The organism is Aeromonas veronii (assembly GCF_040215105.1).
In the GTDB taxonomy this organism is placed as follows: Bacteria; Pseudomonadota; Gammaproteobacteria; order Enterobacterales; family Aeromonadaceae; genus Aeromonas; species Aeromonas veronii_G.
This window is the reverse complement of sequence record NZ_CP157875.1, coordinates 4,110,013-4,165,685: the sequence shown is the minus strand read 5'-3', so window position 1 is coordinate 4,165,685 and position 55,673 is coordinate 4,110,013. Positions and strand designations below refer to the sequence as shown.

51 protein-coding genes and 1 pseudogene (2 of these 52 only partly in view) are annotated in these 55,673 nt (G+C 63.7%); 25 read left to right on the top strand and 27 right to left on the bottom strand.

The window, feature by feature from the left end:
* Together ABNP46_RS19260 and ABNP46_RS19255 are read left to right on the top strand one after the other, a co-directional pair.
* Positions 1-12, top strand: partial view of an ABC transporter permease gene (locus ABNP46_RS19260; RefSeq protein WP_349919959.1) — the 3' end only. Its footprint begins 1,083 nt before the window's first position; only the last 12 of its 1,095 coding nucleotides appear in the window; its start codon lies off the left edge, out of view; its stop codon occupies positions 10-12.
* Between the two features lie 235 nt (positions 13-247).
* Entirely contained in the window at positions 248-784 is a 537-nt protein-coding gene (locus ABNP46_RS19255) for a metal-dependent hydrolase (RefSeq protein ID WP_349919958.1), read from the top strand.
* A 14-nt stretch (positions 785-798) separates the two neighbouring features.
* Here ABNP46_RS19255 and ABNP46_RS19250 read toward each other — a convergent pair whose 3' ends face one another.
* Together ABNP46_RS19250 and ABNP46_RS19245 are read right to left on the bottom strand one after the other, a co-directional pair.
* The gene (locus ABNP46_RS19250; RefSeq protein WP_349919956.1) at positions 799-1,962 is read right to left on the bottom strand and encodes a CinA family nicotinamide mononucleotide deamidase-related protein; all 1,164 of its coding nucleotides are present in this window, start codon (positions 1,960-1,962) and stop codon (positions 799-801) included.
* A 34-nt stretch (positions 1,963-1,996) separates the two neighbouring features.
* Positions 1,997-3,235 carry an HD-GYP domain-containing protein gene (locus ABNP46_RS19245; RefSeq protein WP_349919955.1) on the bottom strand — a complete coding sequence of 413 codons (1,239 nt, stop codon included), beginning with the start codon at positions 3,233-3,235 and terminating at the stop codon, positions 1,997-1,999.
* A 143-nt stretch (positions 3,236-3,378) separates the two neighbouring features.
* Here ABNP46_RS19245 and metA point away from each other — a divergent pair, with 143 nt between their 5' ends.
* Positions 3,379-4,326 carry a homoserine O-acetyltransferase MetA gene (metA, locus tag ABNP46_RS19240; protein ID WP_349919953.1) on the top strand — a complete coding sequence of 316 codons (948 nt, stop codon included), beginning with the start codon at positions 3,379-3,381 and terminating at the stop codon, positions 4,324-4,326.
* Between the two features lie 73 nt (positions 4,327-4,399).
* Here metA and ABNP46_RS19235 read toward each other — a convergent pair whose 3' ends face one another.
* Entirely contained in the window at positions 4,400-4,912 is a 513-nt protein-coding gene (locus ABNP46_RS19235; RefSeq protein WP_349919951.1) for a phosphatase domain-containing putative toxin, read from the bottom strand.
* Positions 4,913-5,073: 161 nt separating this feature from the next.
* Here ABNP46_RS19235 and ABNP46_RS19230 point away from each other — a divergent pair, with 161 nt between their 5' ends.
* Positions 5,074-5,544, top strand: coding sequence for an Lrp/AsnC family transcriptional regulator (locus ABNP46_RS19230; RefSeq protein ID WP_349919950.1), 471 nt, complete (start codon positions 5,074-5,076; stop codon positions 5,542-5,544).
* Between the two features lie 57 nt (positions 5,545-5,601).
* Here the strand turns inward: ABNP46_RS19230 and ABNP46_RS19225 are convergent, their stop codons facing one another.
* Positions 5,602-7,566, bottom strand: coding sequence for an LTA synthase family protein (locus tag ABNP46_RS19225; RefSeq protein ID WP_349919948.1), 1,965 nt, complete (start codon positions 7,564-7,566; stop codon positions 5,602-5,604).
* Between the two features lie 260 nt (positions 7,567-7,826).
* Between ABNP46_RS19225 and ABNP46_RS19220 the strand changes: the two genes are divergently transcribed.
* Both ABNP46_RS19220 and ABNP46_RS19215 read left to right on the top strand, forming a co-directional pair.
* Positions 7,827-8,099: a DUF2442 domain-containing protein gene (locus tag ABNP46_RS19220; RefSeq protein ID WP_349919947.1), complete on the top strand. Its 273-nt coding sequence runs from the start codon at positions 7,827-7,829 to the stop codon at positions 8,097-8,099.
* Between the two features lie 124 nt (positions 8,100-8,223).
* Positions 8,224-9,843 (top strand): alpha-amylase family protein, encoded by a 1,620-nt coding sequence (locus ABNP46_RS19215; RefSeq protein WP_349919946.1) that lies wholly within the window; start codon positions 8,224-8,226, stop codon positions 9,841-9,843.
* 85 nt (positions 9,844-9,928) lie between these two features.
* On the opposite strand, the gene ABNP46_RS19210 is transcribed toward ABNP46_RS19215, so the two are convergent.
* Positions 9,929-10,462, bottom strand: coding sequence for an MgtC/SapB family protein (locus tag ABNP46_RS19210; RefSeq protein ID WP_349919945.1), 534 nt, complete (start codon positions 10,460-10,462; stop codon positions 9,929-9,931).
* Positions 10,463-10,486: 24 nt separating this feature from the next.
* Entirely contained in the window at positions 10,487-11,929 is a 1,443-nt protein-coding gene (locus ABNP46_RS19205) for a RimK family protein (protein WP_349919944.1), read from the bottom strand.
* A gap of 185 nt (positions 11,930-12,114) precedes the next feature.
* Here ABNP46_RS19205 and ABNP46_RS19200 point away from each other — a divergent pair, with 185 nt between their 5' ends.
* The 3 genes from ABNP46_RS19200 to ABNP46_RS19190 are packed head-to-tail and all read left to right on the top strand — an operon-like array spanning position 12,115 to position 13,652.
* Positions 12,115-12,588, top strand: a complete 474-nt coding sequence (locus ABNP46_RS19200; RefSeq protein WP_349919943.1) for a GNAT family N-acetyltransferase — start codon at positions 12,115-12,117, stop codon at positions 12,586-12,588.
* Between the two features lie 31 nt (positions 12,589-12,619).
* Positions 12,620-12,862 (top strand): DUF3624 domain-containing protein, encoded by a 243-nt coding sequence (locus tag ABNP46_RS19195; RefSeq protein ID WP_349919941.1) that lies wholly within the window; start codon positions 12,620-12,622, stop codon positions 12,860-12,862.
* Positions 12,863-12,905: 43 nt separating this feature from the next.
* Positions 12,906-13,652: an SDR family oxidoreductase gene (locus ABNP46_RS19190; protein ID WP_349919940.1), complete on the top strand. Its 747-nt coding sequence runs from the start codon at positions 12,906-12,908 to the stop codon at positions 13,650-13,652.
* A gap of 57 nt (positions 13,653-13,709) precedes the next feature.
* On the opposite strand, the gene ABNP46_RS19185 is transcribed toward ABNP46_RS19190, so the two are convergent.
* Positions 13,710-15,182: a C69 family dipeptidase gene (locus tag ABNP46_RS19185; protein WP_349919939.1), complete on the bottom strand. Its 1,473-nt coding sequence runs from the start codon at positions 15,180-15,182 to the stop codon at positions 13,710-13,712.
* Between the two features lie 408 nt (positions 15,183-15,590).
* Between ABNP46_RS19185 and ABNP46_RS19180 the strand changes: the two genes are divergently transcribed.
* Complete coding sequence (locus ABNP46_RS19180; protein ID WP_349919937.1) at positions 15,591-16,025, top strand: hypothetical protein; 435 nt, start codon at positions 15,591-15,593, stop codon at positions 16,023-16,025.
* Between the two features lie 150 nt (positions 16,026-16,175).
* On the opposite strand, the gene ABNP46_RS19175 is transcribed toward ABNP46_RS19180, so the two are convergent.
* Positions 16,176-16,760 (bottom strand): hypothetical protein, encoded by a 585-nt coding sequence (locus ABNP46_RS19175; protein ID WP_349919935.1) that lies wholly within the window; start codon positions 16,758-16,760, stop codon positions 16,176-16,178.
* Between the two features lie 210 nt (positions 16,761-16,970).
* Between ABNP46_RS19175 and ABNP46_RS19170 the strand changes: the two genes are divergently transcribed.
* Positions 16,971-18,146, top strand: coding sequence for an iron-containing alcohol dehydrogenase (locus ABNP46_RS19170; protein ID WP_349919934.1), 1,176 nt, complete (start codon positions 16,971-16,973; stop codon positions 18,144-18,146).
* An 84-nt stretch (positions 18,147-18,230) separates the two neighbouring features.
* Here the strand turns inward: ABNP46_RS19170 and ABNP46_RS19165 are convergent, their stop codons facing one another.
* Together ABNP46_RS19165 and ABNP46_RS19160 are read right to left on the bottom strand one after the other, a co-directional pair.
* The gene (locus tag ABNP46_RS19165; protein WP_349919933.1) at positions 18,231-19,499 is read right to left on the bottom strand and encodes an O-acetylhomoserine aminocarboxypropyltransferase/cysteine synthase family protein; all 1,269 of its coding nucleotides are present in this window, start codon (positions 19,497-19,499) and stop codon (positions 18,231-18,233) included.
* A 140-nt stretch (positions 19,500-19,639) separates the two neighbouring features.
* Positions 19,640-19,816, bottom strand: a complete 177-nt coding sequence (locus ABNP46_RS19160; RefSeq protein WP_349919932.1) for a hypothetical protein — start codon at positions 19,814-19,816, stop codon at positions 19,640-19,642.
* Between the two features lie 100 nt (positions 19,817-19,916).
* On the opposite strand from ABNP46_RS19160, the gene sgrR reads away from it, so the two are divergent.
* The 3 genes from sgrR (at position 19,917) to ABNP46_RS19145 (ending at position 22,835) form a co-directional block, all read left to right on the top strand.
* Positions 19,917-21,623, top strand: coding sequence for an HTH-type transcriptional regulator SgrR (gene sgrR, locus ABNP46_RS19155; protein ID WP_349919931.1), 1,707 nt, complete (start codon positions 19,917-19,919; stop codon positions 21,621-21,623).
* An 83-nt stretch (positions 21,624-21,706) separates the two neighbouring features.
* Positions 21,707-22,102, top strand: a complete 396-nt coding sequence (locus tag ABNP46_RS19150) for an acyl-CoA thioesterase (protein ID WP_349919930.1) — start codon at positions 21,707-21,709, stop codon at positions 22,100-22,102.
* 31 nt (positions 22,103-22,133) lie between these two features.
* Positions 22,134-22,835, top strand: a complete 702-nt coding sequence (locus ABNP46_RS19145) for a hypothetical protein (RefSeq protein ID WP_349919929.1) — start codon at positions 22,134-22,136, stop codon at positions 22,833-22,835.
* Between the two features lie 93 nt (positions 22,836-22,928).
* Here ABNP46_RS19145 and ABNP46_RS19140 read toward each other — a convergent pair whose 3' ends face one another.
* On the bottom strand, positions 22,929-23,681 hold the full coding sequence (locus ABNP46_RS19140; RefSeq protein WP_349919928.1) for a lipase secretion chaperone: 753 nt from the start codon (positions 23,679-23,681) through the stop codon (positions 22,929-22,931).
* A complete protein-coding gene (locus ABNP46_RS19135; RefSeq protein WP_349919927.1) occupies positions 23,678-24,589 on the bottom strand; it encodes a lipase family alpha/beta hydrolase in 912 nt (303 codons plus the stop codon). Before ABNP46_RS19135 ends, ABNP46_RS19140 begins: the two co-directional genes overlap by 4 nt.
* Positions 24,590-24,869: 280 nt before the next feature.
* Between ABNP46_RS19135 and ABNP46_RS19130 the strand changes: the two genes are divergently transcribed.
* Both ABNP46_RS19130 and ABNP46_RS19125 read left to right on the top strand, forming a co-directional pair.
* Positions 24,870-25,295 carry a hypothetical protein gene (locus tag ABNP46_RS19130; protein WP_349922582.1) on the top strand — a complete coding sequence of 142 codons (426 nt, stop codon included), beginning with the start codon at positions 24,870-24,872 and terminating at the stop codon, positions 25,293-25,295.
* 22 nt (positions 25,296-25,317) lie between these two features.
* A complete protein-coding gene (locus tag ABNP46_RS19125; RefSeq protein WP_349919925.1) occupies positions 25,318-25,932 on the top strand; it encodes a superoxide dismutase in 615 nt (204 codons plus the stop codon).
* 69 nt (positions 25,933-26,001) lie between these two features.
* Here the strand turns inward: ABNP46_RS19125 and ABNP46_RS19120 are convergent, their stop codons facing one another.
* The 8 genes from ABNP46_RS19120 to ABNP46_RS19085 all read right to left on the bottom strand — a co-directional run bounded on the left by ABNP46_RS19120 (position 26,002) and on the right by ABNP46_RS19085 (position 37,127).
* Positions 26,002-26,895, bottom strand: coding sequence for a SanA/YdcF family protein (locus ABNP46_RS19120; RefSeq protein ID WP_349919923.1), 894 nt, complete (start codon positions 26,893-26,895; stop codon positions 26,002-26,004).
* A 136-nt stretch (positions 26,896-27,031) separates the two neighbouring features.
* Entirely contained in the window at positions 27,032-29,776 is a 2,745-nt protein-coding gene (locus ABNP46_RS19115) for a collagenase (protein WP_349919921.1), read from the bottom strand.
* Between the two features lie 223 nt (positions 29,777-29,999).
* The gene (locus tag ABNP46_RS19110; protein ID WP_349919919.1) at positions 30,000-31,424 is read right to left on the bottom strand and encodes an AMP-binding protein; all 1,425 of its coding nucleotides are present in this window, start codon (positions 31,422-31,424) and stop codon (positions 30,000-30,002) included.
* A complete protein-coding gene (menC, locus tag ABNP46_RS19105) occupies positions 31,417-32,346 on the bottom strand; it encodes an o-succinylbenzoate synthase (protein ID WP_349919918.1) in 930 nt (309 codons plus the stop codon). The genes ABNP46_RS19110 and menC overlap by 8 nt, the downstream gene beginning before the upstream one ends.
* On the bottom strand, positions 32,346-33,206 hold the full coding sequence (gene menB / locus ABNP46_RS19100) for a 1,4-dihydroxy-2-naphthoyl-CoA synthase (protein ID WP_434476161.1): 861 nt from the start codon (positions 33,204-33,206) through the stop codon (positions 32,346-32,348). The genes menC and menB overlap by 1 nt, the downstream gene beginning before the upstream one ends.
* A gap of 71 nt (positions 33,207-33,277) precedes the next feature.
* Positions 33,278-34,033, bottom strand: coding sequence for a 2-succinyl-6-hydroxy-2,4-cyclohexadiene-1-carboxylate synthase (menH, locus tag ABNP46_RS19095; RefSeq protein ID WP_349919916.1), 756 nt, complete (start codon positions 34,031-34,033; stop codon positions 33,278-33,280).
* Positions 34,023-35,759: a 2-succinyl-5-enolpyruvyl-6-hydroxy-3-cyclohexene-1-carboxylic-acid synthase gene (gene menD / locus ABNP46_RS19090; protein WP_349919914.1), complete on the bottom strand. Its 1,737-nt coding sequence runs from the start codon at positions 35,757-35,759 to the stop codon at positions 34,023-34,025. Before menD ends, menH begins: the two co-directional genes overlap by 11 nt.
* Positions 35,760-35,792: 33 nt before the next feature.
* On the bottom strand, positions 35,793-37,127 hold the full coding sequence (locus ABNP46_RS19085; RefSeq protein WP_349919912.1) for an isochorismate synthase: 1,335 nt from the start codon (positions 37,125-37,127) through the stop codon (positions 35,793-35,795).
* Positions 37,128-37,341: 214 nt separating this feature from the next.
* Here ABNP46_RS19085 and ABNP46_RS19080 point away from each other — a divergent pair, with 214 nt between their 5' ends.
* From ABNP46_RS19080 to ABNP46_RS19060, 5 genes are all read left to right on the top strand, one after another.
* A complete protein-coding gene (locus ABNP46_RS19080; RefSeq protein WP_349919911.1) occupies positions 37,342-38,247 on the top strand; it encodes a 1,4-dihydroxy-2-naphthoate polyprenyltransferase in 906 nt (301 codons plus the stop codon).
* A 248-nt stretch (positions 38,248-38,495) separates the two neighbouring features.
* Positions 38,496-40,619, top strand: coding sequence for a pyruvate/proton symporter CstA (gene cstA, locus ABNP46_RS19075; protein ID WP_349919910.1), 2,124 nt, complete (start codon positions 38,496-38,498; stop codon positions 40,617-40,619).
* 60 nt (positions 40,620-40,679) lie between these two features.
* Positions 40,680-40,877, top strand: coding sequence for a YbdD/YjiX family protein (locus tag ABNP46_RS19070; protein ID WP_290019660.1), 198 nt, complete (start codon positions 40,680-40,682; stop codon positions 40,875-40,877).
* A 116-nt stretch (positions 40,878-40,993) separates the two neighbouring features.
* Positions 40,994-42,010 carry a CobW family GTP-binding protein gene (locus tag ABNP46_RS19065; protein WP_349919909.1) on the top strand — a complete coding sequence of 339 codons (1,017 nt, stop codon included), beginning with the start codon at positions 40,994-40,996 and terminating at the stop codon, positions 42,008-42,010.
* Positions 42,011-42,022: 12 nt separating this feature from the next.
* A complete protein-coding gene (locus ABNP46_RS19060) occupies positions 42,023-42,238 on the top strand; it encodes a DUF6500 family protein (protein ID WP_349919907.1) in 216 nt (71 codons plus the stop codon).
* A gap of 70 nt (positions 42,239-42,308) precedes the next feature.
* Here the strand turns inward: ABNP46_RS19060 and ABNP46_RS19055 are convergent, their stop codons facing one another.
* Positions 42,309-43,715, bottom strand: a complete 1,407-nt coding sequence (locus ABNP46_RS19055) for a PepSY-associated TM helix domain-containing protein (RefSeq protein WP_349919906.1) — start codon at positions 43,713-43,715, stop codon at positions 42,309-42,311.
* A gap of 274 nt (positions 43,716-43,989) precedes the next feature.
* Between ABNP46_RS19055 and ABNP46_RS19050 the strand changes: the two genes are divergently transcribed.
* Positions 43,990-44,415 carry a hypothetical protein gene (locus ABNP46_RS19050; protein WP_349919904.1) on the top strand — a complete coding sequence of 142 codons (426 nt, stop codon included), beginning with the start codon at positions 43,990-43,992 and terminating at the stop codon, positions 44,413-44,415.
* A gap of 16 nt (positions 44,416-44,431) precedes the next feature.
* Here the strand turns inward: ABNP46_RS19050 and ABNP46_RS19045 are convergent, their stop codons facing one another.
* Positions 44,432-44,722, bottom strand: a complete 291-nt coding sequence (locus tag ABNP46_RS19045) for a YkgJ family cysteine cluster protein (protein ID WP_349919903.1) — start codon at positions 44,720-44,722, stop codon at positions 44,432-44,434.
* 80 nt (positions 44,723-44,802) lie between these two features.
* The gene (dbpA, locus tag ABNP46_RS19040) at positions 44,803-46,182 is read right to left on the bottom strand and encodes an ATP-dependent RNA helicase DbpA (RefSeq protein ID WP_349919902.1); all 1,380 of its coding nucleotides are present in this window, start codon (positions 46,180-46,182) and stop codon (positions 44,803-44,805) included.
* Between the two features lie 541 nt (positions 46,183-46,723).
* Here dbpA and ABNP46_RS19035 point away from each other — a divergent pair.
* Complete coding sequence (locus ABNP46_RS19035; RefSeq protein ID WP_349919900.1) at positions 46,724-47,929, top strand: NupC/NupG family nucleoside CNT transporter; 1,206 nt, start codon at positions 46,724-46,726, stop codon at positions 47,927-47,929.
* 188 nt (positions 47,930-48,117) lie between these two features.
* Here the strand turns inward: ABNP46_RS19035 and ABNP46_RS19030 are convergent, their stop codons facing one another.
* Together ABNP46_RS19030 and ABNP46_RS19025 are read right to left on the bottom strand one after the other, a co-directional pair.
* Positions 48,118-50,913: a beta strand repeat-containing protein gene (locus ABNP46_RS19030; protein WP_349919898.1), complete on the bottom strand. Its 2,796-nt coding sequence runs from the start codon at positions 50,911-50,913 to the stop codon at positions 48,118-48,120.
* A gap of 735 nt (positions 50,914-51,648) precedes the next feature.
* Positions 51,649-52,101: a YaiI/YqxD family protein gene (locus ABNP46_RS19025; RefSeq protein ID WP_349919896.1), complete on the bottom strand. Its 453-nt coding sequence runs from the start codon at positions 52,099-52,101 to the stop codon at positions 51,649-51,651.
* A 104-nt stretch (positions 52,102-52,205) separates the two neighbouring features.
* On the opposite strand from ABNP46_RS19025, the gene zntB reads away from it, so the two are divergent.
* Positions 52,206-53,198, top strand: a complete 993-nt coding sequence (zntB, locus tag ABNP46_RS19020) for a zinc transporter ZntB (protein ID WP_349919895.1) — start codon at positions 52,206-52,208, stop codon at positions 53,196-53,198.
* Positions 53,199-53,207: 9 nt separating this feature from the next.
* On the top strand, positions 53,208-53,726 hold the full coding sequence (locus tag ABNP46_RS19015; protein ID WP_349919893.1) for a mechanosensitive ion channel domain-containing protein: 519 nt from the start codon (positions 53,208-53,210) through the stop codon (positions 53,724-53,726).
* Between the two features lie 40 nt (positions 53,727-53,766).
* Here ABNP46_RS19015 and ABNP46_RS19010 read toward each other — a convergent pair whose 3' ends face one another.
* Both ABNP46_RS19010 and ABNP46_RS19005 read right to left on the bottom strand, forming a co-directional pair.
* Positions 53,767-54,015, bottom strand: coding sequence for a hypothetical protein (locus tag ABNP46_RS19010; protein ID WP_349919891.1), 249 nt, complete (start codon positions 54,013-54,015; stop codon positions 53,767-53,769).
* Between the two features lie 98 nt (positions 54,016-54,113).
* A pseudogene (locus ABNP46_RS19005) lies at positions 54,114-55,673 on the bottom strand (cation:proton antiporter); it runs 353 nt beyond the window's last position.

The window sequence follows — 55,673 nt, the reverse complement described above, 5'->3', positions numbered from 1 at the left end:
AGCCTGGACTGATTGGAGCTCGGCCAGCGCCCTCGGGCTGGTCGACCCCCTTGTTTGGTGGTGAATTTGGCGCCGTATGAGTCAACATTGGCCTGTGGAACGGGTATTTTGTGGAATAAATGACTGCAAAAACTGGGAATGAGCAACATTCATCTTGCTCATGACCCGGGGAGGGGTGCTAATCTGCCGCCCGGTCTCATCGGGCCAGTATCCCCTCCGCCCATCTCTTGCTCCATCGACGCCCATCATGACCGCCCAAGGCCACCTGCTGTTTGCCGTAACCTGTACCCTGATTGCCCACAAGCTGGAGCTGACCCCGGCCCTGGCCGATGCCAGCCTCTGGCAGCTGGTGCCGCTCGCCCTGGCCAGTGCCCTGCTGCCGGATCTCGATCACCCCAAGTCCCTGCTGGGCCGCCAGTTGCCCTGGATCTCGGGGCCGCTGTCGCGCCTGTTCGGCCATCGCGGCTTTACCCACAGCCTGCTGGCGGTCGGGGTGGGGATCTGGGGGCTGGCCCAGTTTCAGGGGCCGGAGATTATCTCGGTGGCGATGAAGGATGCCCTTATCGTGGGCTACCTGAGCCATCTGCTGGGGGATTGGCTCACCCCGGCGGGGATCCCGCTGTTCTGGCCCCTGCGTCGGCGCTTTCGCCTGCCCGGCCTGCCCCTCAAGAGCGGGGGCGGCTACGAGGCGGCGTTCTGTCTGCTGACCCTGGCGCTGGCGGGCTACTGGGTTCATGGCGGTCAGGGGCTGGGTACCCTGGCCGCCCTGCTGCCGAGGCTCTGAGCCCGGTCGATGACCTAGTCCCGGCGCAGGGCGCTGCGGGTCAGGGTGAGATAGTCCGCGATCACCGGCAGCCCCAAGAGGTGGCGACGCAGCATGTCGAGGGCGGCGAAGGCGAGGATCCGGCGCCCGCTGTCCGGATCCGGGTGGCGGACCTTGAGGGTCTGGCCCATCACCTGGCCATGGGCGCACAGCAGCAGGGGCACACCGTCCGATCCCGCCCGCCCTATGGTGAGACTGAGCCCCGTCTCTGCACGCTTCAGCTGTTCCAGCTCGCTGGGGAGCTGCGGGTCGAAATGCGCCTGCAGTTGGGGATAGTCGTGGCAGAGGCCGAGCAGGGCACCCCGGCTCTCTCCCTCGCAGAGCGTCAGTGGCTGGTCTCCGAGCAGAGCCAGGATCTGACTGGCCGGCTCCTCGTTCCCCCGTCCCACCAGCCAGGGGGAGATCTCCCCAAGCAGCCGCGCCTCGGCGGCATCCAGGTCGGCGGCGCTCGCCCCGTGACCGATGAGCTTGAGCTCGATGAGCGGCATGGCGGAGCGATAGCCAAGCTCCACCCCCGCTGGCCAGGGGGCGGCATCCAGCCGGTCTGACAGGGCGGATTCCGAGACGCCGAAGCTGTAGAAGCGGCGCAGCTCGGTGTCGGTCTGTTCCCCGGCCAGCGCCTTGAGGAGTGGCACTATCTGCTCGCGCACCATCTGCTTGAATTCGAACGGCACACCCGGGGTGAAGAACAGCTGGCTCTGGCCGTGGCTAGCCGGGTGTCGCACCACAAAACCGCAGGCGGTGCCCACCGGGTTGTCCAGGATCTCGCAGCCTTGAGGCAGATGGGCCTGCTTGGCATTGCTGGCGGGCATGGGGATGCCGCGGGCCGCGTAACGGGCCTCCAGGGTGGCGAGCCAGTCCGGATGGAGGGTGAGCGGCTGCTCAAAGGCCTCGGCCGCCGCCTGGGCGGTGAGATCGTCGGCGGTAGGGCCGAGCCCGCCGCACACCAGCACCACCTCGGCGCGCTCGCTGCTCTCTGCGAGCACCGCCTTCAGATCCGCCAGGTTGTCACCGACGGTGGCGCGGCGGCGCACCTGCCAGCCCTGTTCCAGCAAGAGGGCGCTGAGCCAGGCGGCGTTGGTGTCCACCACCAGGCCGGTGACGATCTCGTCCCCCGTGCTGATTATCTCGATGCGCATGCAGACTCCTGAGGTCGATGATGAGCCGCGCAGCTCAAGGCTTGGCGTGCTCGAAGTAGTAGCTGATCCGGGTGCGCGGGTTCAAATACTCGAACACCGCCGGTGGCAGCCGTTTGGGGTGGATCACCTTGGCGATGGTGAGCTCCGCCTGCTCGAGATCGATGATGGCGGCCTCCTGGCGCGGGATGCGCGGATCGTACACCAGCACGGCGGGGTAGAGCAGACGGGCGCTGTTGACCGACATCACCAGCCCGACCTGGCCGTTGGAGAGCTGCACCACGCTGCCCGGCGGGTAGATCCCCATCAGCCGGATCAGCATGCCGAGGTAGTCGATGTTGAACTGCCCCTTGCGCAGCTTGTAGAGGTTGCCGAGGGCGGAGTAGGGCACCTTGGCCTGCAGGTGGCAGAGGTTGTCGTACTCGTTGACCAGGGAGACTATCTGGGTCAAAGGATCGAGCTGCGCCCCCTTGACCCCCTCCGGGCCGCTGCCATCCAGATATTCGTGGTGGTGGCGCACTATGCTCCTGGCCTGCTCCGGGAAATCCTTGGCGTGGCTCAGGAGATCCAGGCCGAAGCGGGGATGCTGGGCCATCAGATTCTGCTCGGGTCTGGTGAAGGGGCCGCGTTTGCGCAGCAGCTGGCTCGGCAGCTTCAACTTGCCGATGTCGTGGAACAGCGCCCCCATGCCGACCTGGCGGATCGCCTCCGCCGGCAGCTTGCACTCCCTGGCCAGCAGCATGCTGAGCACGCTGACGTTGAGGGAGTGGAACTGCAGGCTGTTGCCATCCTCGCTGTCGGAGACCAGGTGCAGCACCATCTCGTCCACCGACAGCAGCTGCTCCGTCATGGCGTTGATGAGCTCCCGGGCCTCGCCGATGGCGTTGAGGGGTCGGGACTGGATCTTGCCCATCAGGCTGCGTACCTGGGCCAGGGATTGCTGGAACTGCTTCTCGCACTGCTGCAGATCCCGGCGATAACGCTGCAACTGCTCGATGCGCCTGGCCTTCTCCTGCTGCATCTCCTGCTGGCGGTTGGCGAGGGCACCGCCATCGGCTGATGGGGGAGCGACCTGGTCGAGGGGTTTGGGGGGCGTATCGCTCTTGTCGGGGATGATGGTGACCAGTTTGAGGCCGAGCCGGCGGATGAGCGCTATCTCCTGTTCACTCTTGAGTTTGAAGCTGGAAAACAGGAAGGGGTGTTCGCGCCAGCCCAGTGGCAGGGAGACATAATTGCCGACTTGCAGCCGATCTACCGAGATCTTGATACCTGTCATGGGCTTGGGCATGAAAAACAGAGTGAAGTCGTATGCTAGTCAAAGGGCGGAATGAAGAAAAGCTATCTGATGACAGGGCGGGCGCTTTATTATAGGCTTCTAGATGTCCAGACATGTTTACCGATGCAGTACAGGGAGTCAGTATGCCGATCAAGATCCCGGACCAGTTGCCCGCCGCCGAAGTGCTGGGGGAAGAGAACATCTTCGTCATGACGGAATCCCGGGCCGTCACCCAGAACATCCGCCCCCTGCGGGTGCTCATCCTCAATCTGATGCCCAAGAAGATAGAGACCGAGATCCAGCTGATGCGGATGCTCTCCAACTCGCCGTTGCAGGTGGACGTGGATCTGCTGCGCATCGACGACAGGGAGTCCAAGAACACGCCCCAGGCGCACCTCGAGAACTTCTATCACGACTTCGAACAGGTGCGGGGCAACAACTACGACGGCATGATCATCACGGGGGCGCCGCTCGGGCTGGTGGAGTTCGAGGAGGTGGTTTACTGGCCGCGCATCGTCGAGATCATCGAGTGGTCCCATCGGCATGTGACCTCCACCCTCTTCCTGTGCTGGGCGGTGCAGGCGGCCCTCAAGGCGCTCTACGGCATGGAGAAACAGACTCACGGCGAGAAGCTCTCCGGGGTCTATCGTCATCATCGTCTCGATGAGCACGAGCCGCTGCTGCGGGGCTTCGACGACGAGTTCGTCGCCCCCCACTCCCGCTATGCGGCGTTCGATGGGGATCTTATCCGCGCCCACACGGATCTGCAGATCTTCGCGGAGTCCGAAGAGGCGGGGGTCTATCTGGCCGCGACCAAGGATTGCCGTCAGGTGTTCGTCACCGGTCATCCTGAATACGACGCCCTGACCCTGGACGGAGAGTATCAGCGGGATCTGGCGGCCGGGCTCACCCCCGTCGTGCCGGTCAACTACTACCCGGAGGGCGATCCGACCCGGACGCCGCGAGCCAGCTGGCGCAGCCACGGCCACCTGCTGTTCTCCAACTGGCTCAACTACTACGTCTACCAGCTCACCAGCTACAAGGTGGAAGACATCGGCAAGGTGTTTACTTACCAGCCGCCCAAGCCTTGAGGTGCCAACGGCCGGTCTATCCGCTATCCCGAAGAGACAGTGGGCCTGCGAGCAGTCCGGCGGTTGAATTGCCTCAGTCCGCCAGCCGAGCTCCCCAGCCATCGAGCCAGAGGCGGTGGCTGCCCAGGGTGAATGCCCTGGGGCGGTGGGCCCGGACGCAGGCCATGGCCTCCGGTTGTGGCTGGCCCAGCGCCATCAGCAGGGCGGCCGCCACCAGACCGGTACGACCACTGCCGCCGCGGCAGTGAATGGCGACCTGTTTGCCGTCTCGCAGCAAGGAAATGAGCTCCGGTAGCAACTGGCGCCAGGTCTGTTCGAACTGGGCATCCGGCGCCTCGTCGTCCCGAATGGGCAGATGGTACCAGGCCATGCCCCTGGCCTCAGACTCGGCGCCGAGCCGATGCAGGCCCTGGGCCGCCAGCTCGTCGGCGGTGACCAGGGTGATGAGCGCTCGGGCACCGGCCAGCTGCAACTGGCTCAGGGCGTGCGGGGCGGACACCTGCTGGGTGCCGGGGCAGGGGGTCAGCAGCAGTTGGCCGTCGAAACGGGGGACATCCAGACTCCAGAACGGATGGGAGGGGTGCATGGGGTTCCTTGTGAGGGGTCGATAGGTGTTGAACGACGCTGTCGGTGCCAGGCCCGAGTGCGGCAAAGCATAGAGGCAGTGATTGCCATGTCAATGAGCGTTGTGTTCGGCCCGGATTACGGGCAGAGTCTTAAAAAAATCGAGTGATGCAAGGAGTGAAGATGAGAAACCTGGATCAACTGGACTTGGACATCCTGGCCCACCTGTTTCGCGATGCGGGCATGACCAACAAGGACCTGGCCGCCCTGGTCGGCGTGGCGCCCTCCACCTGCCTGGAGCGGGTGCGCAAACTGCAACAGGACGGGGTGCTCAAGGGGGCGCACTGCGAGGTGGACTATCAGGCGCTGGGCGGTCATATCCAGGCCATGGTTTCCCTGCAACTGGCCCGCCACAGCCGGCAGATCATCGACGCCTTCCGTGACGCCATCCTGGCCCTGCCCGAGGTGATCAGCCTGTTCCACATGGGGGGCAAGGACGACTTCCTGGTGCATCTGTGCGTCGCCGATACCGAGCACCTGCGCAACTTCGTGTTCGATCACTTCACCGCCCGGGAAGAGGTGGTGCATCTGGAGACGTCCCTGGTGTTCGAGCACAAGTTCAGCCGTTCACTCCCCTGCTTCTCCCCCTCCTGATTAGCATGAGGAAATAAAAAACCGCCAAATGGCGGTTTTTTTGTCTGTAAAATCGCATCAGTTCAGCACAAGGCGACTGTCAGGCGCGGTCCGGTAGAGCCCCTGCTGATAGGCCAGGCTGCCCCAGAGCACCAGTCCCAGCGCCGCCTCCTTCATGGCATCCGGTTGCGCAGCCGGAGTGAGCCGCTGGCTGGCCGGGTCATATTCATACCCCTCGGGCGCCCGTTCCGGTTGCAGGATCACCACGTCGTTGCCCCTCATCAGGGCGAAGTTCTTGTCGTACTGCATGAGGGCGCGCCCCGGCCAGTCTGCCGGTATCTGGGTCAGATCCTTGCCCAGCATGGGGTAGTCGGCGCTTATCCCCATCAGGGAGAGCAGGGTCGGCGCCATGTCTATCTGGCTCACGATGCGCGGATCCTGGCGCGGGGTGATGCCCTCGCCGACGATGACCCCGGGGATGTGGAAGCGGGGAATGGGCACCAGGCTGGCACCGCCGACCCGGCTGTCGTGATCGGCGATGACCAGGAACAGGGTGTCCTTCCAGTAATCCGATGCTCTGGCTTTCTTGAAGAACTCGCCGATGGCATAGTCCGCATACTTGGCGGCGTTGTTGCGGGTCTGCTTGGGCTGCTCATAGAGGTCGATCCGGCCATCCGGGAACTCGAACGGATCGTGGTTGCTGGAGCTGAACACCAGGCTGAAGAAGGGCTTGCCCTCCTTGCTGAGAGCCCGGAAGGTCTCGTCCGCCTTGGCCATCAGATCCTCGTCAGAGGCGCCCCATGAGCCTTCGAACACCGGGTTCTTGAAGTCCTTCTGCTCGACGATGTGGCTGAAGCCGTTGCCGAGGAAGAAGCTGCGCATATTGTCGAAGTGGCTCTCGCCGCCATAGATGAAACTGGTGCTGTAGCCCCGCTGCCGCAGCAGATCGGCGATGGTGAAGAAGTTGGTCTGGCTCTTGCCGAGCTTGACCACGGCCTGGGCCGGAGTTGGCGTGAAACCGGTCAGCACGGCCTCTATGCCGCGCACTGAACGGGTGCCGGTGGCGTAGAGCTGGTTGAAGGCCCAACCCTCCTTCGACAGGGCATCGATGTTGGGGGTCAGCGGCAGGCCGCCGAGGGAGCCGACGAACTGGGCCCCCAGGCTCTCCTGCAGCAGGATCACCAGATTCTTCGGCTTGCCGGTATGGCTGGCCTCGTTGAAGCTCTGGCTCGGCAGGGTTTCGGAGTTGAAGTCCTGGCTCGGGCGCCCGCTCTCCTCGCGCACCAGCGCCAGGATCCGCTGCTGGGGCAGCTCGCCGTAGAACTCGCTGGCGTTCTCCTCGGCCCCCATCTGCTTGATGGCGAAGAACAGGGAGTAGGAGGAGTTGACCACCAGGGCGTTGATCAGAGGATCGCTGGCGAAGGCCACCATGGCCGGGTTGAGGGCGCGGTGACCCAGGCTGGAGCGGGCACCGAGGAAGCCGATGGCCAGGATCAGCAGGGCAAAGGCGGGCCGCAGATACCAGCGCGGGAAGCTGAGGTTGCGGATCAGGCGACCCCCGAGCCACCAGCCACCAGCCAGCACGCCCGTGCTGAACACCAGGGCCAGCAGCAGCTCCCCCTTGCGGCCGGCCCACAGCATGGCCAGCACCTCTTTCGGATAAATGAGGTATTCGATGTAGAGGCGATTGGGGCGCACTCCGTACTCGGTGACGAAAGAAGGGGTGGAGATCTCGAGGAACAGCATCAGCCAGAGCCCCAGGGTCAGCCAGAGCCGGATCAGCTGCATCCAGGCTCGGCCGAGGGCATGGGGACCGGCCAGCAGCAGGGTAAAGACGGCGGGGACGCCCCATACCCAGCACAGGGTGGCGAAGTCGACCCTCAGGCCTTGCAGCAACATCTGAGACCAGCCGTTGACCGCCTCAACCCGCTCCTGTTGCCAGAGCCCGAGCCCTATCCGGCTCGCGGAGAGGGCAAATAGCGCGATCACTGAAAACACGGCAATGGGCCAAAATGGGCCCAGCCAATTCCTTATCTTTGTCATTGTTTTTCCTGAAAAAAGCCTGTCTGTTAAGCCCATCCGGGGCCATTTTTATGATGTTGCAAACGTATGACAGTGGCGGTTCGATAAGGTTGCGGCAAGGGGAAGGAAAATTTGCTGGGAGCGGGGTGGTTGCCGGTTTTACTGGGCAATCTCACGCAAAATGACGGTATAAACGGCTGATTGAAACGTGATGGGCATCACAAAGCATGGGGCGCGCTTCACTATAATGGCGCCGGAATCTCTCGAATGGAGCCGAGATCATGCCGGTCTTTCTGGATGTGGAGTATCTGCAGGGATGGTGTCTGTTTGTGGTGCTTTCGGACGGAACCACGGGGGCGCTGGACTTGACCCCCTGGCGTGAGCAACCCCTGTTTGCCACCCTGGACACGGAACGACGTTGTGCCCGGGTCTTCATCAATGATCGCCATCAGCTGGCCTGGCCGGGAGGCTGCGTGCTGGCCGCTCACGAGGTCTATCACCTCATCACCCCCATCGACGAGCGCGAGGCGTTCAACAGCCGTAACCTGCACTGAGCCGGCAGCGCTAACACGCTGAACCAGATAACGTTTTCAGTCACAGACCTCCTTCTGTCCGCTGGTTAATATGGCATCAGTACGGCGCACCCTGCGCCGATACCTCCACAGCGGGAAGATAACAATGAAACAGGGAAAGTTGCGCCATGGCGCCCTATTGGGGGCAGCCATGCTCCTCTCTGCATGCGGCAGTGGTGGCGGCAGCACAGAGACTGAGACCCAGCCGCCGGTGGTCAATCCACCTTCTCCTCCTGCCTCCGCCAGGGCTTGCTATGGCACGGATCTGGCCGCTTGCAACCTGCGGATCTACCAGGTGATGGTGGAGTCCTTCGTCGACGGGAATGGGGCTGCCAACTACGGGGTCGGCTATGGCCCCTCCCGGCACAACGGGGATCTGCAAGGGATCATCCAGAGCCTGGATCACATCAAGAGCCTCAACGTCAACGCTCTCTGGCTCACTCCGGTGTTTGACTCCTGCGCCGGTCAGGGCGGGGACGACAGGCTGGATGCCACCGGCTACTTCGCCTGCGACTTCTTCAACGTCGATCCCAATTTCGGCACCAATGCGGAGCTCAAGACCCTGGTGGACGAGGCCCACAAGCGGGGGCTCTATGTCCTGCTCGATGGGGTGTTCGGCCACGTCAACACAGTCGGGGTGAGCAAGCCTTCCCCCGAGGGACGTCTGCCTGCCCTCAAGAGCGGCGGCGCCGGGTATCCGGGCCAGCTGGTGGATTACGGCAAGCCAGAGAGCCTCGCCTACTTCAAGGAAGTTGCTCGCTATTGGGTCGAGCAGTACGGCATCGATGGCTGGCGCCTGGATCAGGCCTATCAGCTCGGGCTGGACGACTGGCGCGCCATTCGCACCGAGGTGGAGCAGGCGAGCGCGGCTCGCAAGGCCGCAGGTCAGCAGTGGGGCACCCTGGGCTACCTGGTGGGGGAGGTGTGGAAGGGGGCGGACGAGATCCGAAGTGAAGCCTATGGCCCGAGCGACAAGCCGGCACTCCCCTCGGCGTTCGACTTCCCCCTGCGTTACGGCCTGGTGCAGGCCCTGGCGGTGGAAGAGTCCGGCAAGGGCGGGCAGGGGGCTGGTGTGCTCGATGCCAGCTGGAACAAGGTGGAGAACTACCCCAGCCACGCCATGCCGAACCTGATGCTGGGCAACCACGATCTGGTGCGCTTCGGTGACCTGCTCCAGCGTGGCAACTTCGATCCGGCGGGCTACTGGCTGCGCCACAAGGCGGCCCTGAGCTTCCTCGCGGCCCGCTCCGGTCCCATCACCCTCTACTACGGGGAGGAGTTTGGTGACGAGGTGCCGGGCTTTGCCAAGCAGGTGAGCGGCGACTGCGCGGCCCAAGGGCTGTGCGATGATCACGTGGCTCGCAGCGACGGCAAGGTGCCGGGCGTCACCGATTTCGTGCCGAGCAGCGAACAGGCGGATCTCAAGGCCTGGCTCGGCCAGCTGCTGGCCCTGCGCGCCGCTCACCCCGCCCTCTATCAGGGGGAGCGGGTCAAGCTGGTGGCCGATGGCAGCGTCTACGGGGACATCAAGCAGACGGCAGCCGAGCAAGTCGTCTACCTGCTCAACGTCTCCAGCACGCCTCAGAGCTATGGGGTGCCGGTCGGCAAGCTGCGCAGCGGCAGTGCCCTGGTGGATCTGCAAAGCGGCGAGCGGCTGGCCATCGGAGGCAGCAGCGTGACCGTCGAGCTGCCGCCGCTCAGCGGACGCTTCCTGTTGCTGCAATAGCGCGCCACCTCGCACCTTTACCCCAACAACAAGCAGGGCTCCGATATGGAGCCCTGCTGCATGGTTCCGGTTTCGCCGGCACTCGCTATTTCTCGATGCCGCTGCCGAGCTCATCCCTGTGGTTGCGGGCGGGAGCATGACCGTTGCCGCTGCGCCACAGCTCCAGTCTGTCGTGTACCCCGCGGCGCAGACTCTTGAAGCTGCTCTCCAGGTAGTGCACACCCACCAGGATCCCCAGGGTGACGCCGGTGAGCAGCAAGGCCTGGCGCAGCAGCTCCATGCCGATGAGGGCGCCGAGGGCGGCCAGCATCCAGATGGTGGCTGCCGAGGTGACGCCCTGCACCTGGCCGTCCCGGGTCATCATGACCCCGGCGCCGAGAAAGCCGATACCGGTGATGAGCTGGCCCAGTACCCGAGCCTGATCGGCGGCCACCGTGCTGACGGTGGCCCCGATGGCGAGAAAACAGTATGTACCGAGGACGATGAGGGAGGAGGTGCGGATGCCGACCGGCTTGCCGTGAAGCTGGCGCTCCAGCCCCACCAGACCGCCGCACACCAGGCAGGCCAGGATATTCTCCCAGCCGAGGGGCGCTATGTCCCACCACTGCGTTGTCATCATGTTCACCTCTGCGTTCGATGCTTGTTATCCGAGCGCGCCCTGTCCCCGGTTTTCCAGTCGCTGCCGGAAGGCCCTGGCCAGGCGCTCATAGAGGTCCTTTGCCTCCTTGTCTTCAATATCGCCACGGATCCAGGGATTGTCGATGATTTCCAGCAAGACGCAGTCCCGTCCCTGCTGGCGCAGATCGACGCCGAACAGGCCGTTGCCGAGTTGATGGACGGCGCGGCGGGCGGTCTGCAGCACGCGCTCCGGCACCTCGGTGAGGGGCAGGGCCTCGATGCGGCTCATGTCGAGGGGGTGCTTGCGACGACGGATGCGGTTGCCGGGCTCGGGCCGGAAGCGGCGACAGGCGAACAGCGGCGAACCGTCGAGGAAGCCGATGCGCCAGTCGAACTCGGCGGGGATCCGGCTCTGTACCAGCAGCAGGGCGGAGCGACCGAGCCCCTCGTCCAGCAGACGCGCGAGCTGGATCTCGTCGCTTGCCATGGCGAGATCCCGCCCCTGGGCGCCGTCGGGCACCTTGACGATCAGCGGCAGACCGAGCCGTTGTACCAGTTCGTCCACATGGTGGCGGCCACGGCGGGTCACCACCATGGTCGGCGGCATGGGGACGCCGCTGCGTACCATCAGCTCGTACAGATAGAGCTTGTTGCTGCAGGCGAGGATGGCGCGGGAACTGTCGATCACCGGCATCTTGAGCTGTTCGGCGCGGCGGGCGAATTCGAAGGTGTAGTGACCCACCGCCGTCTCGGATCGCAGCCAGAGGGTGTCGAACTCAGGCAGCCTCTCGATGGCCGAGGGTGCCAGGATCTCGGCCTGGATCCCCTGGGCGGCGGCGGCCTGAATGAAGCGGCGCAGGGCCAGTTCGTCGCTGCTGGCACGGCCGTCGTTGGGATCCACCAGGATGGCGAGTTGATAGAGGGGGGCCGCCTGCTCTTCGTCAGCGGCCCCCACCAGCGCCTGGGCATGTTGCAGCATCAGCTCCCGCTCGCCCTGGCTCAGTTCCAGTGGTGACAGGCTCTGCTGCTGGCGCACCGACCAGCCGTGGCGACCGCGCTTGAGGGTCAGCTCCTGCAGCGGCAGCTGGCTCAGGCCGTAGTAGTAGCGGGCCAGCCCTGCCAGCTCGCTCTGCTCGCACTGCCCGAAGATGGCGCGTACCCGGATCCTGTCCTCGCTCTGGCGGCTCAACCAGCCCTGCAGCTTGCGCCACAGCTTGGCCGGCGGTTGCTGGGGTTGCAGCACGCTGATGGCCTGCAGCCCCGGCAGACAGTGGTGGCTGCGGGCCTGGGCCAGCAGGGAGCAGTAGTAGCCGGCACTCAGGTGTTCCAGGCTGCGACAGAGGTTGATGATGCGGGGGCGACCACCCGTGGTGGGCAGGCCGTGCTGCAGGTAAGTGCGGGCGGTCAGCAGGTAGTCGGCATGGCAGGGCCAGTCGCCGAGCTCCTCGACGATGACATAGGTACTCATATTTTCGGCTCCACAAAAGGACTGCCCGGATGGCAGTCTCCCCAGTGGGCTTCGATGCACCGACAAGCACGACAATGGCGCGAGGGGAAACAAGAGGTTACAGTGCCTAATCATCTGCCTTGGTAACTTGTGATACAAGTCGCATTTTTGGTGCTGAGGATAAATAACCGAACGAGGATAACGCCTTGTTGACCCTACGGGCCGCCCACCCCGACGATCTGGGCGCCATCACCCGGCTGGAGCGCTACTGTTTTTCCCCCGAGGTCGCCTTCGGCCGCAGCCGCTGGCACTATCTGCTCAACCAGGCCAAGGGCCGCACCCTGCTGCTGGAAGACGACAAGGCCCAGTTGATGGGCTATCTCTGCGTGCTGGAGCACAGGGGCTGGGATCGGCTCACCATCCAGACCCTCGCCATCCGCTGGACGGTGCGCCGCCAGGGCTGGGCCCGCCGCCTGCTGGAGCAGGTAATCGCCGAGGGCAGGGCCGCAGGCTGGGGGGCCATCCGCCTCGAGGTGTCCGATGCCAACCCCGAGGCCGGCGCCCTCTACCACGAGCTGGGCTTTCGCTCCCGCCTCAGGCTGCCGGATTATTACGGGCCGGGTCAGCATGCACACCGGTTGGTGCTGGTGCTGCAAGCGGAGCAACGGGACAACCCATGAGCCGGGATGCCCAGAAACCGAGGGATGACACATGAGCTGTGATGACTGCCTCGCGACCAGCATCCGCGCCAAGCTGGGGCGCTGCCCGGTCTGCGCCGCCCAGACCCTCCTCATCGGGGCCATCGGCTGGCTAGCCTGGGGGTGGCTGGGGGCCGACACCTCGGTCAATGCTCTCACCGCCCTGCTGTTTGCCCTGGCGGGCTCCGGCCTGTTCGGGCTGCACCTGCTGGCATTTCTCTGGCGACGCTTCGCCAAGCCGGCGGGAGATGAATGAATTCTTTTAGCTATCAATTAGATAAATGACAATGGAGGTTCCGATGATTGCAATGGTAACGGGCGCGTCGTCCGGTTTTGGTGAGTCCATCAGCCGCTTGCTGGTGGGCGCCGGTTATAAGGTGATCGGCACCGGTCGCCGTGCCGAGCGGCTGGCCAGCCTGGCCGGGGAGCTGGGGGAGAACTTCCTGCCCCTGGTGTTCGACGTGCAGGACAAGGCCGCCACCCGCGCCGCCATCGCGGGCCTGCCCGCCGAGTGGCAGCAGGTGGATCTGCTGGTCAACAACGCCGGCCTGGCACTCGGGCTCGAACCCGCCCACAAGGCGGCTCTGGAGGATTGGGAGCAGATGATCGCCACCAACATCAGCGGCCTGACCCTGCTCACTCGCCTGCTGCTGCCGGGCATGGTGGAGCGCAATCGCGGCCACGTGGTGAACATCGGCTCCATTGCCGGCACCTACCCCTATCCGGGCGGCAACGTCTACGGCGCCACCAAGGCGTTCGTGAAGCAGTTCAGCCTGAACCTGCGGGCGGATCTGGCGGGCACCGCCATCCGGGTCACCAATGTGGAGCCCGGCCTGTGCGGCGGCACCGAGTTCTCCAACGTGCGCTTCCACGGGGATGACGCCAAGGCGGCCTCCGTCTATCAGGGGGTGAAGTCCATCCAGCCGGAAGACATCGCCAATACCGTGCTCTGGGTCAGCCAGCAGCCCGCCCACGTCAACATCAACAGCATCGAGATCATGCCGGTGGCCCAGACCTTCGGGCCGCTCCATATCAGTCGCCACTGATCCCTCTGATGCAATAAAAAGAGGCGCCTGATGGCGCCTCTTTGTTGATACCTGACCCTACAGGCTCATGATCTTCTTGAACTCCTCCTCCGAATATTTCTTCTCCGTGCTCTTGGTGAGATCCGTCATCAGCTTGAAGCGCAACGCTTTCGCCAGCTGATAGCTCTGTTCCAGCTGACCGTAGGAGTAATCCGACGCCAGTTGCAACGCCGTACCCTTGTCGCTGGCATAGGTCTGCTTGAGGGTCTTGTCCAGCACCGCCACCTCCTTGTGGTACTTGTCGCTCTGCTTGGCCCAGACCTCACGCAACAGGGGCAGGTACTTGCCCGGATTGGTGTTGGCGAGCGCGGTCAGGCTGCGGAACTGCCAATAGGCGGAGTCGTCGGAGTAGCTGTCGCTACCGGTGCGATAGGGTTGGGGATAGGACTCCAGGGTGTTGTAGAGGGGCACCATCACCGACTCGGCCAGCACGCCGTAGCTCTGCCAGATGAGCCCCTGCAGCTCTTTGGGCATCTCCTTGCGCAACTGGATGATGTGGGACTCGAGCTGCCGGTCGATGCGAATGGGCCGCTCCGCCTTGCCATCGAGTGGCGTGCCCTCATAGGTGGCGCTGAGCACCCTGGTCACATCCGGCACGGCGATGGGGGCATCCGGTTTCATAAACAGGGGATACTGCGCCTGGCGGGTGGACTGCTGGTGGGAGGCACTCAACATCTGCTGGCCGAGCCACTCCCTGTCCACGTTGTAAGGGTCGGCGATGACCCCGAACGCCTTGGCGAAGTTGAAGGCCTTGGCATCGGCGTTGTCCAGCAGCTTGTGCTCGCGCACGAACTCCAGCAGTTTGGGGGAGTGCAGCACATCGGCGCCGTCCAGATTGACGTCGTGGATGCGCAGGCCGTTGGCCACCATGGCGTAGCTGTCGTCAGGGACCCGCACCGCGATCCAGTGGTGGCCGGAGCCTATCTCCATCAGCCAGGCCTCGTTCACGTCCGCCAGATAGAGGCTGTTGCCCTCACCGGCCCCGTACTGCTCCACATAGCGACCGAGCAGCTCGACCCCCTCCTTGGCGCTTTTCGCCTGGGGCAGGATCAGGGTGGGGATGACGGCCTCGATGACGCCGGTCTCGATCAGCGGATCGGCTTTCTGGGCCCGCTCGTTGACCTCGGCGCTGGTGGTGGCCGAGATGGCGACGTTGGCTTCGTTGATGCCGCGCTCCTCGTAATATCCGCCGGCGGGCTCGCTGGTGACGGCATCCCAGTCACGGATGGCGGAGTAGGCGAGGAAGGCCTTGGGCATGGGCACTTCAAGGCCGTTGCCAAGTTTCCACAGCTTGCCCTCGTTCTGCCTGGCGGGATGGAAGACCAGATGCTTGTTCCAGTTGTTGACGCCGAAATCCTCGTTTCTGGCGATCATCACGCTGCCGTCTGCGCTGGCGCCCTTGCCGACGATGAGGCCGGTGCAGGCATCGGCACTGCTGCCGATCAGGGTGAACAGGGTGGCACTGAGAAGACTCAAGGTGTGTTTTTTCATGGGGTTGCCCGAAGCTGATAGTGAGTGTGAGTCAGGCCGGATGAGGAGAGGGGGCTTGCCGCAGGCCTTGGGCGGCAACCTGGGGATGCCGGTAGATTGGTCTGCATCTTATTGATATTGCAAACACTTCATCCACAATACCGCGTCCTGACCGTATTGTGCGCTGGCATCTTATTCCTCTGTAGTTGTTTATTTTGTGATCTGTGGGGCATTCATGGCTTTTGTTCGGTGATGAGAGCAATAAGTGGTGAGGGCTGTGGCCCCATGGTGCCTGGGCAGCGGGATCTGCGGTGAAAGGGTGCGTCTGGACGGCATCTCGGCAACTTGGCCTGCAACTTGCTCTGCTGTTGCCATCACGGGGAAGCATCCCCAAACGCCGGTCGGGCCGGCAGACAGCGCGGAGCTCTCATGAATATCAAACCCTATGGTCAACAACTCGCCCAGAGCGCGTCCCAGCAACGGGCCCTGGCCACCCTCAGCGCCAGCGACAGCCAGCAGGGCGGCGGTTGGGATCAGCAAGTCAGCCTCTCCAGCCAGGTGATGACCGGCAAGGCGCAGCAGGTGCTGACCTATGAACACCTGGCCAAGAGCGGCAAGAGCACGGGCCAGAGCGGCAGCGCCAATAATGTGCTGGTCCAGCAGCTGGTGGACAAGGCGCTGGGCTTTGATCGCAAGAAATTTGACGCCATCGAGAGTCAGCTCAAGGAGGTGGCCGGCAACAAGCAGCTCTCCGGCGAGGAGCGGGAGGCACAGACCAAGGCCCTGACCGAGCAGCGGGATGCCATGCTCAAGGCAGCCATGGACAGACTCACCGGCAAGGCGTCAGAGACGCAGAGCGCCTGAGGGTAAAAACCTGACCCAAACGGCAATCGTTGTTGGCCGCAGGCAAGGGCTTGCCACCGGGTGGCTGGGGGCGCACAGCGGCGAGAGCAGGGGTCAGGTGCGGGATGGTGGAGACGGGGAGGTGTGCCCTCCCCGTGGATCAGGGGGTGATCACTTCTGCTCTGGCACGATGCCGATACCGATGGCCGTAGTCTGGACCGCCTTGATCTGATCCCCCTTGGCGATCAGGGCAAACTGGGCGGGGTCGTTCACCTTGACGGTGAGGGTCTTGTCCACGCCCTTGACCTTGATGGTCTGGGTCGCCTTGTCGATGTCGATGACGTCCGCATAGATGGTCACCTGCATGCCGGCGCCTGCGCCCGGCTCCTGCCCGGCGGCGGCCTTGCTCCCTTCTACCTCGACCACCCGTTTGCGTACCCCGGCGGTGCCCTTGAGCAGCTCCAGATCCAGCAGTTGCAGGTAGCGCAGCGCCACCACATCCCCCACCTTGATGTTCTGCAGATTGGTGACCTCTTCCCCGGCGATCAGATCGAAGGGCTTGCCGTCGGCATTCTTCAGGCTGACCTTGCGGGTGGCCAGATCGATGGCAGTGACCGTCGCCTGGGCCGTCACCTCTTCCGCCAGGCTGGCGCTGCCCGGCGTGACGGCCACATTGGTGGTGACCACGGCGGCCTGTACCAGGGAGACGGACGAGAGGGTGAGCAGACCGGCAATCCATGCGTGTTTCAGCTTCATGATAAAGATCCTGTGATCAGAAAATGGTGCGCACCCGATGGTGATGCGGCGGCGATGAACCGATGAGGGCAAGGGCCGGATGGCCGCTCCCCGTTACCACCATAGCAAAGTCACACCTGAGTACCATCCCCCTTCCGTGTCCCCCCGCGCCATTTGATAAGGGGATCCCGTTTTTGACCTTGCCCGCCGGGGGGCGCACAATCCCCCTGCATGCATTCAACCGAGGGCTTTGCCGTGTACAACTTCCAATATGCCAATCCGACCCGGGTCTGTTTCGGGGAAGGCCAGATCGCCAGCCTGCCGGAACTAATCCCGACGGGCAGCCGCCTGCTGGTGCTCTATGGCGGGGGCAGCATCAAGCAGAACGGGGTCTATGAGCAGCTGACCCGGGCATTGGCGGGCATGGAGTGGCAGGAGTTCTCCGGCATCGGCGCCAATCCCCAGTACGATCAGCTGATGGAAGCGGTAGCTTTGGTCAAACGCGAGGGCATCGACTTCCTGCTGGCGGTGGGGGGCGGCTCCGTGGTGGATGGCTCCAAGTTCGTGGCCGCCGCCGCCCGTTTCGAGGGGGAAGATCCCTGGGACATCCTGCTGCACAAGGCGGCGGTGGACGCGGCGCTGCCGCTCGGCTGCGTGCTGACCCTGCCGGCCACCGGTTCGGAGAGCAACCCCGCCGCCGTGGTGAGCCGGGGTGACGCCAAGCTCTCCTTCAAGAGCGAGCTGGTGCAGCCCCGCTTCGCCGTGCTGGATCCCACCACCACCTACAGCCTGCCGGCCCGACAGATCGGCAACGGCGTGGTGGATGCCTTCATCCACATCACCGAGCAGTACCTCACCTTCCCGGTGGGGGGCGAGGTGCAGGACAGGCTGGCGGAAGGCTTGCTGCAGGTGCTGGTGGACAACGGTCCGCGCGCGCTGGCGGAGCCCACTAACTACCTGGTGCGGGCCAACCTGATGTGGGCCGCCAGCCTGGCCCTGAACGGTCTCATCGGGCGCGGGGTGCCCCAGGACTGGTCCACCCACGCCATCGGCCATCAGCTCACCGCCCTGCACGGGCTGGATCACGCCCAGAGCCTGGCGGTGGTGCTGCCCTCCCTGCTGCGGGAGCAGGCGTCTCAGAAGCAGGAGAAGCTGGCCCAGTTTGCCGAGCGGGTCTGGCATTCCAGACGGGAAGACAGGGCGTTGCGCATCGAGGAGGCCATCATCCGCACCGAGCAGTTCTTCCAGCAGATGGGGGTGGGCACCCGCCTCGCCGACTACGGCCTGGATGCGTCCTGCATCCCGGGGATCTGCTCCAACCTGAAGCGCTTCGACTTGACCGCCCTCGGGGAGCATCAGGACATCGATCCGGACAAGGTCGCCAGGATCCTCTCCCACGCGATCTGATCCCGCGCCTGTCGTTCTCCATCATGCAAAACGCCCCGTCTGACGGGGCGTTTTGCTATAGACAGGACGGTGACATGCGCGGCCTCAGGCCTCCAGGGCCTGATCCAGATCCGCCAGTATATCCTCGATGGCCTCGATGCCCACCGACAGCCGGATCATCTCCGGTTTGACCCCGGCTCTGGCCTGCTCGGCCTCGCTCAGCTGGCGGTGGGTGGTGGAGGCGGGGTGGCAGGCCAGGGATTTGGCGTCACCGATATTGACCAGCCGCTTGAAGATCTTCAGCGCATCGTAGAAGCGTACCCCCGCCTCGTAACCGTCCTTCAACCCGAACGAGAGGATGGCGGAGGGGCGACCCCCCATGTACTGCTCCGCCAGCGGGTAGTGGGGGTGGCCCGGCAGGCCGGCATAGCTGACCCAGGCCACCTTGGGGTGATGTTTGAGGTGGTGGGCGACCCGCAGGGCGTTATCCACGTGGCGCTCCATGCGCAGGCTCAGGGTCTCCAGCCCCTGCAGCAGCAGGAAGGCGTTCATGGGGGCCAGCGCCGCGCCGGTGTTGCGCAGGGGCACGGTGCGCACCCGGCCGATAAAGGCCGCCGGGCCGAAGGCTTCCGTATAGACCACCCCGTGGTAGGAGGGTTCGGGCCGGGTGAGCTGGGGGAAGCGCCCGGCGTGATCCGCCCAGGGGAACTTGCCCGAGTCGACGATGACGCCGCCGAGGGAGTTGCCATGGCCCCCCACGTACTTGGTGAGGCTGTGGACGACGATGTCGGCGCCGTGCTCGATGGGTTTGCACAGCACCGGGGTGGCGACCGTGTTGTCGACGATGAGGGGCACGCCGCGGGCGTGAGCCACCCGGGCGAAGGCCGCCAGATCGACGATATTGCCCGCCGGGTTGCCGATGCTCTCGCAGTAGACCGCCTTGGTCCTGTCGTCGATGAGGGCGGCGATGGCCTCGGCGCTGTCATCCTTGGCGAAACGCACCTCGACCCCGAAGCTCGGCAGCATGTGGGCGAACAGGGTGTAGGTGCCACCGTAGAGCTGGGGAGTGGAGACGATGTTGTCCCCGGCGGCGGTGAGTGCCTGGATGGCATAGGTGATGGCGGCGGAGCCCGCCGATACCACCAGTCCGGCGATGCCCCCCTCCAGGGCGGCGAGGCGCTGCTCCAGCACGTCGTTGGTGGGATTCATGATGCGGGTGTAGATGTTGCCGGGCACCGCCAGGTTGAACAGATCCGCCCCGTGCTGGGCGTTGTCGAACTCGTAAGCCACCGTCTGGTAGATGGGCACGGCCACCGCCTTGGTGGTGGGGTCGTGGGAAAAGCCGTGGTGCAGGGCCAGGGTCGCATCTTTCATCACACACTCCTTGCTGGATGTAGCTCGCTGTTATAGATGGATAGACGTCCAATCTAGCAGCCTCTGACCCGTTGTAAACAGGCAGATCCGGCAAAGCTATTGCTTCTGCTGGCGATGTGATCCGGCCCCTGTCCCGGGGCTTAGAAGCGGCGGCGGTACTCCCTGTCGTCGATCTGGGTCATGTCCCACTGCATCAGGCGGTTGAGCTGGTTCATGGGATCCTCGATCAGCGGCAGCGAGCGGGGCAGGATCCGCAGGAAGTAGCGGCGCAGGATCTGTTGGGTCCGGTTCGGCTTGGGGGTAGATACATGGCTCATGATGGTGCTCCTGTGACGTTGTACTCATGTTCGGCATCAGTATTGAGCTAAAATGAGGAAGTAAAAACTGACGACTTCACGTACATGGATTTCCTCTTTTATGCCCACCACTCGTCTCTATCAGCAGTTTCAACGACTCGCCCAGCAACTCGGGGCTGACGAACGGGAGATAAGCCTCGCCGAGGTGGCCGATCTCTTGTGCTGCACCCCGCGCAACGCCCGCCTGTTGCTCAGACGCATGCAGGAGCAGGGCTGGCTCAACTGGACCGCCGAGGCGGGACGCGGGCGTCGCTCCCGGCTGACCCTGCTGGACAATCAGGAGGGGCTGATCCGGCGTCGCCTGCGGGCATTGTTGCAGCAAGGTTTGCTGGCCCAGGCGGTGAGGGTGGCGGAGGATCGGCTGGATCTGCTCACCCCGCTGCTCATCGAGCAGCTCGGCCAGGCCACCCGGGCCGGACGCCAGATCCTGCGGGTACCCTATTACCGCCCGCTGCCCCACCTGCTGCCCACGGCCCCCCTGCGCCGCTCCGAGGTGCACCTGAGCCGCCAGATCTTCAACGGTCTGACCCGGCGAAATGAGGAAAATGGGGAAATAGAAGGGGATCTGGCCCACCACTGGGAGTGCCTCGGCCCCCGGCACTGGCGTTTCTACCTGAGGCCGGCGGTGTGTTTTCATCATGGTCGCGAGCTGGAGACGGAGGATGTGATAGACAGCCTGCAGGCGCTGCGGGATCGCCCCCTGTTCGCCCACTTCACCCGGCTGGAGAGCCCCTGGCCGCGCACTCTGGATCTGCATCTGGACAGCCCGGATCCCTGGTTGCTCCATCTGCTGGCAGAGCCGGTGGCGGCGGTGTTGCCCCGGGAGCTGAGGGGCACGGCCGGATTCCCCTTGCAGCCGGTCGGCACCGGTCCCTACCGGGTAACCACCAATGATCCGCTGCACCTGTGCCTGAGCGCCTTTGACGACTATTTCGGCCTGCGTGCCCTGCTCGACGAGATCGACATCTGGATGCTGCCCGAGCTGGCTGAACGCCTGGAGAGCCACCTGCAACTGGGCAGCGACAGCCCGGAGCTCGGCACCATGCGCGGGGAGTCCGAACTCGAGTCCGGCTGCTACTTCCTGCTGCAGGACGACAGATCCGCCGCCTTGCAGGATCCGGCTCTGCGCCACTGGTTGACCCGTCTGCTCAATCCCATCGCCCTGATGGCGCGGGTCGCCCCCGAGTTGCAACGGGGCTGGACCAGTGCCCTCGGTCTCTTGCCTCACTGGCGGGAGGGGCTGGCGGCTTCACTCCCCGAGCCCGAGCGGTTGCCGGCCCGGCTGGTAATGGCCTGCTTCAACCAGCACCTGGAGTTCGACGAGTGCGGCCGCGCCATGGCCAGCCTGCTGGCCGAACAGGGGATCCGGCTCGAGGTGCGCTTCCTGGATTACGATCGCTGGGTAAGCGGCGTGGATGAGGATGTGGACCTCTGGCTCGGCACCCTCAACCTCGAGCACGAGCAGGCCTTCGCCCCCTACGCCTGGTTGCAGGGCACCCCCTTGCTGCGTCGGGTGTGGGGGCAGCAGCAGGCCCTGTGGCAGGGTCTGACGCAGTGGCGCGCCGAGGAGGAGGTCCCCGGCCCCCGCGCCCTGCTGGCGCAGGTGCAGCGCCAGCACTGGTTCGTGCCCCTGTTTCACCACTGGCTGGAGCTGGAGAGCCGGGTGGGCGTGCATGGCGTGCGTATGACGGCCCTGGGCTGGTTCGATTTTCGCAGCGCCTGGTTAAAACCCGAACAGGGGGCGCAGCAGACAGAAAACGGAGCTTGATCCCGGCCGGGCACCGACAGGCTTGAGTCGCGGCAGCGGGCGCGCTAGCCTGTGCCCGGTCCCACGACAAGGAGTCGATATCTATGCTGGAAATGCAGATCCAACCCCGTTTTCAAGAGACAGACGCCCTCGGCCACATCAACAACACGGTACCGGCGGTCTGGTTCGAGTCAGCCCGGGATCCCGTGTTCCGTCTCTTCACTCCCGAGCTGGACGTGCGTGACTGGCATCTGATCATCGCGGGCTATGAGGTGCAGTTCAAACGGGAGCTGTTCTACGGCCAGCCGGTGACCATCAAGACCGGGGTGCGCCGCATCGGCACCAGCTCGTTTACCCTGTGGCAGGAAGCCTGGCAAGAGGGGGAGCTGGCCGTCACCGGCGAGACCACCCTGATCCATTTCAATTACCAGACCCGCCAGTCCCGGCCGCTCGACGAGCAACACAAGGCTGGGCTCCAGGTCTGGTTGATAGAGCGTTAACCCAAGGCCCCCGGGCCATCACAGGACACATATGCGCAATACCCTGATCGCTCTCGCGCTGGGGCTCAGCTCCCTGCCCGCACTCGCCGCCACCCTGGCCGAACAGTTTACCCTGATGGAGAAGGGGGCCGAGAGTGCCCTCGACACCCGGCTGTTCAGTCATGACGGGGTGGACATCAAGGCCTGGATCGACGGCCAGCCCGTCATCATCGCCGTGCCCATCATGAACGAGCTGGGCAAGCTGGAAGGGGAGAGTCGCTACTACTTCAAGGGGGGCAAGCTGTTCGGGGTGAAGGAGCCGGCCGCCCAGTTCGCCTTCGACGACGCGGGCACCCTGAACCAGTGGCTGGATGACAAGGGTCAGCCGGCGGAGTTCGTCAGCAAGATGAGCATGCAGCAGCGTCAGGAGTGGCTCACCAGACGGGCCGCCGAACTGAGCCAGTTGTTCGTGCCGAGCCAGGCGGAGCAGAAGGCCGCCAAGGGGGGCGTCAAGTTGAAGGGGGCCGAGCTGGCCCAGTGGCTGTGCAGCGGCAAGCTGATGGCGCTGGCCAAGGGCGACAAGGTGGAGGTCGAGTCACAGAAGATCAAGGTGAGCGAAGAGGGGGTGAAGGGGGAAGTTTCCCTGCGCCAGGAGAAGGGCTGGCAGGATCTCTGCTTCACCTGCGAGCTGCAGGGCACCCAGGTGACCCGCCTCACCTGGCAGCCCATGCCTGCCGCCAACAAGCCGCAATAAGGCGGCCGACAGACAACGAGGGGGCGCTGGCCCCCTCGTTGTCTGGATCACTCGCGCTATTCCTGGCCCGGGCAAGCCGGACAGGGGGTTTTCCTATCGGGTTTCACCGAGTTTTATCCTGGTCAGTGCCTCTACCCTTTTCCATTGTTCTGGCTGGAACCATCTGGCCAGTATCTCCTGCTGCTGTCCGAGCCTGTCGTCGAGGGAAAGAGGGGTCAGTTCCGCCAGATAGCCCGCCAGCTGCCGATCGAATGCCTGCTGACCCTGCTCCAGCTGGTGCAGGCGATCCGCCGCCTCCTGTCCCAGCCGCTCCTGCAGCAAGGCTGCCCGCTCATCCCCTGGCAGACGCTCCATCTGTTGCAGGTCGGCCAGCAGACGGCCATTGGCGTCGGCCTCCCTGAACCACTGGGGTTGCTCCGCCAGCCAGAGCTCCAGCCCGGTGGCCAGCCCCGGCTTGTCGGCATCGCTCGCCTCCGCCAACGCCTTGCGGCGCAGGGTCCACTGCTCCATCAGCCGATCCTCGGCAAACAGCTGATCCTGCTCGGCCGGGGTGAAGCTCAGCTGGCGCAACTGCTCGCGCTCGTCGAACAGCAGCTGCAGGCTGGCGAGGCCGGGATCCGTCGGTACCGTCAGGCTCCCTTCTGCCGCGAGGAATCCCTGATAGCGGCGCATCAGCTCGTCTTCCTCGCCCGTCTCTCCCTGCTCGATGCGCTGGGCCAGCTGGTGGCGCAGGGCCCCGCGCTCGGGGGCGGCCGTCAGGCTGGTGTAGGGGGCTGGCCACAGGACCAGCCCCGCCAGCAGCAGGGCTGGACAGAGCAGCCCCAGTATCAGGGTTCCCCGCTTCATAGCCCCAGCCCCTGCAGGCGGTTGGCGTGCTGGCGATAGAGGGTGAGGGGATCGGTTTCGAACAGGTGGTGAATGCCGAAGGACTGGTTCACCTCGTCCAGGTGGTTCATCCGGTAGCCGGTGCCGATCACCTTGCCGAGGTGGCTGCTGCAGACGCCGACCAGGCCGTCGTTGGGCTCCTTGAAGAAGGTGCCGGTCAGGGCCAGGGCCGGATCCACCGGATCCAGGATGTTGGTCATGTTGCCGCGCCCGCTCCAGGAGAAGTAGTAGACCCCGTTGGCGGCCCGCAGCGGCCCTTCGCCGCAATATTGGCTGGGCAGCCCTTCCGGATAGCGCTGGTTGAAGCGCTGGGCCCCGCTGCTGGTGAGGGCATCGAGCGCCTTGAGGGGATCCTGGGGCAGGCTGCTGCCACCGGAGAGCAATGAGATGACCCCGGACAGGGCCGAGGCCGCCGCCACCGCCAGCTGTTCGGCGGCCGAGCCCGGTGTGACGTTGGCGCGCACCAGATCCGCTATCTCGGATCCCTGATTGACCCCCCCCACGCTGGTGGCGGAGGCGACCAGCTCGGGGGCGACCGAGGCCACGTAGCGAATGGTGGGGCCGCCGTGGGAGTGGCCGATGAGGTTCACCTTCTCCGCCCCCGTGATGGCGAGCACCTGCTGTACCTGTTTGAGCAGCTGTTCACCACGCAGCTCGGAACTCTGGGTGGCGGAGACCTGGGCCACGTAGACCCTGGCCCCGTCCCGGCTCAGGGCCTGGGGAATGCCGTAGAAATAATCGACTCCGAGCAGCTTGTCGAAGCCGAACAACCCGTGCACCAGCACGATGGGATAACGGGTCTGGGTGTAGCCAGCCCCCTGGACCAGCAGGGGCAGGGCGCAGAGCAGCGCCAGAAGCCATCTCTTCATTTGCATCATCCTTGTGTCGACAGACTGCCGCCTGGCAGCCACCGGCCTCATGCCAGTGCCCATCAGCATGGTCGCTGAACTCGAATGTATCTGTGGATGCGGTCACTAAACCGGTCATCTCGACAAAACACTACCCATATGGGCAGAAGGGAGTGGCAAATCTATCCCTTGTGTTCTCAGCACAAATAAGTTAAATAATAATTATTATCATTTCGGTGTTCAAGGCATGACGGCAAGCTGGGTGAAGGGATGGGTCGGCGCGAGTGACGCGGACAACAGCATGGCGCACTGGAAACAGCAGACCCTGTGCGGCAACCGCCATTTCGATGCCGGTGAACATGCCAGGGCGCTCGACTGCTACCAGCAGGCGCTCTGGCTGGCTCGCCAGCAGTTCTCCTTCTGGCCGGATGCCGATGAAGCGGTGGCGGCTCTGGTGGTGGCCCATCACAACATGGCGGATCTGCTGATCGCCATGACCCTGCCAGACAGGGCCGCCGACATGCTGTGCCATATCCATGACTGCCTGCTGGCCACCAGCCAGTCACCGGCCTGCTCTGCCTCCTTGCGTGCCTCGGCCCAGCGCCACAGCCACAACACCCGTACCGAGCTGCTTGCCTTCGTGCGCAGACACGGTAGCCACGACGGCATTCAACGTTGCCTCGGCCAGTGTCTGTGTCAGGCCGAGCCAGCCTCCCGACTGCATTAACCCCATACCAAGAGAGACGAACATGAGCCATACCCTGCCCGCCCTTGCCTATGCCTACGATGCACTGGAGCCCCATATCGATGCCCTGACCATGGAGATCCACCACAGCCGTCATCATCAGACCTATATCACCAACCTGAACGTCGCCCTGGAAGGGGCCCCTGAACTCGCCGCCTTGCCGGTGGATGAACTGCTGGCCCGTTTCGACAGCCTGCCGGCCAAGATCCAGGGGGCGGTGCGCAACCACGGTGGCGGCCATGCCAACCACAGCCTGTTCTGGCAAGTGATGAGCCCCCAGGGCGGTGGCGTGCCGAGCGGCGCCCTGGCCGCCGCCATCGAGCGGGATCTGGGGGGGCTGGATGCCTTCAAGCAGGCCTTCACCCAGGCGGCCCTGAGCCGTTTTGGCAGTGGCTGGGCCTGGTTGGTGGTGGACAAGGCCGGCAAGCTGCAGGTAGAGAGCAGTGCCAACCAGGACAGCCCACTGATGCAGGGTCATGTGCCCATCCTCGGGCTGGACGTGTGGGAGCACGCCTACTACCTCAAGTATCAGAACAAGCGCCCCGACTACATCGCCGCCTTCTACAACGTGGTGGACTGGGCCGAGGTGGCGCGCCGCTACCAGCAGGCGCTGGCATGAGTCCGGCCCGTCACAGCCCATGAAAAAAAGACCCGCCAGCTGGCGGGTCTTTTTTTGGGACGATGCGTCTCAGTCGGTTGCCGAGCCGGTGGGGACCGCCGAGCTGCTGGCTTCGCGAGTGTCGCTGGCACTGCTGGCGGGGGTCGCCGGAGCAGGCTTGTCCACGCCGCCCTGGCCGGTCTTCAGCGGTTTTGCGGGCTCCCCCTGACTCGTGGGGAGGGGCAGGCAGGGCTGGCTCGCCCCCAGGGTGCTCAGGGCCTCGCAGGGAATGGGGCCACCGATGACGATGGGTTCGCCGAGGAACTTGGGGCCCTTGTCCAGCACATAGAGATCGAGCAGCCCCATCAGGCGGGCGCCCACTTCACGCACCCGGGTGCGAATGCCCTGATAGGCGCTGGGATCCAGGGCGTTGAAGCCGACGGCCTCGATGCCGAAGTGGCGGGCGATGAAGATGGCGCGTTCGTTGTGGAAGGCCTGGGAGACCACGGTGAAGCGGGACTGGCCGAACACCTCCTTGGCCCGCACGACGGAGTCCAGGGTGCGAAAACCCGCGTAGTCGCTGTAGATGGCGCTGGCGGGGATGCCCGCCTGGATCAGGGCGCGCCGCATCTGGCGCGGCTCGTTGTACTGCACGGTGGCGTTGTCGCCGGAGACCAGGATGTAGTCCACCTTGCCGTTGTTGTAGAGCTCGGCCGCGGCCTTGATCCGGTATTTGAAGTAGTGATTCGGGCTGCCCCCGATCAGGTATTTGGAGGTGCCAAGCACCACGGCGACCCGGTTGTAGGGCACGGCATCGACGTCGTCATAGGTGTAGTGACGGGCGTCCGAGACGGTCCATTCGCTGTAGCCCAGCAGTGCGGCGACAAAGGCCAGCAGCAGGCAGAGAACGGCGAGCAGGATCTTGGCAAACTTCTTCATGCGCGGCGCGATTCGGGTCTGAAGTAAGGGATGACAAGGAGCCATTCTATTACAACTTGGGCGCTGGCGTCAGGCTTGATGGCCCCGAAGGGTGTCACTCGGGCAGAGACTGTCGCTGGGGGAGGCTGGGCGGGAGGGTTCAGGGGCGACATGGCCGCCCCTGTGATGGCAAGGAGGGAACTCAGTGGGCTGAATCGTTGCCCTGGCAGGCCTCGGACTCCTTGTTGGCCGCCCACCAGAGCAGCAGCTCGTCGGCCAGCCATGACTGGTAGGCCTCGCTGTCGCTGGCGATGAGCGTGTCCAGCTCGCCTTCGAAGGCACTCATGGCCTGGGCCTGATCCGGGCCGCGCAGGGCCTGGGCCATGGCCAGCCAGCTGCCGCCGCGCCCGGTCTCGTTCAGGAAGCGGTGCACCGTATAGGACCAGGAGTAGACCATCTCACCCCCCTTGTCGTAATCGAGGTGCAGGATCTCGGCGAGGCTGGGGCGTTCGCCCGCCGGACGGGCGCTGACGTTGTCCAGACCGCGGGCGAAGCACTGACCGTGGGCGATGAACTCCGCCAGCCCTTCCGACCACCAGGTGGTGCGGTTGAGGGGGTAGTGACCGAAGCTGCCGTACTGGTTGAAGCGGCCATCCAGATAGTGGACGTACTCGTGGCGCAGGTTCCACACCTGGAAGGCGGGGCGTTTCCACTCCGCCTCGTAGGCGAAGAAACGGGCCTGGTTGCCCGGGCGCGCCGGATCCCCCTCGAGGTAGATGCCGCCGTTGTCGGTGGAGACGCCGCCAAACAGGGCGCTGCCGTAGCGTTTCCAGTCGGAGGAAGAGTCGAAGATCACCAGCTCCAGCGCCTCGTTGAGGTCATCCGCCACCGGCTGGCCGCCGGTCTCCATCTGCTGGTGGAACTGCTGCTCCTCGGCCCCCAGCTCGCGACAGATCCCCTCGGCCTGGCTCATGGTCAGATCCTGGGCCCGCAGGCGCAGGGTGGGGGAGCAGGTGTGCTCGAATGGCAGCACGTCTTCAACCCGCACCGGGGTGCAGAGCCCGGCGAAGTCACCGCTGATGCAGGCCTCGCTGGTGCGATCCGTGTAGGTCAGGTAGTAGGTGGAGAGGGTCAGCGACATCTCCTCCAGCAGATCCGGGCTCTGGGATCCCCCAGGGATCAGGCCGTGGTGGCGGATCTGGGCGATGACGGCCTCATCCAGCCCCTTGCGATAGGTCTCGGCCTCGTCCGGACGGGTGTAGCGCACCACCCGGTAGAGGCGGGTGTAGGCATCCAGCACGTTGTTGAGCAGGAAGAGATCCGGGCCGTCCCGCCCTTGCCACAGGGCCAGCTCGCTCATGCCGATGGCACGCAGCTGCTTGCGCAGCTCAGCATCCTGCTGGCGGAAGTCGGCGGCGAAGGGGGTCGCGTAGTCGCTGGCGAAGTCGATGAAGTTGAGCAGATCGAACAGGCCGGTCGCCCAGGGATGGCGGCCGTTGATCTCGCTGGCGTGGCGGGTGCTGTAGGCCAGCATCTGGTTGAACTGGCCGAGCAGGGTGCCGAACCGGCTCTGCACCGCCGGGCTCCTGAACTGGCCGTGCAGGGCGATGCTCCAGGCACCGATGACGCCCCCCACCTCATCGCTCGCCTGCTCGGGATAGAGCAGGGGATGGGCCCCGAGGGCGGTCAGCGCCTCGGCCAGGGCTTCGGCGGCGGCGGGGCCATCCTCCCTGTGCTTGCCGTAGTTGTGATAGTTGTGGGCACGCACGTACTCCAGCAGCAGCTTCATGGCCGGGTGGGCCGGCTGGTTGGCTGCCAGCAGGCTCTGGATGCCGCGGGAGACCGCCAGCAGCTTGGCGTCGTTGTGGCCATAGTTCTCCTGCCACACGGGGGCGGGCTGGCCGCTGGCATCCTGCACTATCCTGGCCGCGTCGGCGTCCAGCAGATCCGTGCCCGGCAGTTCGGGTTCGGAGCAGGCACGGCCATCGGCACGGCGGCAGTCGAGCTGTTCCTCCTTGCTGGCCAGTATGATGGGACGATTGAGAGTCCGGCTCTCCTGCCATTCGGCCGTCTCTGGTAAGGCCTGCCACTCGCTCCCCCCGACCGGGTATTGATAGCCGGTATCTTTGAGCATCACCTGCACCTCGCTGCCGGCGGGCAGAGTCTGGCGGCAAACCCGGTAGCTGATGGTCCTGGTGCCTTCTGTGCGGGTTTGGGGTTCGTCGCACTCCTGCTGGGCCTTGGCCTCCTCCAGCAACCAGTTGTATTGGCGCCAGACGTGCAGTTCACGCACCTGGCTGGCGGCCTGGCTGCCAGCCACGGGTTGCAGGCGGAAGAAGATCTGCTCGAGCCGGCCATCCCGCTCGTTGGGGGTCTCCTCCAGCACGCTCAGCTGTTGCCACTCCCGGGGGTGATACTGCCATGTCTGTTCGGTACAGCGACCATCGTCGCCGAGTTCACAGCGATCCAGCTCCTGTTCGCTGTGACCGAGGACGATCCGCTCCGCCAGCGGCAGGCTATCTTGGCGCGGGGCGGTCGGTGTCCCCGCCAGGGGCTCCCAGCGGCCCTGCTTCAGGCCATAGCCGAAGTCATAGCTGCTGGCAGGGATCGCCTTGCCCACCGGCACCACCTGCTCGCAACTGAGGTAGCGGATCTGCCAGCCCTGCTCGACCCTGACCCTGGGTTCGCCACACTGCCGCTCGGCCAGGGGGGCGAGGTCGGTTGTCTGCCAGTCGAAGCGGCGGTAAACCCGCAGCCGCTGATAGGGGGCGCCGCTGTCGCGGGCGCTCAGCTCGTAGGTGACTTCGGTGAGGCGATCCCCCAGCTGGCGGCTGGTCTCGCCGTCCAGCTGGTAGTGCCGCCAGTCGGTGCTGTAGTTGGCCAGCGCCGAGGTGGCGAGCAGGCTTGGGGCTGCCAACAACAGCAGCCGGGTACCCAGGTAGTTCATGTTGATCCCTTTGGTGGATGGATGGGCGTGGGGGACTAGGGAGGGTATTGGGTGCCAAAGGAATATCAATTGGCCAACTGGGCCGGGGCAATCATGCCTTTCACATGCAAGATGGCAAAGTCAGCCCCATTGGGAGCCACATCGATAGCAAGGGCTTAGCCCTATATGGGGGTAGGCAGCGGGGGCATGGGGGGAACAGGGGCGAGGGTCCGCCCCTGGCGGGTCAGCTCGAGGCGGCCAGGGCGGCGAGCCGGGTGCGGGAGGGTTTGAGGTTGCCGCCGAGATCCGGCCAGGGCAGCCAGCGATCCGGCACCATGAAGCCGGGCAATGACGCTCTGATCCAGGCGCTCATCTCGGCGACGTCGATGGCTTCCTGGTGCCAGTCGATAAAGGCGGCGGGGCGCTGGCCCCACTGCTCGTCCGGGATGGGGACGACCAGGGCCTGGGCCACGGCGGGGTGATCCACCAGCCGCTGCTCGATGGCCTCTGGCTGGATGTTCTCGCCGCCCGAGATGAAGAGATTGTCGAGTCGCCCCTCCACCACGAGCGCACCGTCCGGGGTGAAATGGCCCTTGTCCCGGGTGTGGAACCACCCCTCGGCGTCCAGCGGCAGCGCCAGCCCGCCCGCCTGGAAGTAGCCGGCAAACAGGGTGGCACCGCGCACGCAGATCTCCCCCTGCCGGATGCAGACCTCCCGCCCGGACAGGGGGCGGCCCACCACCCCGGCGCCGGCGGGCTGGCCGGTGCAGACCTGGCTACCCATCTCCGACAACCCGTAGCTTACCTTGGGGGTCAGCCCCAGGGATGCGAGCCGGTTCACCAGGGGCTCCGGGATGGCGGCGCCGCCGAGTAACAGCTCCCGCAACCGGGTGCGAGCGGGATCGAAGCCCTGGGCCAGCAGGCGCCAGAGCTGGGTCGGTACCAGGGAGAGGTGGGTGATGGGTTGGCGCTCCAACCGATCCTTGAGGGGCTGGCTGCGATCGTCCAGCACCAGCGCGGCCCCCGCCAGGAAGACCCGGAACAGGATGGCGTAGCCGCCGACGTGAAACAGCGGCAATGACAACAGCCAGCCGCACGCCTCATCCAGGGGAATGAGGGTGCTTGAGCCCCTGGCCGAGGCGAGGTGGTTGGCGAGACGGTGCACCACCGCCTTGGGCATGCCGCTCGATCCCGAGGTGAGGATCATGTTGCTCTGCCGCTCGGGAATCAGCAGCAGCGGCTTGTCCCCGGCCTCCAGCTCAGCCTCGAAATCCAGTTTCAGCCCTTGCCAGGGGCCCTTTGGGATCTCGCTCGCCGACCAGAAGGCGGCGACCGCGAGCTGGCTCGCCAGCTCGGCCTGTCGGCTGAGGGGGAAGGCGGGGTTGAGGGGGCAGAAGACAATTTGACTGCGAATGCAGGCCCAGGCCAACAGAACATCTGCCTCGGCACCGCGCACCACGGCGGCCAACCTGTCGCCGGCCCGTAAGCCAGAAGATGCCAACTGCTCGCAGAGGGCGTTGAGCCTCAAATCCAGCTGTCGGTAGCAAAGCGGCCGTGCCTGCGACGTGGCGGCGTGGATGGCGATCCGCTCCGGGGCCAGCCGGGCCCAGTGGCGTACCGGGCAGGGCTCGGTGGCCTGCCCGATAACGGGTGATTGGGCTTCAATCACGGTGGAACAGGGGTTTGAGCTGTGCCAGATCGGGGTGGCCCTGCTTGTCCAGCAGATCCCCGGTCAGCCAGCGACGGGTATCCAGACCCGGCGCCTGATCCGGTGCCCATTCCCCGGCGAGGCGGGCGAGCTGGCCGAGGCCGACGCCGGATTCGAAGCAGGAGGAGACGATAACCTTGAGTCTCAGCTCCCGGGCTCTGGCCACCAGGGCCTCGCTGTTGGCGAGGCTGCCCAGCAGCATGGGTTTGAGCACCAGGGCCTTGAGTTGGGGGATGGGCTGCCAGGCTTCCCCCTGGCTCAGCAGTTCGTCCAGTGCCACCGGCATGTTGGTGCGGGCGGCCACGAAGGCGATGTCATCGAAGCGGGCGCAGGGATCTTCCAGGTATTCGATCCGGTTCGCGTCCAGGTGGCCGCAGAAGGCCCAGGCCTCCTCGCGGGTCCAGCCCTGGTTCGCATCCAGCACCAGCTTGAGATTGGGGCGTCTGTCCAGCAGCAGGCGGATCAGCGCGAGTTCATCCCGCATGGGGTAGCGGGCCACCTTCAGCTTGGCCTTGATAGGGGTCTCGTGCAGCCACAGCTTCCAGTTCTTGAGCAGCTCCTGGGGAGAGCCCTGAATGAGGGGATAGGGGTCGGGCAAGGTGGCGGTCTGTTCAGGCCACTGACGCCGGGCACAGTCCAGGCCAAATTGCACCGAGGGCAGGCGGGGGGCCATGGCTTCACCCCTCGCCAGCTGTGTCAGACAGGCGATGGCCTCGGTCTGGGCCTCGGCCAGGGTCTCTTTGGAGAAACCGGGCAGGGGGGCGATTTCCCCCCAGCCGTCGTCGATGCGCACCAGCAAGCCCTCGCGCGCCGCCTCCACCTTGCCGTGAAAGGTCAGAGGCTGGATAAAAGGCAGATGGTAGCGATAGAGGGCGAGTGTCATCAGGGGTTCCGCTTGTATTTGGAGAAGTCGGGACGGCGTTTCTCGTTGAACGCGTTGCGCCCTTCCTGACCCTCTTCGGTCATGTAGAACAGCATGGTGGCATTGCCCGCCAGCTCCTGCAAGCCGGCCTGACCATCGCAATCGGCGTTCAGGGCCGCCTTCAGGCAGCGCAGGGCCATGGGGCTGTTCTGCAGCATCTCGCGGCACCAGCGCACGGTTTCGCGCTCGAGCTCAGGCAAAGGCACCACGGTGTTGACCAGACCCATGTCGAGGGCTTGCTGGGCATCGTACATGCGGCACAGGAACCAGATCTCGCGGGCCTTCTTCTGGCCGACGATGCGGGCCATGTAGGAGGCACCCCAGCCGCCGTCGAAGGAGCCGACTTTCGGGCCGGTCTGGCCGAACTGGGCGTTGTCCGCGGCTATGGTCAGGTCACACATCATGTGCAGCACGTGGCCGCCACCGACCGCGTAGCCCGCCACCATGGCCACCACGGGCTTGGGACAGGTGCGGATGTCGCGCTGGAAGTCCAGCACGTTGAGGTGGTGGGTGCCTTCGTCATCCCGGTATCCACCGTAGTCGCCCCGGATCTTCTGGTCGCCACCGGCGCAGAACGCCTTCTCGCCGAAGCCGGTGAGGATGATAGTGCCGACCCGATCGTCGTAGCGTGCATCGGCCAGGGCCTGCAGCATCTCCTTGACGGTGCGGGGACGGAAGGCGTTGCGCACCTGGGGACGGTTGATGGTGATCTTGGCAATGCCATCCTGGGACTTGTGATAGAGGATGTCCTCGTAACCGGCAGAGCAATCCTGCCATTCGATAGGAGCGTAGAGTTCCGCTTCCGTCATTGCTTCAATCATGTGCACTCTCTTGTGGTTGGTCGGCCCGCAGGGGCAGGCCGGAATGGATCGGGGCCGGACAGGTGGTCGGCTCAGGTGCTGCCTAGCCAGTCACGCAGGCAGGCGGCGAAGCGTTCGGGTTGGTCGGCGTGCAGATTGTGGCCGCCATCCAGCGCCAAGTGATTGATATTGCAACCCTGCTCCACCAGCTGGCAAGCCAGGCGGTGGAATTTTTGATCCCGGTTGCCGGAGATCCAGGTCAAGGGCAAGCCCGTGGATGCCAGCCAGGGGGCGAGTTCCGGCTGCTTGCCCAGCGACGTGGCCCGCAGCATGGCGGCCACCGCCCGGCCATCATTGCCAAGGCGCCTGGCCAGCTGTCGCGCCCGTCCCTCCTCGTCGAGATCCGCGAACACCGGCTGGCGATACCAGTCTGCCAGCACTTCGGCCAGGGGCTCGTGCTCGAAGCGACTGGCCCATTCCTCATCGTGGCGGAGGCGGGCGGCCCGCTCGCCGCTTGGCAGCCCGGGATGGCAGTTTTCCAGCAGCAGGGCCTGCAGCCCCGCAGGGGAGTGGCTGGCGTGATAGAGCGCCAGCCGCCCGCCGAGGGAATAACCCGCCAGCCGGTAGTGGCGGATGCCGCGGGTTTCGAGTTCGCCGCTGAGCCAGGCGTTGGCCTCGTCAAAACCGTGTACCCGTAGATGCTGGTTGCGGCCATGGCCCGGCAGATCCAGTGCGTGGCATGGGATCCCGGGCAGGGCGTCGATCACCCCCTGCCAGTCGCGGCCATCACCGAGCAGGCCGTGCAGCAGTACCAGCGGCAGATCACGACTGTCAGGATTAGAGGGCACGGATGGCGTTCCCCAGTGCTTTCAGATCCTCGGCTACTTCGTTGCTCGGTACCTTGATTTCAATCAGCGTTACGCCTTTTTCCAGGGCGGTGGTGTAGACCTGCTCGAATTCGGCCAGCGAGGTGGGGGCCCGATAGGCGAGGCCGAACATGGCGGCGGCGTGCTCGAAATGCAGACCGTGGGGCAGGCAGTAATAGGTCTCCAGCAGTTGATCCTGGGTTGGCACCGGCAGCAGGCGGAAGATGCTGCCGCCGTCGTTGTTGAGCAGTATCACCACCAGGGGTTGGCTCCCCTTGCGAAGCAGGGCCAGGCTGTTGAGATCGTGCAGGGCGCTCAAGTCCCCGAGCAGCAGAGTGGTGGGCTCATCGCTGCCTTGCTCGACCGATTGCGCGAAGCCGTAGGCTGTGGCGATGAGGCCGTCGATGCCGGAGGCGCCGCGATTGGTCATCACCCGGCTGGGGCTCTTGCCGGTTTCGCCCAGCATGTCCATCAGCCGGGCGGGCATGCTGTTGCCGACGAACAACTGGCCCCGGATCAGTTGATTCAGACGATGGCAGACCCCGAGCTCGGAGAAGCGATCGCAGGCGGTGCGGATCAGCTGGCTGGCTCCTTGCTGGTGTTTTGCCAGCCGGTGCCAGGGTTGCCGCGTCTGCGCCGCAGGGAGCGGGTGAGCGGCGACGAAGGCCGCGGGTTCGCACAGCAGGCGGCGGCGCAGCCGGTAATCGGGATCGAGGCGCGTCGGCTGCGGGTCCACCAGCCAGTAATCCTGCCAGGAGTGCTGCCTGATGAACTGGCCGAGGCGCTTGGAGACGAGGCGGGCGCCAAATTGCAGCAGCACCTCGGCGCGGGCCAGTTCACCCGCGAAGTCGCCATTTTGCAGGGCGAGATCCACGTGGATGTGGTTGCGTTCATCGAAACGGATCTGGCTCTGCAGATCCGCCAGCAATGGCCAGCCGAGGCGCTCTGCCAGCTCGGCCACCGCCTCGCCCTGCACCGGATCCTGGATGCGGCCGGCGACGATGACGCCACGCTTGCCCGTCAGCGCCGCCCAGTCGGCCTGGGGAGGGCAAGCCTGCTCCCCCATCAGCCAGGGGTTCCAGGGTTCACCGGAGTGCAGCCAGTCCCCCAACGGCGCCAGATAGTCGCCAAACTCCTGATAGTGCTCACCCGGATAGAGGGGTTCGGGGTACATGCAGTTGAGATGCACCGGCCCCGGGGTGCGCGCTTGTTGGGCCAGGGCCTGATCTACCGAGCTCAGCACGAAGGCGGCGGGAATGGTCTGGGTGGGGCTCGGCAGGTTGAGCTGATAGACGGGGTAGTGGCCGAAGATCCCCTGCTGATTGATGGCCTGGTTGGCCCCATTGTCGATGAGCTCGGGAGGCCGGTCGGCGGAGAGAATGATGAGGGGCACGCCGGTCAGCTGGGCCTCGGCCACTGCGGGCCAGAGGTTGGCCACTGCGGTGCCCGACGTCATGATCACCGCAACCGGTCGCCCCGTCCCCTTGGCGAGCCCGAGGGCCATGAAGCCCAGGCCCCGCTCGTCGAAATGCAGGTGGCGACGAAAACCCTCATGGGCGGCGGCGGCCATGGTCAGCGGCGCGGAGCGGGAGCCGGAGGCCAGGGCAATGTCCCGCACGCCGAGACGATGGAGCTCCTCCAGCAGGAGGGAAGACCAGACGTGGTTGAAGGTGGCGTGTTGAGTGGCAAAGGCTGGGCGCGCGGACATGAGGCTCTCGCAGTGAGGAAACGATGGAAAACGCTATCCCAGCAGGGAGAGCACGTTGGCTATCTTGTTGTCGAGTTCGGCCCACTCGGCGACGGGTTCGGATCCCGCCACTATGCCAGCCCCGGCGTATAGGCGGAGGGTCTGCCCCTGTACCAGGGCACTGCGGATGGCGACGGCGAACTCGGAGGTCTCCCGGCTCAGCATGCCACAGGCGCCGGCATACCAGCCCCTGTCATAGGGCTCGTATTCGCGCAGAAAGGCCAGCGCCGATTCGCGCGGTGCACCGCCCACCGCCGGAGTGGGGTGCAGGGCCTCCAGCAGTTGCCAGTCACAGACCTCGGGGTGGAGGTCGGCCTCGATGTCGCACTTGAGGTGCTGCAAGAGTCGCAGCTTGAGGATCCGTGGCTCGGTCAGGCTGGTGTGGCTGGTGAGGGGGGCCAGGCGGTTCAGGATATCCGCATGAACCAGTCTGTTTTCCAGCCGGTTCTTGCTGTCGGCCAGCAGCTCCGCCGCCAGCCGCTCATCGGTGGCTGCATCCCCGGAGCGGCGAATGGTGCCCGCCAGCGCTTCGGTCAGCAGGTGGCGCCCCTCGCGGCGATAGAGACGCTCGGGGGAGCAGGAGATGAAGGCCTGGGCCGGGGTGAATTGGAAGCCGAAGTGGAAGCACTCCTGGGCATGGCCTGCCCACTGGGCCAGCAGGGACCAGGGAGAGAGGGGCGACAGGTCGGCATCGCACTGATCCAGCCGACTCTCCCGCGAGAGCACCACCTTGGGGGTGTGGGCCTGGGCCGCCGGGCTGGTGACGGCGCCGACCAGCTGCTGCCACAGGGCGGGCGACGGGCAATCCTGCCGCCGCCACTCCCGCTTGTGCAGCGCGGGCAGGGGGGATTCCGGCAACAGGGCATCGAGGGCGGCTTGCGCGCTTTGCAACTCGGCATCGAAGGCGGCGGTCTCAGCCCGTGCGGGCAGCCAGAGGTTCAGGCAGAGGCTGACGCACTCGCCCCGGCGTACCAGTTCGATGCGCGGCAGCACGAAGCGGCAGGGGCCAAATCCCGGCCAGCCGGGTTGATCGGGATCGAACGCCAGGCCGCCATAATAGCGGGGGCTGTCGTCACTGCCGGCGTCGATGCTGTCACAGACCTGGCGGATATCCCGGGGGCGGGTCAGTTCATGGATGCAGCCGAGGGCCACATATTCGGGGCTTTCGGGGCCGCGGGCCTGCCAATAGATTCGGGGATAGAGGGTTTGCGCCGCCAGCCAGCCCAGGAAGGATTGCACCGGTGCCGCCACGCGCAACCGCACGAAGCCGCTGACATTGCTGTGACGCAGGGCGTCCAGTTGTTGCTTGATATGGGTCTGAGCCAACATGGATGTCTTGTCTGAGCCGGATAATGGCGATCGCTCCGAGGGGAGGATGGCGCAGGTTGATGCCAAAGGGCGATGATTTCCTATATATTATCTGCCCATTCTTCCATGTAAATTGCCCGAGGGAGCTCAAAGCGTTCCCACGGGGCCAAGTATACCGAAATCCGGTTCGATAACCCTTAACACGATCAATATCTGATTGTTTGGCCATCACAATATGACAAATACCTTCTCTGTTTGGCTGTTGGCGGCGCGTTTGCGAACACTGCCGCTCGCCTGTTCCTCCATCTTGCTGGGGTCGGGGCTGGCCGCCAGCCGGGGTGCCTTCGACGGCACCATCATGGGGCTCTCCCTGTTGACCGCCATCCTGCTGCAGATCCTCTCCAACCTGGCCAACGACTATGGGGATGCGGTCTCCGGCGCCGACAACGGCGAACGGATCGGCCCCCAGCGTGCCGTGGTGTCCGGTCTCATCACCCGCAAGCAGATGTGCGTGGCCATGGGGATGACGGCGCTGGCGGCCATCGTCAGCGGTCTCGCCCTGCTGGCCTGTGCCTTCGGCGAGGCCTGGCAGCAGATATTGCTGTTCATCCTGTTGGGAGGGGCGGCCATCGTTGCCGCCATCACCTACACGGTGGGCAAGACCCCCTACGGCTATCGCGGTTTCGGCGACATCTCGGTATTCCTGTTCTTCGGCCTGCTGGGAGTGCTCGGCTCCTACTACCTGTTCACCCATACCTTGCAGTGGGATCTGCTGCTGCCCGCCACCGCCTGCGGCCTGCTGGCGACCGCCGTGCTCAACATCAACAACGTGCGGGACATCGAAACCGATGCCGCCAGCGGCAAGATCACCCTGGCGGTGCGCCTCGGCCGCAACCGCGCCATCGCCTACCACTGGGCTCTGCTCGGGGCGGCGGTGCTGGCCACCGTCGCCTTCCTGCTGACGCAGAACGCCGGTCTCTGGCCCTGGATCTTCCTGCCAGCTCTGAAGCCCCTCACCGACGCCGCCCGCACCCTGCGGCTGAGCTTCGATGGGGAGGTGTTGACCGGCGCCCTCAAGAAGACCGCCATCAGTGCCTTCCTCTACAGCCTGCTGCTCTCCACCGGTCTCGCCCTCTCCTGAGGGGAGATGACAGGTATTAGGCCCCGCGAGGGGCCTTTTTTGTGGCCGCTGCCGCCGCTTTTCTCAATTCATTCAGCCATCTCCGGGTGGTCGTCTCCGGCCGCCCGTGATCCGGTCGGCAATATTGAGAAATTGTGCGCATCGCTGAGCGAGTTGTGACGGGCCCCGATTGTGGCACTCCTCGGATTGCTATAGAGATGTAACCGTATCTGACTGCTTGTGTAAAAAATCCATGGAAGGAGCACAAAATGGACAAGTTGGGAAAACATCTGGGATGGGGGTTGCTGGCACTGGCCGGCGCCTGCTCCCTTGGCTACATCGCCCTCAACCGGGGTGAACAGATCAACGCACTCTGGATAGTGGTGGCGGCGGTGTGCGTCTATCTCATCGCCTATCGCTACTACGGCCTCTTCATCGCCAAGCGAGTACTGGCGGTGGACAGCACCCGCATGACCCCGGCGGTGCGTCACAACGATGGTCTGGACTATGTGCCGACCGACAAGAAGGTGCTGTTTGGCCACCACTTTGCCGCCATCGCCGGCGCCGGCCCCCTGGTGGGCCCCGTGCTAGCGGCCCAGATGGGTTATCTGCCCGGCATGCTCTGGCTGCTGGCCGGGGTGGTGCTGGCGGGGGCGGTGCAGGACTTCATGGTGCTGTTCGTCTCCACCCGTCGGGACGGCCGCTCCCTCGGCGAGCTGATCAAGTCGGAGATGGGACCGACGGCCGGGGTCATCGCCCTGATTGCCACCTTCATGATCATGGTGATCATCCTGGCGGTGCTGGCGATGATAGTGGTCAAGGCGCTGGCTCACAGCCCCTGGGGCACTTATACGGTGGCCTTCACCATACCGCTCGCCGTCTTCATGGGGATTTACACCCGCTACCTGAGGCCGGGGCGCATCGGTGAAGTCTCCATCATCGGCCTGGTGTGCCTCATCTTCGCCATCGTCTCCGGTGGCTGGGTGGCCGAGAGCGAGACCTGGGCCCCCTACTTCGACTTCGACGGGGTGCAGCTGACCTGGATGCTGGTGGGCTACGGCTTCGTCGCCTCCGTGCTGCCGGTTTGGCTGCTGCTGGCACCGCGGGACTACCTCTCCACCTTCCTCAAGATCGGTACCATCGTGGGTCTGGCCATCGGCATACTGGTGACCCAGCCGACCCTGCAGATGCCGGCGCTGACCCAGTTCGTGGACGGCTCTGGCCCGGTCTGGGCCGGTGATCTCTTCCCCTTCTTGTTCATCACCATCGCCTGCGGCGCCGTCTCCGGCTTCCACGCCCTCATCTCCTCCGGCACGACACCGAAGATGCTGGCCAACGAGAACCAGGCCTGCTTCATCGGCTACGGCGGCATGTTGATGGAATCCTTCGTCGCCATCATGGCCCTGGTCTCCGCCTGCGTCATCGATCCGGGTGTCTACTTCGCCATGAACAGCCCGATGGCGGTGCTGGCACCGGCGGGCACTGCCGACGTGGTGGTTTCCGCCGCCGCCGTGGTGAGCGGCTGGGGCTTCCAGATCACCCCGGAGACCCTGACCCGTATCGCCAGCGAAGTGGGGGAGCAGAGCATCATCGCCCGGGCGGGCGGTGCCCCGACCCTGGCGGTGGGCATGGCCTACATACTGCACGGCGCCCTCGGCGGCTTGATGAACGTCGCCTTCTGGTATCACTTCGCCATCCTGTTCGAGGCGCTGTTCATCCTCACCGCGGTGGATGCAGGCACCCGGGCCGCGCGCTTCATGCTGCAGGATCTGATGGGGGTTATTTCTCCATCCCTGAAACGCACCGACTCCCTGCCGGCCAACCTGCTCGCCACCGCCCTGTGCGTACTGGCCTGGGGCTACTTCCTCCATCAGGGTGTGGTGGATCCCCTCGGTGGCATCAACACCCTGTGGCCGCTGTTTGGCATCGCCAACCAGATGCTGGCGGGGATGGCACTGATGCTCTGCGCGGTGGTACTGGTGAAGATGAAGCGCCAGGCCTACGCCTGGGTCGCCCTGCTGCCCACCAGCTGGCTGCTCATCTGCACCCTGTCGGCGGGCTGGGAGAAGACCTTCAGCGATAATCCCAAGCTCGGCTTCCTGGCCATCGCCAACAAGTTCCAGGCCATGATCGACAGTGGCACCATTCCGGCCCAGTACACCGAATCCCAGCTGGCCCAGCTGGTGTTCAACAACCGGCTGGACGCGGGGCTGACCCTGTTCTTCATGGCGGTGGTGGTGATCCTCGCCTTCTTCTCCCTGAAGACGGCCATGAAGGCGCTGCACGATCCGCAGCCGACCGCCAACGAGACCCCGTATCAGCCGATGCCGGCGGGCAAGGGTGCTTCCTCCAAGTCGGATGATGACGGCGATCTGGCCCCCAGCCTCAAGTAAGTGGTTCCACAAACCGGCACCCCGGTGCCGGTTTGTGGGCAAGCGGTTCAAGGAGCAACCATGTTCGATACCCTGGCCAAGGCGGGCAAATACCTGGGGCAGACCGCCAGACTCATGGTGGGGGTGCCCGATTACGACAATTACGTGCAGCACATGCGGCTGACCCACCCGGATCAGACCCCCATGAGCCACGACGAGTTCTTCCGCGAACGCCAGGATGCCCGCTATGGCGGCAAGAATGGCGGGCGCTGCTGTTAATCCTTTTGCTGTAGGATCCTTTTCATGACCCAGGCTGTAGCGGTCACCTTCGATTGGACGGTTTTCTCGGCGTGGCTGGGAGCGGCCACTCATCCCTTCCCCACAGGACTTCCATCATGACGCAAGTTGTAGCCGTCACTTTGCTGACCGGTTTTCTCGGCGCCGGCAAGACCACCCTGCTCAACCACTATCTGCGCCACCACGCCGATGCCTCGGTGGCCATCCTCGAGAACGAGTTTGGCGCCGCCAATATCGACGGCGCCTTGCTGGAGGGGGGCGCCGGGGTCAGCGTGGTGGAGCTCAGCAACGGCTGCGTCTGTTGCAGCGTGCGGGGCGAATTCAGCGCCGCTCTGAGCGATCTGCTGGCCCGGCGGGCAGCGGGAGAGCTTCACTTCGAGCGGCTGATCGTCGAGACCACGGGGCTTGCCGATCCCGCCCCCATCATCCAGACCTTCTTCGTGGAGGAGGGGCTGAGGGACGCCCTGCGCCTCGACGCCGTGGTGACCCTGGCGGATTGCGATCACATCGGCAGCCAGCTTGACGAGCATCCGGTGGCGGCTGCCCAGCTCGGTTTTGCCGACCGTATCCTGCTCACCAAGACGGACAGGGTGGATGAGGCGGCGCGGGCAGCCGCCATCGCCCGCATCCACGGGATCAACCCCAGGGCCGAGATCCTCGACATCGTGCAGGGGGAGTGCCCGGCCGCGCTCTGGCTCGATCTGGAGGCCTTTACCCTGAGCGATGATCTCGGTCTGAGCTCGGGTTTGCGTATCGTGCGGGGGGGAGACCAGGGCTTCGAGGCCTTCTCGCCCCTTTCGGCCCGACCCCGCTCCTGGCACGATGCCATCGCGGCCCATCTGTTCGAGGGGGGCGAGCTGGATTTGAAGCGGGCAGGCGCCTTCATGGACGCCTGTGTCGAGCAGCACGGCAATGACATGCTGCGCTACAAGGGGGTGCTGGCCATCGCAGGGGAGCCGCGCCGTCTCATCGTGCAGGGGGTGCACAGGGTGGTGGGCTTCGACTATGGCTCCCCCTGGGGAGAAGAAGAGGCGCCGCATTCGCGGCTGGTGATCATCGGCCGTTACCTGCCCATCGATACACTGCGAGCCGGTTTTGTCGAGGCAGGGCACTGAGGAGACAGATGGATGCGCGCGTCGCTGAGAGAGAAGATGCTCCGGGTCTGCCAGCAGAAGATCGCCCAGAAAGGGGAAGGTGTCGGCGTCTCCTTCTACGCCTTCTTTGCCAACAAGAATGAGGATCCGGCGCTACTGATGGAGGCGGCGACCTGGTGGATCCAGACTCACCGACTGGACCATTTCGAGAAGGCCAGCAAGATCATCCGCCTGGTTGAAGCGGAGTAACCGGGTGGGATAAAAACGATAAGGGCTCCTGATGGGAGCCCTTTCTTTATTAGCCTGGCTGATGATGATGCTAGCCGCGGGAGCCGCCAGCCTGGGTCGCACCCGCCGGACGGCGGGAGAAGATCAGGGTGTCCAGCAGCCAGATGACCACCATGGAGGCCCCGACCAGGGGGAAGGCCAACCCGAGCAGTACCAGCACGGCGATGGCGCCCCGCATGGGGGGAAGCTTGGCGGGCAGGGGCGGTGCAGCGAGGCGGCCCTGGGGACGGCGGCTCCACCAGATCCAGAGCCCGCTCACCGCGTTCAGCAATACCATCAGGCAGATGAGGAACATGGCGAGCTGATGGGGCCAGCCATACATCTTGCCCATGTGCAGCATGACGCCGGTCTCCACCACCTTGGCGACCGGGCCGTAATCCTGCCAGCGCACGTCCGCCAGCACCTTGCCGCTGTATTGATCGATGTGCAGGGTGGCGTCGTTGCGCGGATCGTCGGCGAAGATGGCGATGGTGTAGACGCCGGTCTCCCCCGAGGGGGGCGTGATGCTGTAACCCGGGACGACCTTGCGCTCGCTGGCGATGTCGACTACCTGTTGTAGCGGGATGCGGTGGCTGGCCATCACCATGCCCTCATGACCGCCGTGCCCCATGGCACTGTGATCATGCCCCTCGCTGGCGGGCTGGGAGCTCGGCATGGGGGTGCTCTCCATGGCCCAGGGCACCGTCTGCTCGTGGGCATGGTTGAGGCTGCGGGCGAGGGGGGCGGATTTGGGCACCTCGTTCCACATGGCGGCCGGGAAGCGATTCCAGAGGTTGGCGAACTGATCCCCCCAGAACCCCGTCCAGGTCATGCCGCTCAGCAGCAGCAGCAGCAGGAAACCCGCCCCCCAGAAGCCGACCACGGCGTGCAGATCCCGCCACCAGAGTCGTCCCCGCTGGTTCATTCTGGGCCAGAGGATGCCGCCGACGCCGGGTCCCTTGCGGGGCCACCACAGATAGAGACCGCTGATAAGCAGCACTATGCCCCAGCCGGCGGCCAGCTCGATCAATCGATCCCCCGTGGTGCCTATCATCAGCTCGGCATGCAGGGCCCGCGCCACCGCCTGCAGATTCCACTTGTTGTCCATGGTGCCGAGCAGGGCGCCGCTGGCGGGATCCATGAACAGGGTCAGCTCGCTGCCCTGGCGATGGACCACTATCTGGGCGCTGGCATCCGGCGCCGTGGGGGGAAAGTATTTGCGCAGGCTGGCATCCGGCATGGCGATCACCGCCTTGGCCAGCAGTTGATCCGCGCTCAGGGTCTGGGTGGCCGGTGCAACCTTCATCAGCTCGGGATACATGAGAGTGTCGAGCTGGGGCTTGAACAGATACACCATACCGGTGAGGGAGAGCAGGATCAGGAAGGGCGCGACGAAGAGGCCGGCATAGAAGTGCCAGCGCCAGATCCGCTGGTAATGAGTCGCGTCGTGGTTTTTCATCTCAGATCCTTGCGGTCGGGGTGAAGGTTGCAGCTGGTGGAAGGTTTGCTGGCGCGGATGATAGCAGCAACGTTTTGTTAACTGCAATAAAACAGCGCCGAGCGTTCGGGGCCTGGCCTTTGTTCGCTGTGCCTGGGTTGGCGGCTAGCGCCTAATTTATTGATTATAAAAATAATTGTAGTAATGAAATGGGTTGCAACTGATTACTGTGTCAGTTATTTGTGGCATATTGATGGGGTGAGCAGGGTAGCGGAAAATCCAGGAGGAAGTTGTTGTGTATTTGCAACCGCACGGTCAATTCGAGTTGCAGCAGCGGGAACGGGTGCTGCTCTGTCGTCCGATTGGCGCGTTCAACCTGGCGGGGGCCATGGCCTACGAGGCCGAGTTCAGTCGGCGGATCGCCAGCCTGAGTCAGGCTCCCTGGGGGATCGTCGAGATAGCGACCGAGTTCGAGGCTGCCGGTCCCGACGTCCTTGCCCGTTTTCGCAGCCAGTTTGGCTGGTGCGCGGCCAACGGCTGCGCCTTTCTGGCGGTGGTGATGGCTGGGGGCTTCAAACAGTATCTGGCGGAGCGGGTCTTTGCCGGTCTGCCATTTCAGGGCGTGCATTTTTGCGAGAGTGAAGAGGAGGCCATGAACTGGGTCAGGGAACAGCTGGCCGCACTGGACGGCAGGCTCCGCGTTGAAGAGCCGGTGTCATAGAGGCAGCCGCTGGCAGTCAGTTCAGATGGATGAACCACTTGTCCCGCTCGTCGATGCAGTCCGGCTCGCCCATTTCGAATTCCCGACAGATGAGGGGGCGCACCTCGTAGATACGACACATCATGGTGTTGCGATCCAGTGCCGCGCACCAGCCATCCTCCAGCCGGTGCATCACGGGCACCTCTCCTTCCCGTTCCTCCACATAGCGATCCGGTACACCGGTATCGGTGAACAGCATCACCTCGAGGCGACAACAGCAGGCCTCACAGTTCTGGCAACTCACTTCGGGTAGTGTCTGTTGGGTCATCTCATCACCCTTGCGGTCATGGCATGGAAAAATGAAACAGGCGCCACATCGGCGCCTGCGTCTGGCTCATGGCGGGAGTCTTAACCCAGCTTGCGGGCACGGTAGCTGCGACCCTTGATCTTGCCTTCCTGCAGCCGCTTGAGGGCGGCACTCGCCACCTGGCGTTTGACCGCCACGTAGGAGTATTGCTCGGAGATCTGGATCTTGCCGACCTCGCTGCCGGCAATGCCGCCTTCCCCGGTCAGGGCGCCCAGGATGTCGCCGGCGCGCACCTTGCTCTTGCGGCCCGCATCGATGGAGAGGGTCACCATTTGTGGCGTGACGGGTTTGAGCTCGCGCCCGATCTCGCTCAGATCCCCTTGGGGAATGGGAGCCTCTTGGTACTCTTCGATGAAGTTGACGCGCTGGGCCTCATTGGGCTGATAGAGACTCAGGGCCAGACCCTGCTGTCCGGCACGGCCGGTACGACCGATGCGGTGCACATGCACCTCGGGGTCATAGGTCAGCTCATAGTTGATGACGGCGCCCAGCTCCTTGATGTCGAGGCCACGGGCGGCCACGTCGGTGGCGACCAGGATGGTCGAGCTGCCATTGGCGAAGCGCACCAGCACCTGATCCCGCTCCCGCTGTTCCAGATCGCCGTTCAGCGCCAGTGCCGAGAAGCCCTTGGCGGCCAGGTGGTCGGCCACGTCGTTGCAGGCGCGCTTGGTGTTGCAGAACACCACGCAAGAGCTCGGCTGATAGTGGCTCAGCAGCCAGGTCAGGGCCTCGAGGCGTTGACCGGCAGGCACTTCATACAGCTTCTGTTCGATGGCGCTGCCTTCGTGCAGGGACTCCACGCTCACCTCCACCGGGTTGCGTTGCACGCCGCGGCTCATCTGGGCGATCCCCTCCGGGTAGGTGGCGGAGAACAGCAGAGTCTGGCGACGGGCGGGGGCATGGCTGATGACCCGGTTGATGTCTTCGCCAAAGCCCATGTCCAGCATGCGATCCGCTTCGTCCAGCACCAGGGTCTCCAGACTGGAGAGCTCAAGGGTGCCTTGCTCCAGGTGCTTGAGGATGCGGCCCGGGGTGCCGACGGCGATGTGGGCACCGAAGCTCAGGGTCGCGGACTGGGGGGCGGTCGGGGTGCCGCCGCACAGGGTCACCAGCTTGACGTTGGGCATAGCGCGGGCGAGGCGACGGATCTCGGTGGCCACCTGATCTGCCAGCTCACGGGTCGGGCAGAGCACCAGGGCCTGCACGTCGACACGGTTGACGTTGAGACGGGAGAGCAGGCCGAGGCCGAAGGCGGCGGTCTTGCCGCTGCCGGTCTTGGCCTTGGCGATGAGGTCTTTGCCTTCCAACACCAGGGGCAGGCTCTGGGCCTGGATCGGGGTCATCTGTTGGTAGCCCAGGCTGGCGAGGTTCTCCAGCAGGGCGGGGGAGAGGTTGAGGCTGCTAAATTCGCTGTTGTTCACAAAAAGACTCTATTTCAAAGAAAACCGGGAGCGCGGTGCGCTTAAGGGGGCGCATTGTACCAGAAGTCATGCTCGCTGTGATGGATTGTGGCGGATTTTTGAGCGCAGCCCGGCGGCTCCTGGGGCAACGAGCCGTGTGATGTCTGGATGAATCCTGACTATGTCGACGGCAGGCTGACGAACATAGGGGGATGACTAATTATGCTCAAAGAATACAAACGTTTTTCAATCGAAAGTGATTAAATAAAGCAGCGCAATATACTTCAAGCAGGCATTTTCAAGCCATTAATCAACCTGTCTTTGATTACATAGTGTATATCAATACCGGGTTTCAGTATTGCAAGTCATTGTTTATGTTGGTTTATGTTGACTATCTTGGTTAATTGAAACGTATTCTTGCAGATTAATTAATTTAAAAACGTTTGTATTATTCTGGGTACATATTTCTACTGCAAATTGTGATGCCCCTCCGATTTTTAAATAGGCAATTCCCTATGATGGCGCCGGTTAAAAAATTAAAACTCACTCAGGTGCTACCGCTATGGAATACGTTCACTTTGTGCTCGGACTGGTCATGGTCCTCGTGTTGGCGTTGCTGGCAAACCGCCGCAACTGGAAGCAGATCAAGCTGCGCTATATCGGCCAGCTGTTGGTGGTTGAACTGGCACTGGCCTGGTTCATGTTGAACTCCGAAGTGGGTCTGGCGGTGGTGGGTGGTTTTGCCGCAGGCTTCACCAAGCTGATGGAATTTGCCAAACAGGGGACCGATTTCGTCTTCGGTGGTCTGATGAATGAGGGGGCGTTCTCCTTCTTCCTGATGGTGCTGATGCCCATCGTCTTCATCTCCGTTTTGATCGGCATTTTGCAGTACATCCGCCTGTTGCCGCTGGTGATCCGCGGCATCGGTACCGTGCTGGCCAAGATCAACGGCATGGGCAAGCTGGAGTCTTTCAATGCCATCAGTTCCATGATCGTCGGCCAGTCCGAGAACTTCATCGCCCTCAAAAACATACTGCCGCACCTCAACGAGAAGCAGATGTATACCCTGGCGGCGACCGCCATGTCGACCGTGTCCATGTCCATCGTCGGCGCCTACATGCAGCTGATTGAACCGCGTTACGTGGTCGCGGCGCTGGTGCTCAACATGTTCAGTACCTTCGTGGTGCTCTCCCTCATCAATCCTTATGAGCCTGACAACACGGTCACCGACGCCAAGAGCCTGGCAGAGGGTGACGAGCACCATAGCCCGAAACGCCAGAATTTCTTCGAGATGCTGGGGGAATACATCATGGCCGGTTTCTCGGTGGCCGTGATCGTGGCGGCCATGCTGGTCGGCTTCATCGCCCTGATCGCCCTGGTGAACTACCTGTTTGAGGTGGCCTTCGGTGTCAACTTCCAGCACGTGATGGGCTACATCTTCTACCCCATCGCCTGGATCCTCGGTATCCCGAGCGGGGAGGCACTGCAGGCTGGCTCCATCATGGCAACCAAGCTGGTGACCAACGAGTTTGTGGCCATGATGGATCTGGGCAAAATCGCCGCCGATCTCTCTCCGCGCACCGTCGGCATTCTCTCCATATTCATGGTGTCGTTCGCCAACTTCAGCTCCATCGGCATCATCGCCGGTGCGGTGAAAGCGCTGAACGAAGAGAAGGGCAATATGGTCTCCCGTTTCGGTCTGAAGCTGGTGTATGGCTCCACTCTGGTGAGCCTGCTCTCCGCTGTGATCGCCGGTGTGATGATCTGACAAGTCGCTCTTGTCTTGCCAACAGCCCCCTGCCCAGGCAGGGGGTTGTTCTTTTGTGATAGGAAGCATCGATATACGGTCTCGTGCTGTATGGGGGTGACCAGAAAAATGAAGAGGCCGCCAATGTGGCGGCCTCTTTGTCTGGGGCAAGGACCCCATCGCAGGGACGATGAGGCGATGCCGGTTATTTAAGGACAGGTGACGGTATTACTGGTCACGCCATTGAGGGTGGCCTGGTAAGTCACCTGCTGGGTCAACAGCAGTATGTCGATATTGTTGAGGGTTACCCCGAGCACAACACCATTCTTGCTCCAGGTGACGCTGTTGCTGACATCAAGCGTGCTGCCATCAGAGAAGCTGGCGACGGCCTTGCGGGTCACTATGTTGGCAATCGGGAGGCCGAGCAGCCCGAGCTGGACCTGGGTGGTGCAACTGGCCGTCAGGCTGCCGAGAGTCGCTGCCGTGATGGTGATCGGCTTGCTGTCTGAGCCGGTCAGGAAGCTGGCACTGATATTGGCATTGCCTGCCGCCACCCCATGTGCAACCCCGGTGCCGGTGACGGTCACCACGCCAATATCGTCACTTTGCCAATGGGCAAGGGCGCTGACATTCTGGGTGGTCAGGTCACTGAAGGTTGCTGTCGCCTTGAGCTGTACCTCGTTTCCACTCGCCAGATTGGGGATGGTTTCTATGCTGAGCGAACTCACAGTTGCAGCCGTTGCCGCGATGTTGATGGTGGATGTGATGCCGCCCAGAGTGCCGCTGATGTTGGCAGAACCCACGGCCAGAGCCTTGATCTGGCCGCTCGCATCCACGCTCACCAAGGCGGGAGAGCTGCTGCTCCAGCTGGCCTGGCTGGTGACATCCACCACCGTATTGTCGGAGTAGGTTGCCAGCGCCCTCAGTTGACCATTGGTACCCAGTGCCAGGGAGGCCAAGGGGGTGCTGATCTGGATGGTACTGACCGTTGCCGCCGTGACCGTGATGATCAGGGTGCTGGTCTGCCCGCCAAAACTGCCGGTGATGGTGGCAGTCCCGGGGGATACTGCCGTCACCTCTCCATTGGTATCGACGGTGGCAACGTTGCTGTCACTGCTGCTCCAGGAGATCAGACTCGAGATGTTCTGGCTGCTGCCATCGGAGTAGTTGGCAACGGCAGTCAACTGGGTCTTGGTGCCAGCCGCCAGAGTCGATGCCGTCGCAGACAGGTCGATCTGGTTCACGCTGGCACTGGAGACGCTCAGGCTGACTGGATTGCTGGTGACGCTGCCCACGCGACCGGTGAGGGTGGCATTGCCAATGGTGACCGCGGTGACTTCACCGGACAGGTTGACGGTGGCGACACCGATATCCGAGCTGTTCCAGGCCACCAGGTTAGAGATGTCCTGAGTCGTGCCATCGCTATAGGTGGCGATAGCCGTCAACTTGCCTTTGGTACCCTTGGCCAGGGTGAGAATGGGAGGGGTGATCTGGATCTGGCCGATGATAGCGTTGGTGACCGTCAAGATTGTCCCGGCGCTGGTCACGCCATTGACGCTGGCAGTGATGGTACTGGTACCCACCGCGACCCCGGTCGCCAGACCCTGGGTATCGATGGTGACCTTGGTCTGATCGCTGCTGACCCAGGCAGCCTGGTTGGAGACATCCAGCGTACTGCCATCGCTCAACACCGCCTGAGCCTTGAACTGGACCGAGCTGCCCTTGGCCAGAGTGCCACTGCCGCTATCGAGGACGACCTGGACGCTGCTGACGGTGGCATTGGTGACCACCAGCAATACAGTATTGCTGCTGACGCCTTGGAAGAGGGCCGAGATGTTTGTTCCTCCTGTACTGACCGCAGTTGCCTCACCGTACTGGTCTATGACCGCCACACTGTTATCCGAGCTAATCCAGCTGACCTGGTCGCTAACATCCTGCGATGAGTTGTCGCTGAAGCTGGCGATGGCCTGGAATTGCAACTTGGTGCCTGCAGGCAGGGAGGCGGTGGGCGGAATGATCTGCAACGAGGTGGCGATGGCATTGGTTATGGTCAGACTGACACTGCGGCTGACGGAACCTAGGGTGGCGGTGATGCTGGCCTGGCCTATGCCGTTACCCGAGACCTGTCCCTGACTGTCTACGCTGGCGATGACGGGGTTGTCGCTGCTCCACAGTGCCTGAGCCGACACGTCCTGAGTCGAGCCGTCGCTGAAGGTGGCGATGGCCTGCAGCTGACTCTTGGTACCGAGGGCAATGGTCGAGACGGCAGGAATGACTTGTAGGGCGGTAGGGCTGGCGTTGTTGACCTGAATGCTGGTAGTCGCGGTGACGCCGAGCAGGGTGGCGGACAGCGTCACTGAACCCGCAGCGACACCGGTCACCAGGCCTGTGCTATCGACGGTGGCAACGGCGTTGTTGCTGCTCAGCCAGGCGATTTGGGAGGAGACATCCTGGGTGCTGTTGTCGGCAAAGGTGGCAATGGCCGTCAACTTGGTGGTGGTGCCGATGGCCAGTTGCACGGAGGCCGGAATGATCTGGATCTGGCTGACGGCCAGATTGACGGCAGAAACAGTGGTTTGGCCAGTGACGCCCAATATGGTGGCCGTCACAGTCGCATCACCAGTATCGTTTGCGGTGATTTTCCCCTGGCTATCGACGCTCAGCACGGATGGGTTGTCACTCTGCCAGCTGGCCTGAGTCGACACATCCTTGGTGGTATCGTCCGAGAGGGTAGCAATGGCTTGCAACTGCAGTGACAACCCCTTGGCGAGCTTGGTGGTCGGGGGAATGATGGAAACCTGGGTGGGGATGGCATCCGTGATGGTGAGCTCCGAGCTATTGCTGGTGACTCCCTGATAGCTGGCGGTGATCACCGTCTCACTGACCTTGAGTGTCTTGGCTAATCCCATGGCATCTATGGTGGCGATGCTGGTATCGGCGCTGCTCCAGCTGGCGACGTCAGTAATGTTGGCGGTGCTGTTGTCGCTATAGGTGGCGATGGCCAAATACTGGGTACTCAGGCCAAGGGGGGTGCTGGGGTTGGCTTCTGCCCGGGCCTGATTGCCTGCGGTATCGCCAGATATATCTATTTTGGTGATAGTTTTGGCGGATGGATTCGTTGGTTTGGTGCCTCCCCCTCCGCCTCCTCCGCCGCAGCTGAATAAGAAGAAGGTAAGAAACAGCGAAAGAAATACTGTCATTGGCTTGCTCATGGATATTCCCCTTTAATCTCTGTGCTTAAGGTAAGAGGAGATTCACCCTGATGAGGGGACAGCGAATCCTGCAGAGATATTTATCTCTGTTTTTGTTGAATGACATGTTTTATCAATGTGCTGATTTATCTGTATTAAATTCTAGTGATAGATGCTTTTTATGAGACAAGCCCTCTTTTCTATGTGGGTGTGAATGCTAAGGGTGTGAATCCTAGATGACTGCTATGGATAAGTTTATTATTTGTGGTTTGTTAATATGTCTAGGTCAGGGGAAGGGGTATTTCAATGGCTATTGATATAATTAAAAGTATTGCTTTGTAACAAATCGCCGTTCTTTAGTTATATTGATGAACCGTTCTGCCGGTGGAGAAGGCGGCAATCAGGTATCGATGGCCTTGGTGTGAACCATGGCATGAGGACAAGACTTAGGTGAGACAGCAGGCTGGACGAAACTGGATGGGAAGGGATGACTTGAGTCCATGGGCCGGCAAGCCAAGCCCATGGTGGCAAGAGGAGCGCTGTGCTGGGTCAAGTCAGTTTGCCCTTGAGCAACCATCTATCCAGGGCGTTGGCGAAGCGCTGTTTGTCGGCGGCATTGAAGGGAGCGGGCCCACCGGTCTGGACGCCAGCCGATCGCAGCTCCTCCATGAAGTTACGCATACCGAGTCTGGCCTGTATGGTTTCGCGGGTATAGATCTCGCCGCGAGGATTGAGTGCTTCGCCACCAGCGTCGATCACCCAAGACGCCAACGGAATGTCGCCGGTGATGACCAGGTCACCGGGTTTAACCTGCTGCGCTATCACGTGATCCGCCACATCGAAACCTTTCTCCACCTGCTGGGTCTTGATGAAGGGAGAAGGAGGCACGCGCAGCCCCTGATTGGCTACCAGCGTGGTAACGACCTGGGTGCGGTGGGCGGCACGGTAGAGGATCTCCTTGACCGGGAGAGGGCAGGCATCGGCATCGACCCAGATGGGCATGGCATGGTTTCCAATGGTTCACACGAAGGGCACATCTTAGCATGGCTGGCCGAGAGAGACCGCCCGGGGCTGAGCCAGGCCGCGCTTTCGTGTAAGCTGACCCGATGAATCGACGCGAAAAGGATGAGTGGATGGATCGGGTGCCCAATGATGTGATTTACGGCCTGACGTTGGATGGCAAGGGGGGCATGCAGCCTCTGGCGGTGGGGAGCGAGATCCCCGCCGCCGAACCCAGCTGGTTGCACCTGGATTACGGCAATCCGGAAGCGGCTCGCTGGCTGCTGCAGACGCCGCTCATCAATGAGGTGGTCCGTGAATCTCTGCTCGGCCAAAGCAATCGCCCCAAATTGGTCCGGATGGGGGAGACGGTGCTCTTGATCCTGCGCGGCATCAACCACAACAAGGATCACCGCCCCGAGGAGATGGTGGCGCTGCGGATCTACATCACCCCCGATCTCATTCTGAGCAGCCGCCGTCGCCCCCTGTTGTCTGAACGGGATGTGTTCGAACAGCTGAAGCTGGGGGGCGGAGCCGACTCGCCAGCTGACTGGCTGGTGGAGATTTGCGATGCCCTGACCGACCGGGCGGGGGAGTTTGTCGAAGAGCTGCACGATCAGATCCTGGAGCTGGAAGAGCAGGTTCTGCTGCGGGATCTTCCCCCCAACGGCCGTCTGGCCAGGATCCGCAAGCAACTCATCATGATCCGCCGCTACCTCTCTCCCCAGCGGGATCTGGTGGCCCGCCTCGCCAACGAGAAGATTAGCTGGCTGGATGAAGATGACAGGCGCCGCCTGCTCGACATTGCCGATCGCCTGCGGCGCTGGCTGGACGATCTGGATGCCGGGGTGGCCCGTACCGCGGTGCTGGCGGACGAGATCAACAACCTGATGGCGGAGGCGACCAACCGCCGCGCCTACCAGATGTCGGTCATGGCGCTGCTGTTCCTGCCGGCCAGTTTCCTGACCGGTCTGTTCGGCATCAACCTGGGGGGAATGCCGGGGGCCGAGAGCCCAGCCGCCTTCTGGATCTTCAGCGGCTCCCTGCTGGCGCTGGCCGTCGGGCTGGGCGTCTGGCTCAAACACAGACGCTGGTGGTAAGGAGCGAAGATGACGACGTGGGAATCTTTTGGCGTGACCCTGCTGTTGCTGCTGGGTCACACCCTTATTCGCGGGCTTATCCACAAGAGCCTGCTGGCCCTGGCCAAATCCAGGCAGGTGAGTGAAAACCGGGTGCTCTACGTGGAGCATGTGTTCCACTTCCTGCTGGGGTGCGCGACCCTGCTGATCCTGGCCGGAGTCTGGGGACTCGACTTCTCTCGCCTGGTGGTACTGGCCTCCTCCTTCTTCGCGGTACTCGGCGTCGCCATGGTGGCGCAGTGGTCGATCCTCTCCAATATCACCGCCAGCATCACCATCTTCTTCGCCTTTCCCTACAAGATTGGCGATCGGATCCGCATCCTCGACAAGGATGACTCCGTGACGGGGGTCATCACAGAGATCGGTCTCTTCTACGTGCGAGTGCGGGACGACAACGGAGACATGGTCACCTATCCGGCGAACCTGATTCTGCAAAAACCGGTCAGGAAGCTGGAGGAGAGGGAGGCCGTGCCCCTGCAACCAGAATGAAAAAAGCTCCCTCGGGAGCTTTTTTCATGGACAGGCTGACTCAGCGTTCGAAGAAGTGGTAGAGATGCTCGACCTGCACCGGACAATCGGCCACCCGGTGAATATGATCGCGCGCCTCCTCGGCGGAGGCGAAGCTCACCGGGCACCCCAGAGTGTCCGTCATCGCGTACAGACGACCGTCCTGCCCGCGAAATTCCACGATCCAGCCAGGTGAGATGACATCGTGCAGGATCTCCGCCTCCTTGAAACGCTGTTGCTGATGCAATGTCCGCAATTCGGTGACCGTCATGACATCCTCCTATGACCGATGACACTCACCTTCATTCTAGTTGCCCGGGCTGGGCGGAGCCCTGTCCGGCCAGCCCTCGATCATCTCTCAGGCGCTGATTACTTGATGGCATCCGGGACGGGAGCGTCGCGGGGCGGTTGCAGGGCGATCACCAGCTCGCCAGTCTGGGGCTGAATGGGGCCGGTGACCACCTGTGGCTGCCCCTTGGCATCGAGCAGGAACAGCGGTATGGCGCCCGGATTGGCCTCCTGATACTGATTCCAGTCGAAGGCTTCCCGTAGCCGGGTCGCCTTGATCTGACCCCCTCGGCTCAGCAGGCCGCTCAGGCGGGCAAAGTTCATCTCGGCTCCGAACAGATTCTGACGGGCGCGGAAGGTGGCGCTCTCCCGGTTCGCCTTGCCGTGCTGATCGCTGGAGCGCAGGGAGTAGACCTTCTCCTCCCCATAGAGGTGAGCGAAGTGCAGCACGCCGAGGGCGTTGTTGTGGCGGTTGGGGGAGAGGGCCAGCACTGTGCTGATGCTGGTAAGCGGCAGGTGCAACTCGGCCTGCTCCGACTGCGGATTGCCGAAGTAGCAGGGCAGGTTACTCATGCGGGCCAGCTTGCAGTGTTCCCAGGCGGGATCCGACAGCTGCACCGGGATGCCCTGATCCGCCAGTGCCTTGGCGATGGCACGGGCCACCGAGTTGGCGCCGATCAGCAGCCAGACATTGGGAGCGCTCTGGCGCATGCCGAGCAGGTTGGCGAGGGGGGCAGAGGTCAGGCTCTGCAGCACCACGGTGAAAATGATGACGGCGAACACCAGGGGCACCAGCTTGTCGGCATCTGCAATGCCTGCCTCGTGCATGCTGATGGCAAAGGAGGCACTCACTGCCGCCGCCACTATGCCGCGGGGGGCAATCCAGCTGAGCAGGGCGCGGGCACGCCAGGGAAGATCCGATCCCATGGTCGATACCAGGATACAGAGCGGGCGGGCCACAAACTGCACCACACACAGCAGGAGCAGCACCATGGGCCCGAGCTGCCAGAGCTGTGCCAGATCGAGCCTGGCCGCCAGCAGGATGAACAGGGAGGAGATGAGGATGACGGCGAGATCCTCCTTGAACTCCAGCACCTCTTCCAGATCCAGCCCCTCCTGATTGGCGAGCCAGATGCCGAAGACGGTGACCGCCAGCAGGCCGGATTCGTGGCTGATCCAGTCAGAGAGGGTGAAGGTGACCAGCACCAGCGCCAGCACGCCGAACTTGTGCAGGCTGACCGGTAGCCAGTCCTTGCGAATGAGCAGGGTGGTGAGCCAGCCGGCGCCCACCCCGATCAGGGTGCCGACTCCCACCGTCTTGCCGAGCGCCAGCAGGGTGTGGCTGAGCACGTCACTCTGGCTGCCGAGGCGAACGGCCTCGAACACCAGCACCGCGAACAGGGCTCCGATGGGATCGATGACGATCCCCTCCCAGCGCAGGATCTTGTCGACCTCCCGCACCGGCCGGATCACGTTGAGCATGGGGGCTACCACGGTCGGTCCCGTCACCACCAGCACGGCACCGAGTACCATGGCGACCCGCCAATCCAGCCCCAGCAGGAAGTAGCTGGCACCGCCTATCACCGCGAAGCTGGCCAGCATGCCGACGGAGCAGAGGTTGCGCACCACCTTGCCAATCCC

Bases quoted from the DNA above. Each gene is read 5' to 3' on its own strand.
- ABNP46_RS19115 (WP_349919921.1), bottom strand. From the start codon at position 29,776: ATGAACTACCTGGGTACCCGGCTGCTGTTGTTGGCAGCCCCAAGCCTG.
- ABNP46_RS19070 (WP_290019660.1), top strand. From the start codon at position 40,680: ATGTTCGATACCCTGGCCAAGGCGGGCAAATACCTGGGGCAGACCGCC.
- ABNP46_RS19215 (WP_349919946.1), top strand. From the start codon at position 8,224: ATGAAACAGGGAAAGTTGCGCCATGGCGCCCTATTGGGGGCAGCCATG.
- ABNP46_RS19210 (WP_349919945.1), bottom strand. From the start codon at position 10,462: ATGATGACAACGCAGTGGTGGGACATAGCGCCCCTCGGCTGGGAGAAT.
- menD (WP_349919914.1), bottom strand. From the start codon at position 35,759: ATGTCCGCGCGCCCAGCCTTTGCCACTCAACACGCCACCTTCAACCAC.
- ABNP46_RS19170 (WP_349919934.1), top strand. From the start codon at position 16,971: ATGCATTCAACCGAGGGCTTTGCCGTGTACAACTTCCAATATGCCAAT.
- ABNP46_RS19135 (WP_349919927.1), bottom strand. From the start codon at position 24,589: ATGAAGAGATGGCTTCTGGCGCTGCTCTGCGCCCTGCCCCTGCTGGTC.
- ABNP46_RS19130 (WP_349922582.1), top strand. From the start codon at position 24,870: ATGGCGCACTGGAAACAGCAGACCCTGTGCGGCAACCGCCATTTCGAT.
- ABNP46_RS19175 (WP_349919935.1), bottom strand. From the start codon at position 16,760: ATGAAGCTGAAACACGCATGGATTGCCGGTCTGCTCACCCTCTCGTCC.
- ABNP46_RS19080 (WP_349919911.1), top strand. From the start codon at position 37,342: ATGACAAATACCTTCTCTGTTTGGCTGTTGGCGGCGCGTTTGCGAACA.
- ABNP46_RS19245 (WP_349919955.1), bottom strand. From the start codon at position 3,235: ATGACAGGTATCAAGATCTCGGTAGATCGGCTGCAAGTCGGCAATTAT.
- ABNP46_RS19235 (WP_349919951.1), bottom strand. From the start codon at position 4,912: ATGCACCCCTCCCATCCGTTCTGGAGTCTGGATGTCCCCCGTTTCGAC.
- ABNP46_RS19145 (WP_349919929.1), top strand. From the start codon at position 22,134: ATGCGCAATACCCTGATCGCTCTCGCGCTGGGGCTCAGCTCCCTGCCC.
- ABNP46_RS19225 (WP_349919948.1), bottom strand. From the start codon at position 7,566: ATGACAAAGATAAGGAATTGGCTGGGCCCATTTTGGCCCATTGCCGTG.
- ABNP46_RS19025 (WP_349919896.1), bottom strand. From the start codon at position 52,101: ATGCCCATCTGGGTCGATGCCGATGCCTGCCCTCTCCCGGTCAAGGAG.
- zntB (WP_349919895.1), top strand. From the start codon at position 52,206: ATGAATCGACGCGAAAAGGATGAGTGGATGGATCGGGTGCCCAATGAT.
- ABNP46_RS19140 (WP_349919928.1), bottom strand. From the start codon at position 23,681: ATGAAGCGGGGAACCCTGATACTGGGGCTGCTCTGTCCAGCCCTGCTG.
- menB (WP_434476161.1), bottom strand. From the start codon at position 33,206: ATGATTGAAGCAATGACGGAAGCGGAACTCTACGCTCCTATCGAATGG.
- ABNP46_RS19205 (WP_349919944.1), bottom strand. From the start codon at position 11,929: ATGAGTACCTATGTCATCGTCGAGGAGCTCGGCGACTGGCCCTGCCAT.
- ABNP46_RS19010 (WP_349919891.1), bottom strand. From the start codon at position 54,015: ATGACGGTCACCGAATTGCGGACATTGCATCAGCAACAGCGTTTCAAG.
- ABNP46_RS19255 (WP_349919958.1), top strand. From the start codon at position 248: ATGACCGCCCAAGGCCACCTGCTGTTTGCCGTAACCTGTACCCTGATT.
- ABNP46_RS19250 (WP_349919956.1), bottom strand. From the start codon at position 1,962: ATGCGCATCGAGATAATCAGCACGGGGGACGAGATCGTCACCGGCCTG.
- sgrR (WP_349919931.1), top strand. From the start codon at position 19,917: ATGCCCACCACTCGTCTCTATCAGCAGTTTCAACGACTCGCCCAGCAA.
- ABNP46_RS19190 (WP_349919940.1), top strand. From the start codon at position 12,906: ATGATTGCAATGGTAACGGGCGCGTCGTCCGGTTTTGGTGAGTCCATC.
- ABNP46_RS19060 (WP_349919907.1), top strand. From the start codon at position 42,023: ATGCGCGCGTCGCTGAGAGAGAAGATGCTCCGGGTCTGCCAGCAGAAG.
- ABNP46_RS19165 (WP_349919933.1), bottom strand. From the start codon at position 19,499: ATGAAAGATGCGACCCTGGCCCTGCACCACGGCTTTTCCCACGACCCC.
- ABNP46_RS19065 (WP_349919909.1), top strand. From the start codon at position 40,994: ATGACGCAAGTTGTAGCCGTCACTTTGCTGACCGGTTTTCTCGGCGCC.
- ABNP46_RS19120 (WP_349919923.1), bottom strand. From the start codon at position 26,895: ATGGCTCCTTGTCATCCCTTACTTCAGACCCGAATCGCGCCGCGCATG.
- ABNP46_RS19015 (WP_349919893.1), top strand. From the start codon at position 53,208: ATGACGACGTGGGAATCTTTTGGCGTGACCCTGCTGTTGCTGCTGGGT.
- ABNP46_RS19195 (WP_349919941.1), top strand. From the start codon at position 12,620: ATGAGCTGTGATGACTGCCTCGCGACCAGCATCCGCGCCAAGCTGGGG.
- ABNP46_RS19035 (WP_349919900.1), top strand. From the start codon at position 46,724: ATGGAATACGTTCACTTTGTGCTCGGACTGGTCATGGTCCTCGTGTTG.
- menC (WP_349919918.1), bottom strand. From the start codon at position 32,346: ATGACACTCGCCCTCTATCGCTACCATCTGCCTTTTATCCAGCCTCTG.
- ABNP46_RS19045 (WP_349919903.1), bottom strand. From the start codon at position 44,722: ATGACCCAACAGACACTACCCGAAGTGAGTTGCCAGAACTGTGAGGCC.
- ABNP46_RS19180 (WP_349919937.1), top strand. From the start codon at position 15,591: ATGAATATCAAACCCTATGGTCAACAACTCGCCCAGAGCGCGTCCCAG.
- cstA (WP_349919910.1), top strand. From the start codon at position 38,496: ATGGACAAGTTGGGAAAACATCTGGGATGGGGGTTGCTGGCACTGGCC.
- ABNP46_RS19220 (WP_349919947.1), top strand. From the start codon at position 7,827: ATGCCGGTCTTTCTGGATGTGGAGTATCTGCAGGGATGGTGTCTGTTT.
- metA (WP_349919953.1), top strand. From the start codon at position 3,379: ATGCCGATCAAGATCCCGGACCAGTTGCCCGCCGCCGAAGTGCTGGGG.
- ABNP46_RS19230 (WP_349919950.1), top strand. From the start codon at position 5,074: ATGAGAAACCTGGATCAACTGGACTTGGACATCCTGGCCCACCTGTTT.
- ABNP46_RS19085 (WP_349919912.1), bottom strand. From the start codon at position 37,127: ATGTTGGCTCAGACCCATATCAAGCAACAACTGGACGCCCTGCGTCAC.
- ABNP46_RS19185 (WP_349919939.1), bottom strand. From the start codon at position 15,182: ATGAAAAAACACACCTTGAGTCTTCTCAGTGCCACCCTGTTCACCCTG.
- ABNP46_RS19055 (WP_349919906.1), bottom strand. From the start codon at position 43,715: ATGAAAAACCACGACGCGACTCATTACCAGCGGATCTGGCGCTGGCAC.
- ABNP46_RS19125 (WP_349919925.1), top strand. From the start codon at position 25,318: ATGAGCCATACCCTGCCCGCCCTTGCCTATGCCTACGATGCACTGGAG.
- ABNP46_RS19160 (WP_349919932.1), bottom strand. From the start codon at position 19,816: ATGAGCCATGTATCTACCCCCAAGCCGAACCGGACCCAACAGATCCTG.
- ABNP46_RS19150 (WP_349919930.1), top strand. From the start codon at position 21,707: ATGCTGGAAATGCAGATCCAACCCCGTTTTCAAGAGACAGACGCCCTC.